The 56,762-nt window shown below is 59.8% G+C and carries 53 protein-coding genes, 1 tRNA gene, 1 other RNA gene and 1 pseudogene (1 of these 56 running past the window's edge); 23 read left to right on the forward strand and 33 right to left on the reverse strand.

Going from position 1 to position 56,762, the window contains the following annotated elements:
* Window positions 1–102: 102 nt before the first annotated feature.
* The 8 genes from HMPREF2943_RS06505 to ssrA form a co-directional block, all read right to left on the reverse strand.
* Window positions 103–858 carry an iron ABC transporter ATP-binding protein gene (locus HMPREF2943_RS06505; RefSeq protein WP_070711133.1) on the reverse strand — a complete coding sequence of 252 codons (756 nt, stop codon included), beginning with the start codon at window positions 856–858 and terminating at the stop codon, window positions 103–105.
* On the reverse strand, window positions 855–1,874 hold the full coding sequence (locus HMPREF2943_RS06510) for an iron chelate uptake ABC transporter family permease subunit (RefSeq protein ID WP_070711134.1): 1,020 nt from the start codon (window positions 1,872–1,874) through the stop codon (window positions 855–857). Before HMPREF2943_RS06510 ends, HMPREF2943_RS06505 begins: the two co-directional genes overlap by 4 nt.
* A 35-nt stretch (window positions 1,875–1,909) precedes the next feature.
* Window positions 1,910–2,905, reverse strand: coding sequence for an ABC transporter permease (locus HMPREF2943_RS06515; protein ID WP_371325763.1), 996 nt, complete (start codon window positions 2,903–2,905; stop codon window positions 1,910–1,912).
* Window positions 2,906–2,946: 41 nt separating this feature from the next.
* On the reverse strand, window positions 2,947–3,978 hold the full coding sequence (locus HMPREF2943_RS06520; protein WP_070711136.1) for a siderophore ABC transporter substrate-binding protein: 1,032 nt from the start codon (window positions 3,976–3,978) through the stop codon (window positions 2,947–2,949).
* Window positions 3,979–4,146: 168 nt separating this feature from the next.
* Window positions 4,147–5,508: a M20 family metallopeptidase gene (locus HMPREF2943_RS06525; protein ID WP_070711137.1), complete on the reverse strand. Its 1,362-nt coding sequence runs from the start codon at window positions 5,506–5,508 to the stop codon at window positions 4,147–4,149.
* 4 nt (window positions 5,509–5,512) lie between these two features.
* Window positions 5,513–7,183 (reverse strand): AbgT family transporter, encoded by a 1,671-nt coding sequence (locus tag HMPREF2943_RS06530; RefSeq protein WP_070711138.1) that lies wholly within the window; start codon window positions 7,181–7,183, stop codon window positions 5,513–5,515.
* 232 nt (window positions 7,184–7,415) lie between these two features.
* A complete protein-coding gene (locus HMPREF2943_RS06535) occupies window positions 7,416–8,102 on the reverse strand; it encodes a DJ-1/PfpI family protein (RefSeq protein ID WP_070711139.1) in 687 nt (228 codons plus the stop codon).
* A 140-nt stretch (window positions 8,103–8,242) separates the two neighbouring features.
* Window positions 8,243–8,622: a transfer-messenger RNA gene (gene ssrA / locus HMPREF2943_RS06540) on the reverse strand.
* Window positions 8,623–8,833: 211 nt separating this feature from the next.
* Here ssrA and HMPREF2943_RS06545 point away from each other — a divergent pair.
* A complete protein-coding gene (locus HMPREF2943_RS06545) occupies window positions 8,834–10,105 on the forward strand; it encodes an SLC5/6 family protein (RefSeq protein ID WP_070644782.1) in 1,272 nt (423 codons plus the stop codon).
* Here HMPREF2943_RS06545 and HMPREF2943_RS06550 read toward each other — a convergent pair.
* From HMPREF2943_RS06550 to prfB, 5 genes are read right to left on the reverse strand one after another with little or no spacing between them, the layout of a single operon-like run.
* Window positions 10,102–10,458 (reverse strand): DUF488 domain-containing protein, encoded by a 357-nt coding sequence (locus HMPREF2943_RS06550; RefSeq protein ID WP_070644780.1) that lies wholly within the window; start codon window positions 10,456–10,458, stop codon window positions 10,102–10,104. The two genes, HMPREF2943_RS06545 and HMPREF2943_RS06550, sit on opposite strands and share 4 nt — an antisense overlap.
* 10 nt (window positions 10,459–10,468) lie before the next feature.
* Complete coding sequence (smpB, locus tag HMPREF2943_RS06555; RefSeq protein WP_010189093.1) at window positions 10,469–10,972, reverse strand: SsrA-binding protein SmpB; 504 nt, start codon at window positions 10,970–10,972, stop codon at window positions 10,469–10,471.
* Window positions 10,973–11,026: 54 nt separating this feature from the next.
* Complete coding sequence (gene ftsX, locus HMPREF2943_RS06560; RefSeq protein WP_070444180.1) at window positions 11,027–11,929, reverse strand: permease-like cell division protein FtsX; 903 nt, start codon at window positions 11,927–11,929, stop codon at window positions 11,027–11,029.
* Window positions 11,930–12,619, reverse strand: coding sequence for a cell division ATP-binding protein FtsE (gene ftsE, locus HMPREF2943_RS06565; RefSeq protein WP_070444182.1), 690 nt, complete (start codon window positions 12,617–12,619; stop codon window positions 11,930–11,932).
* Between the two features lie 33 nt (window positions 12,620–12,652).
* Window positions 12,653–13,759 (reverse strand): peptide chain release factor 2, encoded by a 1,107-nt coding sequence (gene prfB / locus HMPREF2943_RS06570; protein WP_070444184.1) that lies wholly within the window; start codon window positions 13,757–13,759, stop codon window positions 12,653–12,655.
* Window positions 13,760–13,828: 69 nt separating this feature from the next.
* On the opposite strand from prfB, the gene HMPREF2943_RS06575 reads away from it, so the two are divergent.
* Both HMPREF2943_RS06575 and hisN read left to right on the forward strand, forming a co-directional pair.
* Complete coding sequence (locus HMPREF2943_RS06575) at window positions 13,829–14,656, forward strand: inositol monophosphatase family protein (protein ID WP_070711140.1); 828 nt, start codon at window positions 13,829–13,831, stop codon at window positions 14,654–14,656.
* Window positions 14,649–15,422: a histidinol-phosphatase gene (gene hisN / locus HMPREF2943_RS06580; RefSeq protein ID WP_070525620.1), complete on the forward strand. Its 774-nt coding sequence runs from the start codon at window positions 14,649–14,651 to the stop codon at window positions 15,420–15,422. Before HMPREF2943_RS06575 ends, hisN begins: the two co-directional genes overlap by 8 nt.
* Before the next feature lie 118 nt (window positions 15,423–15,540).
* Here the strand turns inward: hisN and HMPREF2943_RS06585 are convergent, their stop codons facing one another.
* Window positions 15,541–16,743 (reverse strand): S1 family peptidase, encoded by a 1,203-nt coding sequence (locus HMPREF2943_RS06585; RefSeq protein ID WP_070711141.1) that lies wholly within the window; start codon window positions 16,741–16,743, stop codon window positions 15,541–15,543.
* Window positions 16,744–16,931: 188 nt separating this feature from the next.
* On the opposite strand from HMPREF2943_RS06585, the gene HMPREF2943_RS06590 reads away from it, so the two are divergent.
* The 6 genes from HMPREF2943_RS06590 (at window position 16,932) to HMPREF2943_RS06615 (ending at window position 21,482) form a co-directional block, all read left to right on the forward strand.
* Window positions 16,932–17,360 carry an NUDIX domain-containing protein gene (locus HMPREF2943_RS06590; protein ID WP_049156140.1) on the forward strand — a complete coding sequence of 143 codons (429 nt, stop codon included), beginning with the start codon at window positions 16,932–16,934 and terminating at the stop codon, window positions 17,358–17,360.
* A 25-nt stretch (window positions 17,361–17,385) separates the two neighbouring features.
* On the forward strand, window positions 17,386–18,066 hold the full coding sequence (locus HMPREF2943_RS06595) for a DUF4232 domain-containing protein (protein ID WP_070711142.1): 681 nt from the start codon (window positions 17,386–17,388) through the stop codon (window positions 18,064–18,066).
* A 47-nt stretch (window positions 18,067–18,113) separates the two neighbouring features.
* Window positions 18,114–18,422, forward strand: a complete 309-nt coding sequence (locus HMPREF2943_RS06600; protein ID WP_049156133.1) for a hypothetical protein — start codon at window positions 18,114–18,116, stop codon at window positions 18,420–18,422.
* 3 nt (window positions 18,423–18,425) lie between these two features.
* Window positions 18,426–18,872: a DUF1990 domain-containing protein gene (locus HMPREF2943_RS06605; RefSeq protein WP_049156131.1), complete on the forward strand. Its 447-nt coding sequence runs from the start codon at window positions 18,426–18,428 to the stop codon at window positions 18,870–18,872.
* A gap of 236 nt (window positions 18,873–19,108) precedes the next feature.
* Window positions 19,109–20,926, forward strand: a complete 1,818-nt coding sequence (locus tag HMPREF2943_RS06610) for a vWA domain-containing protein (protein ID WP_246817284.1) — start codon at window positions 19,109–19,111, stop codon at window positions 20,924–20,926.
* A gap of 166 nt (window positions 20,927–21,092) precedes the next feature.
* Window positions 21,093–21,482: a hypothetical protein gene (locus HMPREF2943_RS06615; protein WP_070711144.1), complete on the forward strand. Its 390-nt coding sequence runs from the start codon at window positions 21,093–21,095 to the stop codon at window positions 21,480–21,482.
* Between the two features lie 6 nt (window positions 21,483–21,488).
* Here the strand turns inward: HMPREF2943_RS06615 and HMPREF2943_RS06620 are convergent, their stop codons facing one another.
* Both HMPREF2943_RS06620 and HMPREF2943_RS12650 read right to left on the reverse strand, forming a co-directional pair.
* On the reverse strand, window positions 21,489–22,319 hold the full coding sequence (locus tag HMPREF2943_RS06620) for an aspartate dehydrogenase domain-containing protein (protein ID WP_070711145.1): 831 nt from the start codon (window positions 22,317–22,319) through the stop codon (window positions 21,489–21,491).
* A 311-nt stretch (window positions 22,320–22,630) separates the two neighbouring features.
* A complete protein-coding gene (locus tag HMPREF2943_RS12650) occupies window positions 22,631–23,530 on the reverse strand; it encodes a tyrosine-type recombinase/integrase (protein WP_246817285.1) in 900 nt (299 codons plus the stop codon).
* Window positions 23,531–24,030: 500 nt separating this feature from the next.
* Between HMPREF2943_RS12650 and HMPREF2943_RS06630 the strand changes: the two genes are divergently transcribed.
* From HMPREF2943_RS06630 to HMPREF2943_RS12655, 3 genes are read left to right on the forward strand one after another with little or no spacing between them, the layout of a single operon-like run.
* Window positions 24,031–24,393, forward strand: a complete 363-nt coding sequence (locus HMPREF2943_RS06630) for a MobC family plasmid mobilization relaxosome protein (RefSeq protein WP_005293765.1) — start codon at window positions 24,031–24,033, stop codon at window positions 24,391–24,393.
* The gene (locus HMPREF2943_RS06635; protein WP_246817286.1) at window positions 24,374–25,696 is read left to right on the forward strand and encodes a relaxase/mobilization nuclease domain-containing protein; all 1,323 of its coding nucleotides are present in this window, start codon (window positions 24,374–24,376) and stop codon (window positions 25,694–25,696) included. Before HMPREF2943_RS06630 ends, HMPREF2943_RS06635 begins: the two co-directional genes overlap by 20 nt.
* Window positions 25,697–25,752: 56 nt before the next feature.
* The gene (locus HMPREF2943_RS12655; protein ID WP_246815416.1) at window positions 25,753–26,502 is read left to right on the forward strand and encodes a hypothetical protein; all 750 of its coding nucleotides are present in this window, start codon (window positions 25,753–25,755) and stop codon (window positions 26,500–26,502) included.
* A 169-nt stretch (window positions 26,503–26,671) separates the two neighbouring features.
* Here the strand turns inward: HMPREF2943_RS12655 and HMPREF2943_RS06645 are convergent, their stop codons facing one another.
* The gene (locus tag HMPREF2943_RS06645; RefSeq protein WP_070711146.1) at window positions 26,672–28,231 is read right to left on the reverse strand and encodes a SulP family inorganic anion transporter; all 1,560 of its coding nucleotides are present in this window, start codon (window positions 28,229–28,231) and stop codon (window positions 26,672–26,674) included.
* Window positions 28,232–28,400: 169 nt separating this feature from the next.
* Here HMPREF2943_RS06645 and HMPREF2943_RS06650 point away from each other — a divergent pair, with 169 nt between their 5' ends.
* On the forward strand, window positions 28,401–28,805 hold the full coding sequence (locus HMPREF2943_RS06650; protein WP_034664654.1) for a MerR family transcriptional regulator: 405 nt from the start codon (window positions 28,401–28,403) through the stop codon (window positions 28,803–28,805).
* Between the two features lie 333 nt (window positions 28,806–29,138).
* Here the strand turns inward: HMPREF2943_RS06650 and HMPREF2943_RS06655 are convergent.
* A tRNA-Met gene (locus HMPREF2943_RS06655) sits at window positions 29,139–29,215 on the reverse strand.
* 156 nt (window positions 29,216–29,371) lie between these two features.
* Window positions 29,372–32,350, reverse strand: coding sequence for a UPF0182 family protein (locus HMPREF2943_RS06660; protein WP_070711182.1), 2,979 nt, complete (start codon window positions 32,348–32,350; stop codon window positions 29,372–29,374).
* Between the two features lie 123 nt (window positions 32,351–32,473).
* On the opposite strand from HMPREF2943_RS06660, the gene HMPREF2943_RS06665 reads away from it, so the two are divergent.
* The 3 genes and pseudogenes from HMPREF2943_RS06665 to HMPREF2943_RS12195 form a co-directional block, all read left to right on the forward strand.
* The gene (locus tag HMPREF2943_RS06665; protein WP_070446104.1) at window positions 32,474–33,064 is read left to right on the forward strand and encodes a PPA1309 family protein; all 591 of its coding nucleotides are present in this window, start codon (window positions 32,474–32,476) and stop codon (window positions 33,062–33,064) included.
* A gap of 20 nt (window positions 33,065–33,084) precedes the next feature.
* Complete coding sequence (locus HMPREF2943_RS06670; protein ID WP_371325761.1) at window positions 33,085–33,822, forward strand: beta-N-acetylglucosaminidase; 738 nt, start codon at window positions 33,085–33,087, stop codon at window positions 33,820–33,822.
* A gap of 168 nt (window positions 33,823–33,990) precedes the next feature.
* A pseudogene (locus HMPREF2943_RS12195) lies at window positions 33,991–34,110 on the forward strand (IS3 family transposase); the annotation flags it as partial.
* A 44-nt stretch (window positions 34,111–34,154) separates the two neighbouring features.
* Here the strand turns inward: HMPREF2943_RS12195 and HMPREF2943_RS06675 are convergent.
* A complete protein-coding gene (locus tag HMPREF2943_RS06675; RefSeq protein ID WP_070711148.1) occupies window positions 34,155–34,742 on the reverse strand; it encodes a hypothetical protein in 588 nt (195 codons plus the stop codon).
* A gap of 268 nt (window positions 34,743–35,010) precedes the next feature.
* On the reverse strand, window positions 35,011–36,087 hold the full coding sequence (locus HMPREF2943_RS06680; protein ID WP_070711149.1) for a YlbL family protein: 1,077 nt from the start codon (window positions 36,085–36,087) through the stop codon (window positions 35,011–35,013).
* A 93-nt stretch (window positions 36,088–36,180) separates the two neighbouring features.
* On the opposite strand from HMPREF2943_RS06680, the gene HMPREF2943_RS06685 reads away from it, so the two are divergent.
* Complete coding sequence (locus tag HMPREF2943_RS06685; protein ID WP_070711150.1) at window positions 36,181–37,608, forward strand: zinc-dependent metalloprotease; 1,428 nt, start codon at window positions 36,181–36,183, stop codon at window positions 37,606–37,608.
* On the opposite strand, the gene HMPREF2943_RS06690 is transcribed toward HMPREF2943_RS06685, so the two are convergent.
* On the reverse strand, window positions 37,605–38,102 hold the full coding sequence (locus HMPREF2943_RS06690) for a M48 metallopeptidase family protein (RefSeq protein ID WP_070711151.1): 498 nt from the start codon (window positions 38,100–38,102) through the stop codon (window positions 37,605–37,607). The genes HMPREF2943_RS06685 and HMPREF2943_RS06690 overlap by 4 nt on opposite strands.
* 72 nt (window positions 38,103–38,174) lie before the next feature.
* Between HMPREF2943_RS06690 and HMPREF2943_RS06695 the strand changes: the two genes are divergently transcribed.
* Window positions 38,175–39,005 carry a hypothetical protein gene (locus HMPREF2943_RS06695; protein ID WP_070446114.1) on the forward strand — a complete coding sequence of 277 codons (831 nt, stop codon included), beginning with the start codon at window positions 38,175–38,177 and terminating at the stop codon, window positions 39,003–39,005.
* Window positions 39,006–39,011: 6 nt separating this feature from the next.
* Here the strand turns inward: HMPREF2943_RS06695 and HMPREF2943_RS06700 are convergent, their stop codons facing one another.
* The 8 genes from HMPREF2943_RS06700 to HMPREF2943_RS06735 are packed head-to-tail and all read right to left on the reverse strand — an operon-like array spanning window position 39,012 to window position 51,307.
* Window positions 39,012–41,063 (reverse strand): ATP-dependent DNA helicase UvrD2, encoded by a 2,052-nt coding sequence (locus HMPREF2943_RS06700; RefSeq protein WP_201829624.1) that lies wholly within the window; start codon window positions 41,061–41,063, stop codon window positions 39,012–39,014.
* The gene (locus tag HMPREF2943_RS06705) at window positions 41,035–41,769 is read right to left on the reverse strand and encodes an NAD(+) diphosphatase (RefSeq protein WP_070446118.1); all 735 of its coding nucleotides are present in this window, start codon (window positions 41,767–41,769) and stop codon (window positions 41,035–41,037) included. Before HMPREF2943_RS06705 ends, HMPREF2943_RS06700 begins: the two co-directional genes overlap by 29 nt.
* Window positions 41,769–42,881, reverse strand: coding sequence for a potassium channel family protein (locus HMPREF2943_RS06710; protein ID WP_070446120.1), 1,113 nt, complete (start codon window positions 42,879–42,881; stop codon window positions 41,769–41,771). The genes HMPREF2943_RS06705 and HMPREF2943_RS06710 overlap by 1 nt, the downstream gene beginning before the upstream one ends.
* Window positions 42,882–42,923: 42 nt before the next feature.
* On the reverse strand, window positions 42,924–46,136 hold the full coding sequence (locus tag HMPREF2943_RS06715) for an ATP-dependent helicase (protein ID WP_070711152.1): 3,213 nt from the start codon (window positions 46,134–46,136) through the stop codon (window positions 42,924–42,926).
* The gene (locus HMPREF2943_RS06720; protein WP_371325762.1) at window positions 46,129–49,305 is read right to left on the reverse strand and encodes an ATP-dependent helicase; all 3,177 of its coding nucleotides are present in this window, start codon (window positions 49,303–49,305) and stop codon (window positions 46,129–46,131) included. Before HMPREF2943_RS06720 ends, HMPREF2943_RS06715 begins: the two co-directional genes overlap by 8 nt.
* Before the next feature lie 3 nt (window positions 49,306–49,308).
* The gene (locus tag HMPREF2943_RS06725) at window positions 49,309–50,082 is read right to left on the reverse strand and encodes a hypothetical protein (RefSeq protein ID WP_070711154.1); all 774 of its coding nucleotides are present in this window, start codon (window positions 50,080–50,082) and stop codon (window positions 49,309–49,311) included.
* A gap of 29 nt (window positions 50,083–50,111) precedes the next feature.
* The gene (locus HMPREF2943_RS06730; protein ID WP_070446128.1) at window positions 50,112–51,053 is read right to left on the reverse strand and encodes a DUF3152 domain-containing protein; all 942 of its coding nucleotides are present in this window, start codon (window positions 51,051–51,053) and stop codon (window positions 50,112–50,114) included.
* A 32-nt stretch (window positions 51,054–51,085) separates the two neighbouring features.
* Window positions 51,086–51,307 carry a DUF3107 domain-containing protein gene (locus tag HMPREF2943_RS06735; protein ID WP_012714903.1) on the reverse strand — a complete coding sequence of 74 codons (222 nt, stop codon included), beginning with the start codon at window positions 51,305–51,307 and terminating at the stop codon, window positions 51,086–51,088.
* Window positions 51,308–51,409: 102 nt separating this feature from the next.
* Between HMPREF2943_RS06735 and HMPREF2943_RS06740 the strand changes: the two genes are divergently transcribed.
* Both HMPREF2943_RS06740 and HMPREF2943_RS06745 read left to right on the forward strand, forming a co-directional pair.
* Window positions 51,410–52,798 (forward strand): DEAD/DEAH box helicase, encoded by a 1,389-nt coding sequence (locus tag HMPREF2943_RS06740; RefSeq protein WP_070711155.1) that lies wholly within the window; start codon window positions 51,410–51,412, stop codon window positions 52,796–52,798.
* Window positions 52,795–54,063: an Rv3212 family protein gene (locus HMPREF2943_RS06745; RefSeq protein WP_070711156.1), complete on the forward strand. Its 1,269-nt coding sequence runs from the start codon at window positions 52,795–52,797 to the stop codon at window positions 54,061–54,063. The genes HMPREF2943_RS06740 and HMPREF2943_RS06745 overlap by 4 nt, the downstream gene beginning before the upstream one ends.
* A gap of 28 nt (window positions 54,064–54,091) precedes the next feature.
* Here HMPREF2943_RS06745 and HMPREF2943_RS06750 read toward each other — a convergent pair whose 3' ends face one another.
* Window positions 54,092–54,550, reverse strand: a complete 459-nt coding sequence (locus tag HMPREF2943_RS06750) for a hypothetical protein (RefSeq protein ID WP_070644105.1) — start codon at window positions 54,548–54,550, stop codon at window positions 54,092–54,094.
* Between the two features lie 574 nt (window positions 54,551–55,124).
* Between HMPREF2943_RS06750 and HMPREF2943_RS06755 the strand changes: the two genes are divergently transcribed.
* Window positions 55,125–55,382 carry a WhiB family transcriptional regulator gene (locus HMPREF2943_RS06755; protein ID WP_042529827.1) on the forward strand — a complete coding sequence of 86 codons (258 nt, stop codon included), beginning with the start codon at window positions 55,125–55,127 and terminating at the stop codon, window positions 55,380–55,382.
* A 95-nt stretch (window positions 55,383–55,477) separates the two neighbouring features.
* Complete coding sequence (locus tag HMPREF2943_RS12730; RefSeq protein WP_371325741.1) at window positions 55,478–55,552, forward strand: 50S ribosomal protein bL37; 75 nt, start codon at window positions 55,478–55,480, stop codon at window positions 55,550–55,552.
* Between the two features lie 95 nt (window positions 55,553–55,647).
* On the opposite strand, the gene rsrA is transcribed toward HMPREF2943_RS12730, so the two are convergent.
* Entirely contained in the window at window positions 55,648–55,920 is a 273-nt protein-coding gene (rsrA, locus tag HMPREF2943_RS06760) for a mycothiol system anti-sigma-R factor (RefSeq protein WP_070711157.1), read from the reverse strand.
* Entirely contained in the window at window positions 55,920–56,525 is a 606-nt protein-coding gene (locus tag HMPREF2943_RS06765; RefSeq protein ID WP_070446138.1) for a sigma-70 family RNA polymerase sigma factor, read from the reverse strand. Before HMPREF2943_RS06765 ends, rsrA begins: the two co-directional genes overlap by 1 nt.
* Window positions 56,526–56,562: 37 nt before the next feature.
* Between HMPREF2943_RS06765 and ybaK the strand changes: the two genes are divergently transcribed.
* Window positions 56,563–56,762, forward strand: partial view of a Cys-tRNA(Pro) deacylase gene (gene ybaK / locus HMPREF2943_RS06770; protein ID WP_070446140.1) — the 5' portion only. The gene runs 304 nt beyond the window's last position; only the first 200 of its 504 coding nucleotides appear in the window; it begins with the start codon at window positions 56,563–56,565; its stop codon lies off the right edge, out of view.

Raw genomic sequence — 56,762 nt, forward strand, 5'->3', positions numbered from 1 at the left:
GCACACCCCCAACAAACAACAAATCCCCAGGCAGATGCACTTTTTGGCACTCTTCCTGGGGCGGTTTCCTGGCTGTCGGGCAGTCCACCTGAATGTTAATAGCTAGTGGTAACAGGCCAACAGCCCATCCGGGCCATCGATAACAGTGATGGGTGTTTCGAAGATGGGCGTAAGGATCTCATCGCGCATGATCTCCTCCGGACTGCCGAAAGAAACGATGCGTCCATCCTTGGCCGCACAAATATAGTCGGCGTAGCGAGCAGCGAAGTTGATGTCATGGAGAACGATGATGATCGTCCGGCCAAATTCCTTGGCGGCCTTCCGCAAATGCTTCATCATCTCCACGGAGTGCGAGATGTCCAGATTGTTGAGGGGCTCGTCGAGAAGCACGTAGTCCGTCTCTTGGCAGAGCACCATCGCCACATATGCGCGCTGGCGCTGCCCACCGGATAGCTCGTCGAGATAGCGGTTCTCCAATTCACGCAAATGGAAGAAGTCGATGTAGCGCGAGACTATCTCTTCATCTTCCGCGGTCAGGCGCCCCTTCGAGTAAGGGAAACGGCCGAAGCTCACCAGCTGGCGTACGGTCAGCTTGGTAATGAAGTGATTCTCCTGGCGCAGGATGGAGAGGATCTTCGCCAAGTCCTGCGATTTCGTGGAGGACACGTCGTAACCGGCGACCTCGATGGTGCCCTCGTCGACGTCGAGAAGCCGGCCAATCATCGTCAGCATCGTGGACTTGCCCGCGCCATTCGGCCCAATCAGCGCAGTGATACCGCCGGAGGGGATCTCCAGATCGATAGGGCCAATGTTGGTCTCGCCGGAGTAGGACTTGGAAACTTTGGAAAGTTTGATCACAGCTTGCCCTTTCGCAGAATGACCAGAAGGAAGACGCTGCCGCCCACTAGCTCGATAATGATGGAGACCACGCCCTGCGCATAGAAGACGTGCTGCATGAGGAAGTAAGCGCCGGTGAGAACAGCAAAGGCCGTGGCAATTGCCATTGGGAACAAAAAGCGGTGGTCATACGTCTCCGCTGCCTGGTAGGCCAAGGTTGCCACGAGGAAGCCTAGGAAGGTCATGGGTCCTACAAGCGCGGTGCTCGTCGCCATAAGAATGGAGACCAACATCAGCGTATAAATTGCATTGACCTTGTGGTTAACGCCAAGGTTCGTCGCAGCATCGCGGCCCAGGGCTAGCACGTTGAGCTGGCGGGAGTTCAGGTACATCAGCAGTGTCACCGCGAGAACCAACGGTATGGCGATGGGATAGTACTCGCTCTCCGCGTTGTTAACAGAACCAAAGAGCCGCGCGGTGAGTACGTCGAATTCACTAGGTGTGAGCATGCGCTGCATAAACGTCGACAGCGATCCCAAGCCCCCACCAATAATGATGCCAACCAGCAACATCGCATGCATGTTGCTGCGGCGGCTGGTCAGCAACCAGGAGTACAGCACGAGGGATAGGCCCACCATGAGCACAAGCTGCACAAGGAAGGTTCCCATGTTGCGGGCCTGAGTTAGGCCGGAGGCGCCAAGGAAAAAGATCGTGGCTGTATTAATCGCGACGTACAGGGATTCAAAGCCCATGATGGAGGGAGTAAGGATCCGGTTGTTCGTCACCGTATGGAAAGCCACCGTAGCCACGGCCTGGCATACGGCGACGATCGCCATGGCCGTCACTGCATCAGCGCGGCGACGTGCAATCAGCCACCATTTGCGGGTGCCAAATTCCATGGGGTTGCCATAGGCCAAGAGCCCAAAGGCGAAGGCCAGACCGGCAATAATCAAGGCAGCGAGGATGATCCAGTATTTTCGTGCCGCAGCAGCAGACTGGAAGCTACCCACGTTTCGCCGGGCACGTGACGTTTGCACAGGATTCTTCGTCGCAGGGATAGAGATACTTACACTCACTTGGTCGACCTCACGATCAAGACGACGAATACGATAGCACCGACAACACCCAGGATGACTGATACGGGCATCTCAAACGGGGAGATAATAGTGCGGCCAATGAGGTCACACAAGGTCACCGTGGCGATGCCGAGCAGGCAGACCCACGGGAGATTAGAGCGCAGGTCATCACCGCGCAACATGCTCACTACGTTGGGAACGATGAGCCCAAGGAACGGCAGGGAACCAACGACGACGGTGACTACACCCGTTGCCACCGCGATGAGCCCGGTTCCCAACAGGATCATCCGCTGGTAGTTCAACCCAATATTGGTGGCGATATCCTCACCCAGCCCAGCGACGGTGAGTTTGTCAGCATAGAAATACACAGCCACCAAAACCAGCAGCACGATCCACAGGACCTCGTATTGACCCTCATAGACAGAGGTAAAGGATCCCATGAACCAGATTCCGAGCTGCTGCAAGGTATCCGTGGCTAACGCCACGTAGGAGGATACGGCACTAACGACAGCGCCCAGCATGATGCCGATGATCGGCACAATGAGTGAGGAGCGCAGCGCTACGCGACGCAGAAACGCGAAGAAAACCATGGTTCCCACGAAGGCAAAGCAAACCGAAATAACCATCTTCACCAGCACGGATGAGTGCGGGAAAAGGATAAGAGAAAAGAGCAAGCCCAGTCCGGCCCACTCGGTGGTTCCCGTTGTCGTGGGTTCCACGAAGCGGTTTTGGGTCAGCAGCTGCATGACCAAACCGCTCATCGCCATCGCAGCGCCCGCCAAGACAAGCGCAACGGTGCGCGGCACGCGGGTGGTGAAGAACATGGACCAGCCGTCCTCATTATCGAGGATGCTGTACTCCCCCACCATGAGGGAAAGGAGGAGCAGTGCAATGACGCCGAGCACGCCGAGGCCTAGCTTCCAGGTCAGCACAGGTCCGCGGGAGTTACGCGGGCTGACAGCTGAGTGCTCTGCCGCAGCGCTGCTCTTCACCGTCACGGTTTAGTCTCCTCCTTGGCTGCCGAGAGAGTTGTTTAGGCGTTGGCCTTCTCGAAGGCGTCGGCAAGCGCGTTCAAGATCTCGGTGTAGGTAATGATGGACTCATCAATGTAGGTGTCATTCGGCGCCACGTAAACGTTGCCTTCCTTCACAGCGGTAACGTTCTTGAGCGCCGCGTTGTCCTTGACCAGCTTCTCGCCCGGCGTGACATCCTGACCTTCCTTGGAGATAGCGGAGTCACGGTCCATGACGAGGATCCAATCCGGGTTGGATTCGGCAATGGCCTCAACGGAGATATCGTCGCCCTCGTGGTCATCGGAGGCGTTGGACACTTCCAGGGCCGGGGTCAGGCCAAGCAGCTCAAAGACCGGGCCATACACGCGCCCGATACCGGGAGCGATGTAACCGATTTCACCGCCGGAGGTGTTCACGGCCATGACCTTCTGCGACGGATCGTAAGCCTTCTTAGCGCGCTCGGCAGCGGCGTTGAAATCCTCGATGAGCTTCGCAGCATCCTCTTCGTGGCCGAAAACCTGGCCCAGCGCTTCAGTGTGGCGCTTAAGCTCGTCGAAGAAATCCTTGTCATCGCGCGGCTCGAAGTCGAGAACAGGGACATCCTCGAGCAGCTCCTCCATGTCCCCCTGGTGCTGCTCGAAACGCTGGCCGTTCCACACCACGTCCGGCTCTGCCGCCATAAGACCTTCAAGCTTCGGATCCTTGTGGGAGCCCAGGTCAACCTCGACCGTGTCCTTGTTGTAGGTATCACGCAGGGACTTCGGCACCAGATTCAGCGGTGCAGCAGCAAGGTCAATATCCCACTGTGCCAGGACAGAAAAGGCGCGGTTATCCGTCACCGCAGGGTTCTCCACTGGGAGGGTAACTTCCTTCGATTCGAAGTTATCCTCCACGGTGATGGTGGACGCGCCTGCCGCCGCGGATTCGGTCGACTCAGCGGTCTCCTCAGACTGGCTGGAAGAGCAGCCGGTGAGAGCAAGCGCTGCGACCGAGAGAGTGGCGGCAACTTTGGCGGCGGTCGTGCGCGAGGCACGGCGAGAAAGGTTAAACATAGCTTCCTTGCATATTAGGTGTGGCTAACCACAGTTGGCAAATAAGGACAGCGCCTAACCTAACTCAAGCAAGGCTTACCTTTCAAGAACACTCATGTTTCCTAATTCATGACGGGGGTAGCAGACCTCCGCACGATAGCCCGTGACATGCCCTTTAGAATAAAATATTTACGCTTCGCCCTCCCCCTTTTCTGCAAGCAGATCGCTCACCGCCACAGGCCCTTGCCTATCGAAGTCCTCTTGCGCCGCCCGGCGGAACTCCTTATCCGCCAGAAAATCTAGCGCTACCTGCGCTAATCCCACAGCGGAGTCGACGGCCGCATCCACCGCTTGCGGAGTAGCCGCCCACCGCGCAAAGTCCTCCGTGTGCAGGGCCACGTCGGTTGGCGATACCTTCACCATTGGATGCAGGCCGGGCACGAGATGAGAGACATTGCCAAAGTCAGTCGAGGCGGCCACTGTATCCGGCACCGTCCCAGCGGGCAGCGCGGTGCGTCCGCGGCGCGCCTGCGTGGCCGACCACCGATCCACCAGCGCCGCATTATTGCGCACGGGCAGGGTCATCGGGTGCTCATCCCAGTCGACTTCCACCTCGACACCTGCCATGAGTGCCGCGCCCCGGACGATGTCTTCCACCCTGGCGGACAGATCCATGAGTGTGCGCGTTCCTAACGAGCGCACGTAAATGGTCATTTCCGCCTCGCTCGGAATGATCGAAGGGCGATCGCCACCACTCATGATGGCGTGCACGCGATCCGAGGGCGGCATTTGCTGGCGCATGAGCCCAATCCCCTGGTAGGCCAGGCTCGCAGCGTCAAGGGCGTTGCGCCCCATGAAAGGCTGGGAGCTGGCATGAGCGGCTACGCCGCGAAAACGAACGCGCAGAATGCGGCGGCCCACCCAGGCATGCGCACCGATGTCATAGCCAAAGCCATGGATCATCACCGCGGCATCGACCCCTTCGAGGCTGCCGCCGCGGATCATGTATTCCTTGCCGGAATGCCCCTCCTCCGCTGGGGTCCCCTGGAGGAGGATGCGACCGGACACGGGAAGGGCGTCGTCCAACACGGCAGTAGCCGCCAAGAATCCAGTAACGCCCGCTGCGGCAATGACGTTATGCCCGCACGCGTGCCCAATCTGAGGCAGGGCATCGTATTCCGCCAGGATGGCCACAGTGGGATGCCGTTCAGGGTCGAAATCTGCACTCTGCCAGGAAGCTTCGAACGTGGTCTCCACGCCGTAGACCCCGCGGCACGTGGAGAAGCCACGCTCTTCAACGATGTCCGCGAGCACCGCCATGGAACGATGTTCTTCGAAGGCCGTTTCAGGGTGAGCGTGCAGGTCCGCGACGATGTGCGCGGCCTTCTCCCGCAAGGCCTCAGCCCGCGCGGCCGCCGCTTCCCAGAGCTTCGCCTGGCCCGGGTAGTCCTCACCCTGTTTTTCCGGTGGTGCTGCAGACGCCACGCGCTTGGCGACCCCCTCCTCCATCGCTTCCAAATACGCTGTCGATGGATTGTTGCGTTGATTCATGCGCTTAACCAATCATGACGTTGTTGCCCGGTCCCAACGGAAGATCTACGTAGAACCAGATGGCCAGCAGGATTGCCCAGGCGGTGAAGAACGGAATAACGAAGGGAACGAGGCGCGACATCAGCGTTCCTAGGCCTGCCTCGCGTTCATAGCGCTGGAGGAAACCCAGCATGACAATCATGTACGGGTTCAGCGGGGTGATGATCTGGGTTGCGGAATCACCAACGCGGAATGCGCCCTGAATAAACGCCGGCTCATAGCCCAGCAGGGCAAACATGGGCACGAAGACCGCGGCCATGAGCGTCCACATCGAGGATCCGGAAATAATCAGCAGGTTCAGGCAGGACGCCAGCGCGATGAAGGCGAAAATAGCTGGGAAGCCGGTAAGCCCGATGGATTCAAGGAAGGCCGCGCCCTTCACTGCGGTGAAAGTGCCGATACCGGTCCAGGCGAAGAGCGCCACGAACTGGCCCAGGATGAAGGCCAAAATAAGAAAGCTCATCATATCTTTGAGAGCACCGATCATCATGTTCACAACATCGGTGATCCCCTTGACCGTGCCGACAACCTTGCCGTAGACCACGCCGAGCACCAAGAAGTAGGCGAACACGATAAAGACGATGGAATTCAGCAGCGGGGACTTGGGCAAGAAGCCACCCTCTTCATTGCGCCACGGCGATTCTGGCAGAAGGACTGCGAAGAGAATGATGGCGGTGAGGATGACCGTGGCCACACCGGACCAGATGAGGCCCTTGGATTCGGCCGGGCGCAGCTCAGCGGTGAGTTCCTCGCCGTTCTCGTCGCGGTCACCGCGCTCGGCGGCATCCTCAGGATCGATATCTTCCTCGGTGGGAACTTCCTGCTGCCACATGCGCGGCTCGATCACCTTGTCGATGATGAAGCCGGCCAGCACACCGAGCACGATGGAAGAAGCCACGTTGAAGTAGTAATTCGACATGGCGTTAACCGGAGCGAACTCAGTATTCGGCAGGGTCTCCATGACCGCGGTCGTAATACCGGCAAAGAGCGCATCCAGGGAAGTTGGCACCAAGGCAGTCGAATAACCAGCACCCACGGCGGCGAAGCCGCCGATCAGACCCGCCACCGGATGACGGCCCGCAGCCTTGAAGACCATGGCGGCCAGCGGCGGGACGATGACGAAGGCGGCATCCGCCATGACAGAGGCGGTCACGCCGATAACGCCGACGGCGTACGGAAGCAGCCACGGCTTCGCAGAACCGAAGAGCTTGCGAATCAACGCCGAGAGCATTCCGGAGCGCTCCGCCACGCCAACTGCCAGCATGATGGGCAGCACCGTTACCAGCGGTGGGAAGTTGATGTAGTTCTCACCCATTGTCGTGGTGAACCACGTCAGCCCCTCACCGGTGAACAAGCCTTTGACCGGCTGGATCTCATCCGATCCGGGCACCTTAATCTCGACGCCCATCTTCGCCATGATGGTGGAGAGAACGCCGGTAATGAGGAAAAGAATCAGGAAGATGGTGAAGGGCTCCGGCAGCTTGTTGCCGATGTACTCGACACCATTGAGGAACTTATCCAGCATTCCCCCACTGGACTGTTGACTCGATTTTTGCTCAGCCTTGGCGGGATTTGCTTTCGACTTCTCCGTGGTACCAGCGCCGCCTTGTGGCGCTGCATTGGATGGGCTGTTCATGGGTACTCCTGTCGTAGGGGTCAGTCCCAGTGTTCCACGTCACACTGTTGGAGAAAGGCTACCACGGGAATGTAACTTGGGTAACAAATATTTTTGTTCCGTATCACATTTTGTTCGGCCAGACCTACTCCGACTCCGCTTTCTCGCCGCCCGCTCACCTCCGCATACCTACAGGCTCTCCCCAACTACGCCCACGGTAAATAGTGGCCAAAAATCGCCAGTTTTTAGCCTCTTATCTACCGTGAGCGTCACCAGATTGCCCGAACGTTACGTCCCCACGCTCAGCTTCGTCACCGCTCGCCGGCGCCAGCCCATAAAGCCGCGCGAAAGGATCCCACTCACTGTCGCGGTGCGCATCATATTCCGCAAAGTTGGCAGCATCGATGGCAGCGCTGTCTGATACGAGGTGCGCAATGAGCGCGACCGTCATATCCATGCCCGCCGCAACACCTGAGGAGGTCCATCGATTGCGGTCGTGCACCCACCGCGCCTCCGGCTGCCAGGACACATCGCCCCCGAAGGACGTGGCCCAGCTATAGGCACGCTTATTGCTCGTCGCGGTGTAGCCCTCCAAGAGCCCAGCCGCCGCCAGGACCGCAGAACCCGTGCACACGGAGGCGACCCAAGGCGCTTGTGCACCCACCTCACGAAGCCACGACAGAAAAGACTCGTCCCCCACGAGCTGCCGGGTTCCTTTGCCGCCGGGAATGAGAAGGGCGTCGGCCGGCTCAATCTGCCCATAAGACATTGTCGGCACCACTTCCACGCCCTGCGAGCTAGCAACTGGCCCACCATCCGGTCCTGCGAAAACAACGGAGACATCAGGCACCGCTTGAAGCAGCTGGACGGGCCCGAAGACGTCGAGAAGCTCAAAGCCCTCAAACAAGACGACCGTAATGCGGAGAGGCTCGGAATACATGCGACCATCCTAAAGCAGGCCGTAGTGCCGCTGACGAACATCCGGGACCCGGGTTCAATTCCCGGCGGCTTCACGCCCATTTAAGCCGGGGGCTTCACACACAAAGAAACCCCAGCTAGAACGCTTTCTAACTGGGGTTTTGGTGGAGCCGCCGGGAATTGAACCCGGGTCCTTCGTCACCTCGCCAGGGCTTCTCCGTGCGCAGTCTGCACAGGATCTCTACTCGGCCCTCCGGCTCGGGCAAACTCGCTCCGGATGATGGGCCCAGTTGCTCTCAAAGTCCCCAACCGGCCGAACAACAAACCGGTCAGGCAAGTTCCTTAGTCGATGCCAGGATCTAGGTCAGGAACGAAACCTAGGCTGACAGACACGCGTCGCTGTAATTAGGCAGCGAGGGCGTAGTCACGCTGAGAGTTCTTCTCTGCGTTTATTGGTTGCTACGACGCTTAACGGTGGTCTCTAGCCTGCACCGGCACGCTTCCCCTGGCTCAATGTACGAAGTCGAAACCAAGTCGACCCCTCATTTACACATTGCTGTGAAAGCTGCGCAGAACGCATCTTTATGCGCCCTACGGTCTGTTCAACGCTACTGCACCTGCCCCTATTCCCGCAAGCTTCACCCCAGGCCACATGAGGCATAGCTTTCATAAGCACCCCCTTGTGATTAGCATCAACTTAAACGCTGTTAAGGTGTGTGAGTCCGATACTCCTACTTTGTTAAAGGCTGCAAAGTGAGCACACATACCGAAACCACCAGTTCCCCGGAAGACGCTAAACGCCCAGCAAGCAACACCGAGTGGGCCATCTCGCTCTTCGGCACCGCCGTAGGCGCCGGCATTCTTTTCCTCCCCATCAACGCGGGCAGTTTCGGCTTCTGGCCCCTCCTCGCGGCCACGATTCTGATTGGGCCGATGACATACTTCTCCCACCGCGGTCTGGCCCGCATGATTTGTGCGTCACCACGCCAGGGCGAGGACATCACCGCAGTGGTCACGGACTATTTCGGCAAGAGCGCAGGTTTTATCATTTCGGTGATTTATTTCTGCGCCATCTTTCCCATCGTCCTCATTTATGGCGTTTCGATCACCAATACGGTCAACAGCTTCATCGTCAACCAATTAAATGGACCCACGATTTCACGCCCGCTGTTGGCTTTCCTCCTCGTGGGCATCATGACCATCGTCTTCGCCTTCGGTCAACGCATGGTGCTGGCTGTAACGCAGTTCTTGGTCTACCCGCTGATCTTCTGCCTTGGCGCACTGTCCATCTACCTTATCCCGCGCTGGGATATCGCCTCCTTCATGGAGGTGGGCAACAATGATTGGCGCGTCGTCGGTGCTGTCGCCCTCATCATCCCCGTGCTGGTCTTCTCCTTTAACCACTCCCCCGCGATTTCCCAGTTCTCCTTGGCCATGGTCGCCGCACACGGCCGCGAGAAGAGCTCGGAGAACGCCTCGCGCGCGCTGGCACTAACCGCAATTCTGCTCACCGTATTCACCATGTTCTTCGTGTGGTCCTGTACCCTCACGCTTGGTGCGGACGGTCTCGCCGAGGCCCGCGAGCAAAACCTGCCGGTCCTGTCTTACCTGGCCAACGTCACCGGTGTCCCGGTCTTGGCTTTCCTCTCCCCGATCATCGCGATGATTGCGATTATCTCCTCCTACTTCGGCCACGTGCTGGGAGCTACCGAGGGCGGCAATTTCCTGCTGCGCAGCGCCGCGCCGCGCGCCACCGAGAAGCTCTCGGAAAAGCAGCTCAACTCCATCATGCACGGCATCATCTTTGTCTGTGCGTGGATCGTGGCCATCATCGACCCTTCAATTCTGGGTCTCATCGAGGCCATCGGCGGCCCCTTCATCGCTTCGATTCTCTACCTGCTGCCGATGTATGCCATCCACCGCATCGACGCTCTGAAGCAATTCCGTGGCCGCCCCAGCAACGTCTTCGTCGTCATCACGGGTCTCATCGCCGTGGGCGCCACCATCTGGAGCCTTTTCTCCTAGCGTTCCTCTAACCACGCCTTCAAAACAGTGGCGTGGTTGACCTCGCGGTCCTTGGCGGCGAAAAGTAGGGTGACGTCACCATCCTCCGCTAGTTGGCGCAAGCGCGCCAACTCCTCGCCGTCGTTCTCGTCGAGCTCCGCACGGTAGCGCCGGGCAAATTCCTCGAAGGTGTCAGCATCGTGCCCCCACCACTTACGCAACCCCGGGCTAGGCGCCACATCCTTGAACCAGTGGTCATAGGACAGACGCTCCTTGGCCACGCCACGGGGCCAGAGCTTATCGACGAGCACCGCTACCCCACGCGGCTGCTCACCTTCCCGAATAACATCATGAACCTTAGCCGTATAAATCATGGCTTCCAGGTTAGGCGTTAATCCCCTTTACGCGGCGGCCCAGCTCGCGGGTGATGTCGCGGTCCTGGTCGCGGCGCTTGATTGCTTCGCGCTTGTCGTAGTCCTGCTTACCCTTGGCCAAACCGAGCTCGCACTTGGCGCGGCCGTCCTTCAGATACACCTTGAGCGGGATCAGCGTCTTATTGCCGTCGCGCACCTGGCCCATGAGCTTGTCAATCTCCCTGCGGTGCAACAGCAGCTTGCGTGTACGCTTGGGCGAGTGATTCGTCCACGAACCCTGGGAATACTCCGGGATGTGGAGGTTGCGGATATAGACCTCGCCGTCGTCAATGGTGGCGAAGGCATCTGCCAAGGAGATTTTGCCTTCGCGCATCGACTTAATTTCGGTGCCCACGAGCACCATGCCGCATTCCAGGGTGTCGAGGATGGTGTAGTCGTGGCGGGCACGTCGGTTGGTGGCCAAGGTCGAGTTATTGTCGACGGCCGCCTTTTTCTTCTTTGCCTTCTTCGCCATAGTTCGAACTATATTACGCTACTGCCAGGCACAATCCACAACAGGCCTGTTGGCCTATGTCCGCACGTAGGCGCGCATGGTCACCTGCGCGGTCAGTGCAGCGCACAGGATTGCCACAAGCCCCACGATAGGCAGAGCCGTCCACACGTCGCCTGCGGTCACCGGGGCCAGAAGCTGGTTGTGGTACAGGTCCTTCAGCGCGGGATCGATCACCGTGTTCTTTCCTACGATGACGCCTATCCCGGCGAGAACGACACCACCGACGGCGCCGAGGACCGCCTCCATGATGAAGGGGGCGTGGGTTACCCACCGCGAAGCACCGACGATGCGCATAATCGCGGTCTCTCGCTGGCGCTGATAGGCGGCGATCTGCACCATGTTCGCGATCAGCATGATGGCGGCCAGCGCCATGACAGCAGCTAAGACGAAGGTGGCATTCCGGATGGCGTCGAGGTTGCCTGCGGCGCTGCGGACCTCCTCTTGTTGGTCGATGATGTCGCTAACGGCAGGGTCGGACGCGATGGCGTCGATTGGCGCGGTATCCGTCGGATCCTTCAGCCGCACATGGAAGGCCGCCGGCAGCGCATCCGGGGAGGTTTCCTCAACCATGACTGGATCAGTTTCCTTGAACAGTTCCACAAAGCGCTCGTAGGAATCCTCACGGTTGCGGTAGCTGACGGACTCGATATCTTCATCCGCCTCTAGCTTCTTCTTCAGCCCGGCGCAGGCGGAGTCCTTGCACTGCGGATCGTTGGCAGAAATATCCTCGTTGAGCTGGACCATGACCTCGACGCGTTCGAGGTAGATGTTTTTGGTTTCGTTGGTCATCTGGGTAACCAGCACACCAGCCACCACAAGCGCCACCGAAATGGCCGTGGTGATCACCATGGCGATAGTCATGGTGATGTTACGCCCTAGCCCTTTAAAAGCTTCCCTGAATACAAAGCCCAGATTCACCTAGACCGCCTCCCCGTACATCGCGTTCTTCTCATCGCGCACCAGCGTGCCGTTGTGCAGCTCAATGACGCGCTGGCGGGCCTCGTTAACTGCGCGCGCATTGTGCGTCGACATCACCACGGTGGTTCCGCGGCGGTTGATCTTGGTGAGCAAGGCCATGATCTCCGCAGCCGTGGAGGGATCGAGGTTGCCCGTGGGCTCGTCGGCAAGCAAAAGCTTGGGACGGTTGACAAAGGCCCTTGCAATAGCCACGCGCTGCTGCTCACCGCCGGAGAGTTCATGCGGCATGCGGTGCTGCTTGGCACCCAGGCCGACCATGTCGAGGACCTCGGGGACTTGCTTGGCAATCCGCGCCTTGCGTTTGCCGATGACCTCGAGGGCAAAGGCGACATTGTCGTAGACATTGAGCTTGGGCAGAAGCCGGAAGTCTTGAAAGACATAGCCGATGGATTGGCGCAGGCGGTTGACCTCGCGCCCCTTCAACGCGTTGACGTGGAAGTCCCCGAAGTAGATATCGCCCGAGCTGACATTGGTTTCGCGCACCATGAGCTGGAGGAAGGTCGACTTGCCGGAGCCGGACGGGCCGATGAGAAAGACGAATTCTCCGTCTTCAATCTCAAAGGACACGTTGTCCAGCGCGGGCCTTGTGGAGGTCGGATAGACCTTGGACACATTCTCAAAAGTGATCACTTAAGCCACATTAGCAACATTTGTTACTCGAGCCTAGGACTCCTGCTGCGCCATACGCCACCGGATCCCGGATTCCAGGAAACCATCGATATCACCATCCAAGACCTTGGAGGGATCCCCCACCTCATAGTTCGTGCGCAGATCCTTGACCATCTGGTACGGATGCAGCACATAGGAACGCATCTGGTTGCCCCAGGAGGCATTGCCACCGGCGCCCAGCGCATCGAGCTCCGCGCGCTCCTCTTGGCGCTTGCGCTCCAGCAGCTTCGCCTGCAGCACGCGCATAGCAGAGGCCTTGTTCTGGATCTGGGACTTTTCGTTCTGACAGGTCACCACGATGCCGGTCGGGATGTGCGTCAAGCGCACCGCCGAATCCGTTGTGTTGACCGACTGACCACCCGGGCCCGAGGAGCGGTAGACGTCCACGCGCACCTCCGAATCCGGCACTTCGATGGAGTCGGTTTGCTCCACCACCGGCAACACCTCTACCTCCGCGAACGAGGTTTGGCGGCGGGCTTGGTTATCAAAAGGAGAAATACGCACCAAGCGGTGCGCGCCCTGCTCTACGGAAAGCTGGCCATACATGTATTCGCCATGCACCACGAAGGTAGCGGACTTAATACCGGCTTCTTCGGCATAGGAAATGTCATAAACATCCACCTTGTGGCCGTTTTTCTCCGCCCAGCGCGTATACATGCGCATGAGCATCTCCGCCCAGTCCGCAGCATCCACGCCACCGGCTCCGGAGCGTATGTGGATCACCGCCTCACGCTCGTCGTACTCACCGGACAACATGGTGGTCACCTCGAGTGCCTCGATGGCCGCGCCGAGCTCTTCCAGCTCCGTATCCACGAGCTCCTGGGAGGCCTCGTCGCCTTCCTCCTCCGCCAGCTCAGACATCACGGGTAGATCCTCAATGCGCCCGCGCAGGGAATTCAGTTTGCGTAGCTTTGCCTGCTGCGCCGACAGCTCCGAGGTCACCTTCTGCGCATGATCAGGGTCATCCCACAGCGACGGGTCCCCCGCCTGGGCCTCGAGTTCGCGCACGCGCTCGGACACCGCCTCCGGGTCCATCACCTTTTCAATGGAGGTCAAGGTGGCGCTGAGTTCCTCAAGTCGTGCTGTTTGTTCCGGACGCATAGCCCCCTACTCTACTTATTCTTTCTCCCTGATTAGCCATCGGCCGCGTTTAGCGCGACAATAGGCGGCATGAGTGACCAGCCAAGCCTCACCGAGATGATCGATGCCATCATCAAGACCTTCATCGTCGCCCACGCGGACGATACTGACGCCCACCTTGCCCAAGCGCTTGTTTATAACGCAGGCCGCCTGGCCTGGCGCCTGCGCGAGCAGGGAGTAGACATAGAGCAAAAGACCTCCGTCTCCGATGTCGTCACCGACGCCGACTTCGCCGCCGAGCGTTTCGTCGCCGGTGTGCTCGAAGCCCTGCGCGGCGAGGACGGCATCGTGGGCGAAGAGGGTGCGAACCGCGAGTCAAAGTCCGGCCGGACCTGGGTCATCGACCCTGTCGACGGCACCTACAACTTCGCCTCAGGCTCCGACTATTGGTGCTCCGCGCTCGCGCTTATCGACGCTGGAGGGGTCATCCTCGGCGCCGTCCACCGCCCCGCTATGGGTTATACCTGGTTCGGCGGCCGTGACTTCCCCACCAGCTTGGACGGCAAGGACGTCACCAAGCTCACCGACACCCCCGCCGACAAGCTGTGCTTGTCGACGTACCTGCATCCCACCTCCATGACGGATCCCGCAATCGCGTCCGCCTGGGAAAAAGTAGCCCCGCACTTCGCCACCGTGCGCATGTTGGGTGCGGGCTCCGTGGATCTCTCCTGCGTGGCGGATGGCACGTGGGGAGCGTGGATGCAGCACTCCGTCAAGGACTGGGATTGGTTCCCCGGCCAGGCGCTGGTGCTGGCCGCGGGCGGCGCGGCGCGCAAGGTTAAAGCCGGCGGTGTGGAATGGTGTATCGCGGGTAATAAACAGGTAGTTGATCAGATGGAGGAATGGCTCCGTGGGTAAATTCAAAGAAGACCTCGGCTTGGCCTTGGAGATGGCAGGCCATGCGGACGCCATTACGATGCACCGTTTTGAGGCTGCAGACCTGTCCGTCAAGGAAAAGCCGGACATGACGCCGGTCTCCGATGCGGATCTGGCCTGCGAAAAGGCAATCCGCGAGGCTCTGAAGCGCTCGCGCCCACGCGATGAAGTGCTGGGGGAGGAATTCGGCGGCGAGGCCTGCTTCGAGGGCCGCCAGTGGGTAATCGATCCTATCGACGGCACGAAGAATTTCGTGCGCGGCGTTCCCGTCTGGGCCACCCTGATCGCGCTATTGGAAGACGGAGAGCCGGTCGTCTCCGTCGTCTCCGCCCCTGCCCTGCGCCGCCGCTGGTACGCGGCCAAAGGTGGCGGCGCCTACCGAGTCTTCGGCGGGGAGCCGAAACGCCTGCGCGTTTCCGAGGTCTCCAAACTGGAAGATGCTTCTCTGGCCATGAGCTCCTTGTCTGGGTGGCGGCCGAACCGCGACGCTTTCATCTCATTCACGGACAAGGTCTGGCGCCTGCGCGGCTACGGCGACTTCTGGAATTACTGTCTGGTGGCCGAAGGTGCCGTCGACATCGCTGCCGAGCCCGAGGTCTCCCTCTGGGACCTAGCAGCCCCAGCGCTTCTTGTGACTGAGGCCGGTGGCCGCTTCACCAACGTCCGCGGCGAAGACGGCCCCCACGGCGGCTCAGCACTTGCTTCCAACGGCAAGCTTCACGACGCCGCCCTCAGCGCCTTGTCCTAGCTTCTGCGCGGCGCCCCAACGTCGCACGCCAGCGAACCGTGCCGCGTACAGGTCACTTCGATCACATAGGGCCCCAGATCTTTAAAGATCTGGGGCCCTATTTGTTAGAAACGTACTTCTAGTTCTCCGGAAGCACGAATCCAGAACCTGGGCCCTCGCGGCGGTTGAGATCCGCGATGATGGCATCGGTATTAGCCACGACCGTCGGGTTGTGCAGCGCACCCTGCCACGGGGTGCGGCAGGACGGCAGACCCGGGACCAGTCCACGGGATACCGAGCCGACGATACGGCCGTCGCGGAAGACCGGAGCGCCGGAGTCCCCGACCATCGCGCACACCTGGTTAATCGTGATGCGCTCAGTGTGCTGGAAAGTCATGCCACAGGTGCGGCCAGTAGCTACACCGCTCTTGCAGGTAATATCGCCCGGCTGCGTGGTACCACCGATCGCCTGCGCGCTCACACCGTTGTAGCTGCGGGTTACCTCAGCCTGGGAGCCGAACTCGATGAGCGAATAGTCCAGGTTCGCGTTCTTCGCCACCACGGTGCCGGTGGGGCCTACCTGCCAGGAATCCGCAGAAGACACCGGATCGCCGACATTTCCACAGTGACCAGCTGTAATACCGACCTTGCGGCCTTCGGCATCAGTGCCGGCTGCCGTCAGCGTGCACATGGTGTCCTCACGGATGTACAGCGGAGTTCCCGGGCCGTACAGAGACTTCCCTTCGGTCATCGCAACGTTGGATTCCTCGGGGATCTGGGGAGCATCGTAGAAAGAACCAGGGACTCGGTGCAGAACGTACTCCGCGTGCGGTTTACCAGCAGCAATCTTGGAGAACAGGTCGTTCTTCCACACATAATTCGGATCCGTGCCCTGGGGTACAAATTCCGGCTGCGTGGCTTCCTCCAGCAGTCCGATAGGTGTCGGGTTCGTCAGCGGTTCACCCGTGATAGCATCAGCGCCGGCATAATCTTGCTGCTCGGACGGGGCCGGCAGTTGCGTCTTCAGGTTCGCTTGCTCCGCGAGGCGCTGCGCCGCAGGCGAGTTCACGGCTCCCTCGACTGCCTGATTCACATCCTTCGATGCCGCTGCGGCAGCACCGTTGACGGCGGTATCGAGGGCGTCGGTCAGCTCTTTGTCCACGGGCTTGGTCTCAATACCTACGGACTGCAGATCCGTGCGTACCTGGTCGACAAAACCTGCTGAATCAATCTCCGGGATGGTGGGGAGCTCCTGAGCACCCGCCATTGGGTTACCCAGGAAGAACGCACCTGCGAAAGCCGAGCCCACAATGACTTTCTTAAGGTGCGGAATTTTTCTCATTGAGCAATTCCTCTTTTCACTTCTTCTCGTATTGGTCTATAAGACTTCCCCCATAATGACACGCGCACTGGGGTAGCCGTTTTCTAACGTGTGGGACTGTGTCCAAGCCGTTACACTACTGACAGTTTTCGGGTGCCCCCTCTTATCCTTCACCGCCTGCCGCGCCTCCGCAGACCTACTATGGAGGCATGTCTGAGACTGCCAATTCTTCGTCATCTCCTGCAGGCATTGCTGAGATAGTCGCTGTAATCCTGCGCGATAACCATGGCCGCGTTCTTGTCATCCGCGCCACCGATACTCCAGAATTCGTCCTGCCATTTGGCTCCATCGATGAGACCATTAATCCAGCTCGCGCCGCCCAGCTCATCGCCCACGAGGCTGTTCGCGCCGCGGTTGATATGTCGAAGTTGCGCCGCCTAGCCACCTATGTCTCGCCTGCGGCCAATGACGCACCTCAGACGATCCACGCTCACGTCTATGTCTGTGAAGAAGAGATTTCCGTCGCCCATCCTGACAAGGAGATTGCAGAGCTAGCCTGGGTCGATCCCGCTGCCCCAGACGTCACCGTCGCCCCATTACTTAGGGAGAGGGTATTCCCCGCTCTGCAGGACCTCTAAGCCCATAGCGTCTAGACTCCCCACCATGATTACGCAGCGACTACTCCCCGTTCTCGCCGCCGGTTCCCTTGCCCTTGCACTGGCCGGCTGCGCCACCGATGACAGCACCGACGCCACGCTTTCCGCTGTCGCCCCCACCACTCAAGCCGCCAGCGCCGAATCTGGGGCTTCAACATCCGCAGACCCGCAGTCACACGACGCAGATTCAGCGGCCGCCGAACAGAAGTCACCCGAGACAAGCGAAGACGCGCACAGCGCCCAAGGCGCAATCCCGACTGCCGCCGACAGCGCCTGCACAACGAAACAGCTAGATATCAGTCTTGCCAACGAGCAGGGGGCCGCCGGCTCACGCTTGGCTGACATTACGTTCACCAACACTTCTCCCGCACCGTGTACGTTGCAAGGCTTTCCTGGCGTCTCCGCCGTCACCAATGACGACGGCACCCAGCTCGGCCCCGCCGCCGAGCGTGAATCGGGCCAAGAAACAGCAACCGTCACGCTCGAGCCCGGGCACTCTGCCCGTGCGGGCCTGAAGATGACCAACATCGGTGTCCTCGACCCAACTTCCTGCCAGCCCCAGGCGGCCGACGGCCTGCGCGTCTACCCGCCCGGCGAAACCGCGAGCGCCTTCATCCGCATTTCCGGCTTCGAAGGGTGCGCTGGCGATGCCAACTACCTCTCTATCCAACCGGTTACCGCAGGTTAAACCCGCTTAAAAGCAGCAGGCGTTCACATCGGTCTACACTCGCGGCCATGGAATCCAAGAAGCTGACGTCGCTGGTGTTTGGGAACGTTGTGCTGGAATCGCACATGACGAAGACAACTATTGTCGTCTATTCGGAAGACATGCGCTCCTGGTACTTCCGCCCGAGCCCCTATACGGAGCTCAAGGTGCCGCTCGATGAACTACAAGGACAACTGAGTAGAGCGCGCGCGGAGCTCATCTCAGAGCGCATTTTCGATAACGTCAAACTCGAGCTTGAGGAAAGCTACCCCGGAGGTGTGGACCGCGCACAGAAGGAACTCTGCGCCTGGCTTCGCCGTACAGGCGACAGGGCTTAAGCAATGCCCGAACCACTCTCCTACTCCTCCACCGCAGGCTTCCCTCAGCTGCACATGTCCCGCGTCATCGACGCTGATTTTGACACCGCGGCCGACAAGCTCTTTAGCTGGGGGCTCCAGCGCAGCGGCCTCTTTCGGGTCAAGCCCAGCCACGACATCGTCGAAGAGGGCGCAGAGGTCTCCCTCGGGTTAGGCCCATGGGAGTTCCACTGCCGGGTGGTGGATGTATTCCACGAGGAGGGCCGCTGCGGCTTTACCTACGGCACCCTCCCCGGCCACATCGAGCGCGGCGAGGAGACCTTCACCCTGGAGCGCCTGCGGGATGGGCGCACGCTGCTGCTTGTCGACGCCTCCTCCCAACCCGCCCGCCTGAGCTTCCTGCGCCCGCTGCTCGATATTCCCCGGCGCGCGCTGATCCGCTTTTTCTACCTGCACGCTTTGGATGACTAATGGCGGGGTGTCAATGGGGCGCACTCCCCCTCAGTTCCACGCTCGCCGAGCGAGGTAACCACTTGGCATGTAACTTAACTCACATACACACTTTCCCTCACCATACTTTCCGTTCCTTATCGGTGGCCTTAGCGGCCATTCTCGCGGTGTTAGCCGCGGCAGCTGCAGCCGGGCTGTTTCCCTTAGCCGCCGCGGAAGACAAACCTTCCGAATCGGCCAACTCCACTTCCAGCAACATGGCTCCCACCATGGTGGTTTTCGATTCCTCCGGCTCGATGATCACCAACGATGCCGGCGGGCAGACCCGCATTGATGCCGCCAAAGAGGCTGCCCGCACCTTCATCACCGAGGCTGGTGACGACGCTCCTCTGGGGCTTGTCACCTACGGCGGCAACACCGGCGAAGCCCCCGAAGATGAGGCGGCCGGTTGCCAGGACATCACCGTGGTCACACCACCCGAGGCCGGTAACTCTGAGAAGATGATCGCCCATATGGATGGCTTGCAGCCACGAGGATTCACCCCCATCGGCGAGTCCCTACGCAAGGCCGCCGCTGAGCTACCAAAGGAAGGCCAGCGCAGCATCATCTTGGTCTCCGATGGCGTTGCCACCTGCACCCCGCCACCCGTGTGTGATGTGGCGAAAGAGCTGAAGGAGCAGGGCATCGACCTAGTCATCAATACCGTCGGCTTCAACGTTGAGCCCGAGGCACAGCAGGAACTGCAGTGCATTGCCGACGCCACCGGCGGCACCTACGCCGACGCCTCCGACGCCGATAGCTTGGCCAAAGAACTGAACCGCGCAGCACCCCGCACCTTCAACGCCTACGAGTCAGACTTAGAGGAGATCGAAGGCGGCGAAACCGAAGGTTCCCCGGCCAAGGTAGACCGTGACGTAGAGGCCTTCTCCACCGCTCTTCTTCCGACGGAGGGTAAAGGGCACTCAGCTGAATCCACTACCTTCTTCACCACCCCCATTGCTGAAGGCGAGCGCGTGGTGATTAGCGCCAACACGACGCAAACCCCAAGCATCAACAACTTCCGAAAAGGTGGATCGTTCCACTTAGGTATTGATTCAGCCGAGCTATCCTGCAAGCTCGACACCGCGACGGCCAATGAACTGGGGGGAAACCAGTACCAGACCGCAACCTTGTACAGCACCCCGGGCGGTGAAGAGGGCTGCGACTCCGATGAACTTGCCTTCTCGATCGAGCGAAAAGGTGATTGGAAGCAAGATGAGGAGCTCGGCGTAGAAGTGACCATCACCCGCTTTGGCGAGCCGGATATGGATGGACAACCGGACCCGGCCGAGGAAAAGACCGAACCCGGCCATGTCACGGCTTCCGGCGACGCCACTGAGGTTACTCCCGGAACGTGGTTTACCAACGCTGCTGAGCTCACCCCACAGCAGCCAATTCGCGCACAGATTGTGCCTGGTGAAACGCACTTTTATCGCATCTCTGCCGAACACGGGCAACAGGTTGCCGGCACGGTCTCCATGGTCGAAGAGGCCGATGACTTTGACAACAATGGGCCGGGTGACGCCCTGATCGTTACCGCGTACAACGAAGCCCGGGCACAGATTCACGTTGAGGGGTCCCACGCGACCATTCAGAAAGACACCAAGAAGGATTTCAGCTACCCAGCACCAATCCTCTTTGCCAACCGTTACGGCGGCTCGCACAACGATGGGTCTGGGATGTGGGAAACCGAAAGCGTGTGGCAGGGCGGCGAGCAATACATCGCTGTTAACTACGAGCAGCTCCTGACCGAGCAAGAAATCGACGAAAACACCCAGCTGCCCGTACTGACCTATGACCTCGTGGCGGACGCCGTGGGGGATCCCGTTCCGGAGCCAACTTTTGCACCGGTCAAACTTGAGACTGAGAAGCCTTCTGAGCCCGCGGAAAAAGAAGAGACCGAGAACCGCGCCCAAGACAATGACGACTCCTCGTTCCTCGAAGGCTTCCCCTTCCTCTTGGTAGGGCTCGGCCTTCTGGTCCTTTTCGGCCTCGTCATCGCTCTGGTTGTTGTCATCAGGAGCCTTAACCGCTAGCCAACATCACGCCCAATGTCGTTCACCGTAAATAGTGCCCAAAATTTTCAAAATTTCGGGGCTTATTTACGGTGACGGTCGTGTCGTAGCTGTCGAAGCTAGCCCATAGGGTGGGCGCGCGGCGAAGCAAACCTGATACCTATCTATTCCACGAAGGGAATCCGAAATGTCCTATTTGAAACACAAGAAGTTCGCGGACGACAAAGGGCGCACAGAACAAGGGGAATTGGACATCGTGTGTTTCTCGTGGGACCGATCAGAAGCCGCAGCCACCCCGAAAGATGTCACAAATTACTATTCCGAGATTCAATCTCAGCTGAGTAGTAGCGACTGGGCCCAATTACCCGTCGAAATTAGCGTCGGTGCAGACCCCGACATTACGTATACGCTTTTCCTGCCCCTGCGAATTAGCCTGTCCGACTGGGTAGGCAGCACCGACAAGGCATATTGGCTGGACTTCCTTGTCTATATGGATAGTCAGTATTTCGGCGCTGAGGAGCACAACTATCGGGTTGACCTTGCCCTGCTTATCGAAGCGCGCCGTTCCCGCGTCTAGTCGCCGCTACTGAAGCGGAGCCATCGCGTGTCTTAAAGTGTGTGCAACCGACAACGCCGTGATCGCGGAGGTTTTGGGGTTCACGGGACTAGGAGCAGATTCGCTCACCAGAGAGAACGTACCGGCAGAGCCCGTTACCTCGATGTGATGGTGCGTATCAGCCAGATTCGGAGAAGCAATGAGCTCAACCGATACGCGCTCAAGTGAACGCGCAAGCAACTCGTCGTCGCTGGGGCCTCTGCCACGAGTTGCCCAAGCAAGAGCGACGGAAACATTGACGTTGCCGGGGAATTGTGCAATCGCGTCACTAGGCCTTCCACTGAAAAGTAGAAACGGTTCTGTTGCGTTTTCTAGTTGTGCGCGCTCATCATCATTCATCCAGCCTTGAATGAGGGCTTCGGCTTTCTTGGTCGTTCGAATCTTTACGGTGTCCACGGCATTCGACTCTGCAAGCGCTGCCCACAAATCAAATCCGCCGATCGCACCAGAGGTGACATGCACTTTCCCAGGTCCAGATAACAGTGCTTGGCGCGCATCAGGATCGGCCAAAGCACCTACCGAGGTCAATACCAAATCCTTGCCACGGGCAATCACTGCCGGTCCGTGTTCTTTCGCCGCCGCAACGCCCGCGCATTCAACCACGATATCGTGGGCATCGATGAGCTTCGGAAGATTGTCATCATAAAGGGATACTCCCAGGGTGCCGCGTTCTCGGTGCGGGGCAGCATCACGAACAAATGCACTGACTTCGAATTCCGATGGGTCAAAGAGTGACACCAATTGACGCCCGATTGCGCCAAACCCAAGGAGCAATACTCGTGGAGCTGAAGCAGACATGACAATCCTCCATTACCTTGCGATTTATACGTGACCCCACTCTATCCACTTAGCTCTTGCCACAGGATTCCTAGACACAAACATCGTTCCGCACATCGGGGTTCCGGGCGCTAGTCGAAAACGAAGAAACCCCACCAGCCAAAGTGGCCGGTGGGGCTTGGAAGTTGGTAGCGGGGGCCGGATTCGAACCGACGACCTCTGGGTTCTCACCCTCAAGTTCGAGCCACCTGCAGTTATTACCCTTTTACCTGCTGATTAGAGAGGTATAAGCATACTGGGCCTTACTGCGCCTTACCGCGGATTACCGACTCTTAAGTCTCGTTTTGAGTCCCACTTTCTTCACCGAGATTCAAGGCTCCCCGCATAGCGTCGACATCAGTCCAATCCGTGTAGTTGCGCGCGTTCACGTCGACGTCATGCCCGAAGTAGGCTGCACGCACCTGGGCGGGCACCCCTCGCGCGATGGCCCGGTTATTGAGCACCGTGCGCCAGTCATGGGATCTCATTAAAGCGATGTGGTCGTCCTGGACCTGCGCGCCGACATCTTTAAACAGAGCCGCTGACGCTTTCACGGCGTTGTCGGTGCGCCAGTGCGCCTGCTTGTCTCCTGGCGAAGGGATCAGTGGGTCGGTCGTTCCTAGTCCGTCGAGCCGGTTTAACCAAAACTTTTCGACACGCTTGTCCAGGAACGGGATAGAACGGCCTCTGTGCGTTTTGGATTGATCAGATGTAATGCTGATCGCGATTTGCCCATTAGCGACTTTTACAGATTGTCTCGTCGCCGCCAGCGCCTCTGAGATGCGAAGTCCCGTCCCCGCTTGTAGTAGTGCCAGCGCGACCACGTTGTCATGTTTTGCGATGGAGCTTGCTCGTCTGTCCGTACCCGGTGGTAACGGTCTGGCCGTATCGCGTGCAATGAGATGGTCTACAACGGCGTCGTATTGTGCGTTCGTCAGGGCGTGACCACCTTGCGGTTTATTGCCCTTCTTGACCTCGCCGAGGTCGATACTGATTCCGCGTAACGGGTTGTGGTCGATAACGCCCTCGCGGATGAGTTGATCCAGAATATACTTGCTCACGACAGTACGGGCCTGCCGTGCGGATTCCGACCCGTTTGCGGTGGCGATGGCCTGCAATGCGCGTTCGAGAGTTCGGAATTTCACAGCCTCGCCAATGGCATGTTTTCCAAGCTGTGCTTCGGCCTGTTTCAATGCGAGCTCATACCGGGCGCGCGTGTTCGGCCGCAGCCGTGCCGCCTGGATGGCCGGCTTAGAAACGTCGGTAATGAACGCCGAGAAGTTCTTACTCTTATCCCAATTGGTCGACGTCGAGTTGAGCTTGCTGTCCCGCTTCTCGACGGCAATTCGCCGGAATTCCCCCTTTGTCCTTGCCCGGATTGTCGGGCGGTAAGTCGTTCCCTCCCATAGTCGGACGGTGATTTTCGCTTCGTATGGACCACGCGGCGGTAAAGCATCAACGACGCGATCGATGGAATCTTCCCCAGGGCTTAGTTTCGTTCTGGCGGCACGTATTTGCTTGCCGCCTGTTTGTGAGGGCCGTCTTTGACGGTGGCGAGTACGCCTGAATCTGCCCCGCAGATTCAGGGGGCCGACACCGGAGAAGCGTGACCCTTACAAACAGACTGTGGCCCTGGCTGCATCAGCAGTCGGGGCCACCCTGCCACAGTAAGCACGATAAGTAGGAGGTGGATATGCGAGACAAGTTCTCGACATATTCGCGTACAACCGTGCGCCTCGATAAGGATTTAGACCGATTTGTCGAGGAGGTCGCACGGGTCGTAGGGGTGCAAAAGGCCGTCGTGTTCCGGGAAGCTCTCTATGTCCTCGCGGAGGAGGAGAGCGTGCTGACGCAAAAGCGTTTGGCCCCGGACACGCTGCGCCGCCTGGACGAGATGAACGACCAACTGCGGCGGATTGGCGTCAATCTAAACCAGTTGGCTCGCCGCGCGAATATCGACGGCGTGGCCCCCGTGTCTGAGGCTGTAGAAAGCATTGGCTCCGAGGTTTCTTCTCTTCGCAAAGAGGTGAAGGACTTTGTCCACAATCAAGATTAACTACAGCCAGAATATCCGCGCGGCAACGGTCTACGCCGTCTATGGAACGGCAGACAATGCCCGCAAGGGTGAGGTGCGAGCCGATGCTTTATGCACGGTTCAACCTAACGCTGAATCGTTTTCTCCGGAGGCTACGGCTGGCCGTTGGTCGGGTGTGGACTTCATGGAAGCCAGTGTGGAAGAAATGGAGCGATATGCTCCGGCTCAGCGCACTGACGAAGCAATTATTTATATCCAATCGTGGGCTAAAGACGAGCTGGATAAGGATAACCCGGCCGATGTAGCTCGGGCTAATGCGGCTGGCTCAGAGCTGGCGATGCGGCTGACGCAGGGCACGGGAGTTCCGTTTACCGTGGCTACGCACACCGACAGTAAAAGCGGCTGTGTCCACAACCATATCGTCTTTGCCAACCACGATACGCAGACAAAGAAGGCTGCACCTCGGGATATGCGCAACTGGTACAAGCTGCGCAATATCAACGACGAGCTGATGCGCGATTTGGGGATGCGTGTCCTGGAGCGAGAGCCGGAAATATCGCTGCTTCCTGCTGAGCGCAGGGCACGCAAGGAGGGCAAGTCCACAGACTCGACGGGCCTGGGCGTGGATGAGCTGACCGCAGCCACGTGGGCTGATTTTGCCCGCAAGCGCATGGATGAGCTGTGCGCGGATAAACAGGTGGCAGATGCTGACGACCCACTGGCGAAGGCAGTAGAGATTGCTGGCAAATACAACCTGTCTCTAAAAGTGCAGCCCAACTCAAAAACCGAGGGTGAGTCGCTAACCGTGGCCCTGGTCGACGACGACGGCGAGGATGCCTACTTCACGAACACCACGAAGGCCGGACGTACTCGAAAGCGTAAAGCAGCTAAAGCTGGCTCAAAATTGGGCCGCAGCTACTCGCTAGAGGGTGTGACCGAACGCGTTAACGAGGCCCAATCAGCCCTTCTTGCGCGGCAGCTTGCAGCACTTCAAGCCAATTCAACCGATGACGACCTGGAGGCGAAATACGGCTCCAGCCTTCTCGATGACGAGGAGGAAGAAAACTATAACAACCAGGAGGTATTCAATCATGGTGTCAGTGACCGAGATGACGAAGCTAGCCCAAGCAGCGGCGAAAGGCAAGATGGACAGCGTCTTGAAGGTTCTCAGCCCACGCCTGGACAAGGCGGAGAAGGCTATCAAGACGCTGCAGGAGAAACTGAAGAGTCTGCCGGAGAATACAGGGGACATTCTCAGTTCTCTGCCCAGCGACTTCTCGACGAGGTTGACGCAAGCGGAAAGCGAATTAAGGAAGGAACGTAAAAAGCAATCTCGCCGCAAACAAGAACTACGTGAGCAGCAGTCACTTCCAAGTAACGATGATGGAAGTGCAGCAGATGATCACCGGGCTGATAAGGAACATCGAGGATCTGCCCAACGGCCTGGAGGGGGTAAAAGGGTACCTAATCGAGATAAGCGAGCAGATGTCGCGTCTGACAAGGATGCAACAGCTGGTACTCAAAGCAGCCGAAAGCCCCATCCATCTCGACAAGGATTCCAGCCAAGCAGTAGCCCAGAGCCTGAACGCTCAGATGACTTCGAGCCTGACTTCTAGCCTGGAACCGCTGGTAGAAGTAGCTGTATCTGAGGCAATGTCGAAAGAGTCCGAAAGCCTGCACAAGGCAGCAGAAGCATCTAAGAAGGCTCGCAGCGCCCTGCTCCAGGAGAAGGAGTCCAACGAAAAGCTGCTGGAGAAGATACGTGCAGAGCGCAAAAAGTACAACGACGACATGGAAAAGTCGAACACGAACTTTATTAAGGCCTGCATGTCTGCCTCGTGGATTGCAGCCAGTGTTCTCTTCGTTGCTATCGCACTCGTTGCTGTCGGAGCCTTGGGGAACGGGCTGCTAAGTATGCTCGGCATACCCGACGGCGTGTCTGCCTTGTGGGGTCACGTCCAGGAGGCCAACGGCATCGGCCCAACACTGGGCTGGTTGGCGTTAACACTTATCGTCATAGGGGTTCTTATAGCGCTTATGACCTGGATGTTGTCCCAGGCTGCGCCGGGTATTGCTCACTTAGTCGAGGAATACCGTCGCAATCACCCGAGGAAAGAAACGAACCACTAACTAGAACACGTGCACCGTAAAAAGTAAAAATCCCCACAACACAGCGTAGCGGTTAACCGCTACGCTTCTTTTATGCTCTTCCTATGCCCCAACTTTGCAACAGCACCAATAAACTGGCGCCCCGGTTATAAGTTGGGGCGCCAAGTCGATGTGCTCGAGTCGGGGGATGTTAGTGGCCGGTGCCAAGCCGGCCAGACAGGCGGTTCAGCCGGTCCTGACTGGGACCGTCGAGCCCGATAATGGACACGGTTTTGCCTCTGTCCTGGAACTTCTGCGTAATCGCGTCAAAGGTCGCGACCGTGGAGGCATCCCAGATCTCCGCCTCAGTGAGATCAATAGTGATATGACGGGCAGAATCGGTGTAATCAAAGCGATAAACCAGGTCATTGCTTGATGCCCAAAACAACTGGCCATGCACCCGGTAGGTACGAGTATCAATCTCGCCATCGCCGTCGCCGTCGATCTCGGAGACCTTTTCAATGGAAGCGATATGTGCCATCCGACGGGCGAACATGATCATCGCGGTGACCACACCCAACACCACACCAATGGCCAGGTTGCTGGTGGCTAGGGTGGCAATAATCGTCACGGCCATAACAATGGTCTCAGAGACCGGCATGAGTTTAAGGGTGCGTGGATGCACCGAGTGCCAGTCGATGGTGCCGACCGAGACCATGATCATGATTGCCACCAGCGCAGCCATCGGGATCATGCCAACGATGTCGCCCAGTGCCAGGACCAGGACCAGCAGGAACACACCGGCTAACAGGGTGGATAGGCGGGTACGTGCCCCGGATTCGCGGACGTTGATCATGGTTTGACCGATCATCGCGCAGCCACCCATGCCGCCGAAGAAACCGGAGGCAATATTAGCCACCCCCTGTCCCCAGGATTCACGAGTTTTATCGGAATGAGTGTCGGTGATGTCATCGACGAGCTTGGCGGTCATCAACGATTCCATGAGACCGACCACGGCCATGGCCAGGGCATAAGGCGTGATGATCTGCAGGGTCTCCAACGTCCACGGCACGTTCGGAATAAACAGGGACGGTAAGGTCTCCGGCATCTTGCCCATGTCCGAGACCGTCGGGACAGTCAAACCGGCGGCAATGACCAAACCGGTGAGCACGATAATCGTGACCAGCGGGGCGGGGATCACACTGGTGAGCTTGGGGAAGAAAATCATGATCACCACACCCAAGCCGACGAGTGGGTAGACTATCCAAGGCACATCAATGAGGTGTTCGAGTTGGGCGGTGAAAATCATAATGCCCAGTGCATTGACGAAACCCAGCATCACCGATCGGGGGATAAAACGCTGAAGTTTCGCCACACCGAGGGCGCCGAGCACGATTTGTAGGACACCGCCCAACAGGACGGTGGCGATGAAATAATCCATCCCGTAACCACGCGCCACAGGAGCAATGACTAGGGCAATAGCCCCGGTGGCGCCGGTGATCATTGCCGGGCGGCCACCGGTAAAGGCGATCGCAATGGCCATGACTACCGAGGAAAACAGACCCATGGCTGGGTCAACACCGGCAAGGATGGAAAAGGCAATGGCCTCAGGGATCAGCGCCAGGGATACCGCCAGTCCGGCCAGAATCTCTATACGGATACGGGCGGGGGAAGAAAATGCGTAACGGAAGGATGCGATGATCCCGGTAGGGGCATCAGCGCCGTCTGGACTCAGGAGGGGGCGGGGGGCCGCCGTGCTAGTTTCAGTCATAGATGTCCAATCTTTGAGGGGATAGGTAACTGGGCGAACGCCCGAAAGGAATCCAACCCTCTAGTAACTTTAGGTTTGGTGATGGTGGTCATGGTAGCGGGAGTTTTACTCAACCGCCAACCCAGGCACAGGAACCCGTGGGCAACATCACCGTGAAGGAGAACAGGCAATGCAAAACAGTAATTTCAAGATCGGCGAGGTCGTTGACCAGACGGGGTTGTCGATTCCCACCTTGCGTTATTATGACAACGTCGGCCTGATTACCCCATCGGGGCGTAGCCCTGGTGGGTTCAGGCTTTATAGTGAGGCTGATGTACGTCGTGTTTTGCTGGTGCGACGGATGAAACCGCTGGGGTTTACTCTGGATCAGATGCGGGAATTCCTGGAAGCTGCGGAGATTCTTCATAGTTCAGATGGCGGGCAGGAAAGTGATACCGCACAGCAGGCACGGAGTAATGCCAAGGCCACCCTTGCCGACATTCGTGAGGAGACGCGCACCCGCTACGAAAAGCTACGCAAGCAAATTGCCTACGCTGAGGAATTCCTCGATCTGGTCAACACCCTGGCACCCTAAACTGCCCCCATCCTTCGCAGGGAGAAAAAGACCATCGTATTGAATGCGCTCTGTCGAATCGCGTTCCAGATGAAGTGGACGAACGTCCGCGGCCTCTCCGGAGTGGATGGCGATAGTACAGAGGACTTCTGAAATCCGTGCAGACGACTCCTCAAAACGACACAGTCATCCAAGGTCACAAAATCGAAAATTGTCACTTAACCCCATCACTTCCAAACCGGCTTAAGTGACAAAATGCCATCGCTAAAGTCCCGATTTGAGTCCCAGGACGTGCGCCTTAAGAGAAATAACTAAAGCCCCTACCAGTGTTTCTCCTGGTAGGGGCTTGGAAGTTGGTAGCGGGGGCAGGATTCGAACCTACGACCTCTGGGTTATGAGCCCAGCGAGCTACCGAGCTGCTCCACCCCGCGTCGAGATGTACTTCCAAACATCAAGCGCTCTGCACACTGTCCCGTGTGCTGGCGACGGATGTAACTATACAGACACCTTGGCGCCTACCCAAATCCCCTGGGCAGGCGCCATTTCATAGGTGAGGCGCCGAGTTTTTCGCCGGCGCCTATCCGGACTTACTGAGACTGCAGGGAGCGGTAGTCCTCCACTGCCTTATCGAGCTCGTCCAGGGCCTTGCCATACTCCTCAAAGGAGCCGTTCTTGGCCTTGTCTACACCATCGAGAGCCTTGTTGATGGCGTCGATAGCCTCGCCCTCGTCAGATGCCTTCGGAGCGGAGGCCGGTGCGGAAGACTCAGAGTCCTTCTCTTTGTCCTTCTTATCGGCGGCATTGGCCTCCTCGTCATCCTTCTCCGTCTGCTTACCGGAGTCACCCTCAATTTCGGTGATGTCCTGGGCGGCCTTCGGGTCGATGCCGACCTGCTCTAGGGCCTCACCAATCGTCGGCGCATAGCCCACCCGCCCCTTGTAGGACACCAGCACGCGCAGCAGCTTCGGGAACGCAGACTCCTGGCCCTTGCGCTGCGAGTAGATCGGCTCCAAGTAGAGGATCTCTCCCCCACCCACTGGCAGGGCCAGCAGGTTACCGTTCTTCAGGTCATTCGAGCCCTGCCACAGTGTGCGGTCACGAGCCACCTGATCAGAAGACATCATGGCGTCCTGCGCCTGCTTAGGGCCTTGGGTCTGGGTATTCGTCGGCAGCACGCGCACGGTGATATCACCGTAGGTATCCGGGTCGGAAGACACCGCCATGTGCGCAGAGAGGAACTGACGGTTCAGACCGCGGTAGGAGGTGATGAGCTGGAAGCTCGGCTTGTTGGTCTCCGGGTCGGAAGCCAGGACGTAGTACGGCGGCTGGTTCAGGCCCTGAGACTCACCAGCGGTCGGATCCTCCGGCACGGACCAGAAGGCGTCGTTGTTGAAGAAGACGCCCGGGTCATCCACGTGGTACTTGGCCAGCAGGTTGCGCTGCACCTTGAACATGTCCTCCGGGTAGCGCAGGTGCTGACGCAGCTCCTCGGAGATCTCTGACTCGGGCTTGACGACGCCCGGGAACACACCCTCCCATGCCTTGAGCACGGGGTCTTCGGTGTCAAACTCGTAGAGATCGACGGTGCCATCGTAGGCGTCGACAGTCGCCTTGACCGAGTTACGGATATAGCCCACCTGGTCATTGACCAAGCGCTGCGTCGTGCCCGTCGGGTTCTGCGCGTCCTGGGTGGTCTCCGTCAGGGAGGTGCGCTGCGAATACGGCAGGGAATCCAGGGTGGTGTAGCCGTCAACGATCCACTTGATGCGGCCATCGATAACCGCCGGGTAGGTGGAGGAATCCGTCGTCAGCCAGGGAGCAACCTTCTCCACGCGCTCGCGCGGGTCACGGTCATAGAGCAGCTTGGACTCCGGCCCCACGCGGTCCGACAGCAGGAAGTTGAGTTCCTGGTACTTCAGCGCAAAGGCAGTGCGGTCAACAATGTTGCCGATGTCGACGCCACCCTTGCCGTCATAGGTGTAGGTGGAGGTATCGGTGTCGTATTCGACGGACTCATCACCCGTCTTGCCCACGATGGCGTAGTCCATCCCATCCTGGGCGCTGGCGATAACCGGGCCGAAATAGGTGCGCGGCTGGTCCACCTTGATGCCGAGGGACTCTTCAGCGTTCTTAGTCTCACCCTCGCCCTCGGCGTCCTTGCCCGCCTGGGTCTGCAGGTCCGCCACCGTGAAGATGGGGAAACCACCACGGGCCGAACCGGCATCACGAGCTACCTCATCGACTGTGTTGGCCTGCGCCGCAATGAAACCATTGCCGTGGGTATACACGGTGTGGCGGTTAATCCAGTTCTGCTGGTTCTCCTGCAGCTCGTTCGGGTCCAGCTCGCGGGCTGCGACCACGAAGTCACGGAGTTCGCCATCGATTTCATAGCGATCCATCGCCAGCGTCTCTGGGAAGCCGTAGAAGTTCTTCAGCTGCTGCATCTGAGTAAACGTCGGCGCCAGAATGTCCGGGTCCAGCAGGCGCAGGTTGGAGATGGTGGAGTCATCCGAGGCAACCTTGTCATCGCTGACGTCCTCCGCGCCCCAGTTCTCCTCGTAGGTCACCTTGTCGTCTGTGAGGCCATAGGCAAAGCGAGTGGACTCGATGTTGCGGGAGATCGACTCCGCCTCTTTAGCCTGGCGGTTCGGGTTCACGGAGAAGCGTTCCATGATGAGCGGCCAGCCTTGGCCAATGACCAAGGAGGACAGCACCATGAGCACCACAGCAAGGCCGGGGATGCGCAGGTCCTTAATGACCACTGCAGAAAAGATCGCCACGGCCACGAACACGCCGATGATCATGAGGATGATCTTTGCCGGCAGGTAAGCATTGATGTCCGTGTAGGAACCACCCGTAAACAGCGAGTGCTGGTTGTACAGCAACTCGTAGCGCCCCAGCCAGTAGCCAGCCACCTGGAGCAGCATCCAAATGCCACCGGTGACGGCGAGCTGCGTGCGCGCTGCTTTCGACAGCGAACCACGCACGCCGGCGGCGCGATTGCCCAAGCGAATGCCGCCAAGAATGTAGTGCCCCACGAGTGCGATGAGGAAGCACACTGCGACCAGCATGGAAGCAGCGCTGACCAGCATTGACCACACCGGCAAACGGAAGGCGTAGAAGCCAAGGTCGTGGTTGAACTGCGGGTCGGCCACCCCAAAGTCATGAGAATTGAGGAAGAGCATGACGGTCCGCCAGTTGGCTTGCCCCAACAGGCCGGAAACGACGCCGACAAGCACCGGGATGACCTTGAGGAAGACACTCATCGTGCTCTCAATGGACTTGCGGTACTGATAAACGGGGGAATTGAAGTCCGCCATGTCCATCGAGTCACCGCGCCCCCGCCACACAATCAGGCCCGCAACGTACGTAACAGCCGCTGCTACGAGGCCGAAGAGGATGAAGAGGACGATGCGCGTCACCAGGGTCTTGGTGAAGACCCCACGGTACTCAATCGCGCCGAACCACTTCCAATCCGTGTAGAAGCCCACCAACATGGGGCCAATGAACAAGAGGACCGCGATGATGGCGACAACCCACGAGAGAAATTTGGGCGGACGTTTCATCGGGGCGGCGGGTCGGTTGAGTCCGGAAGCCAACTCCAGCTCCAATCAAGTGTCGTGCGAATATAGAGGTATCAAGCTTCTAGTCTAGAGAAGCACTATGACCGTCAACGAACAAGGACGCTTATGAGTTCCCAACCTTCCTCCCAGCCCGCTGTACACCGCGCGCTCAACAAGGCGATGCGCGAGGCCGTGGATTTCATCCACGCCGAAGGCTGGGATGCGCCTCCTACCCTTTTTGCTCTCGTCCCTACTGAGCTGGTGGCCGCCCAGCTTGGGGACGTCGATGACTCCTCTCCCCTCACCCTCGTGGTGCAAGAGTTGCCGGAAGGCATCGAACCGGGATCGGAGCACCTCGCGGACTACGTCTCGCGGCTAGCATGGCCGCGGGAGATCGCCGGCGTCATCCTGGCCCAGGAGATCATGTTTAAGGACACCTCAGACGCCGCGCTTGGCGACGCCCGCCCCGCCCGCCTCTTCTCCGGAGTCCTGCGGGCTACCGCCCTGGACGGAAGCTCCACAGCCGATGCAGAGAGTGTCGACAACGATGGCGCGGAGCTCACCCTGCTGCAATTGCGTCCGACCGAGGAGGAACTAGCGGAGGCCGGCCCCTTCGCAGAAGACGATATCCAATTGCGTGGCGGACCGAATGTGGCACCGGGGGTCATCGCTGCGCTGCGCTACGGGTTGGAGCAAGATCCGGAGGAAATGCTCTAATCGACTAAACTCAGACTGCAGTGGCCATTAACGCTCAGCTCTCGGGGCTGGGCACGCAATTAATAGAGGAGTCTCTCGTGCGCTTGACATCCCGCTTCACCGCCGCAGCTTCGGCCGTGCTTGCCACCGGCTGCCTGCTCTCCGCATGTGGGAAGGACGATGCCCCCTCCCCTGACCCAGCGCCTGCGAGCGAAGCAACCACCGTCGCCGCGGAGAAGACCAGCGCGCCGGCCCCAGCCACGTCCGCCGAGGAATCCGAGACGACCTCTCCTGCCGCCTCTGAGTCTGAGACCAGCTCAGACGCGAAGGATGAATCCTCAGCCCGCAGCTCCGCCGACCGCAAAGACAAAGACAAGGACGCCAGCGAGTCCGCGGAGCCCAGCGGGGCGTTTAATGCTTCCGTGGAGCAAGCTTATGAGATCTTCGGCGGGCTCGTACCGGAGGGGATCTTCGCGCAATTCGACCGCTGCGATCCCAATGGCGTGACGGATTCTTTCAACTGCTCTGGCTCGGAGGTAGGCCAGTTCCAGTTCTTCAAGTCCAAGACCAAGGCTTCCCAAACCACCCAGGTGCTCACCGAGCTGCGCAGCTCCCGCGTCATCGAGGACAGCGGCAACCGCGTCGTGGGCTGGTCCATGCTGGGCAACACGGCCATCCTCACCGTCGTTGACAACGATGAGGGCCTTATCATGCAGCAGATGATCTCCACGGACCAGGACGATCCGGAAGAGCGCCTTACAGAGCTGGGCTTGGTCTAGGCTCACACTTTTCGTGCCGCCCCGGTGAGGTTAGGTGCGGCCTAGCCTTCGCAGGTCTCGACGGGCTTGCCCGCCCATTGATGTCACCGCAGGGCCGGGGGCTCGACAAGAAGCACTCGAAACTGCCCTACCTGCCAAAGGTTCCGAACTTGCCTAAAGGCGTTTTAGCACGCGATCAATGACTGTACTCACTGGTACAACAACGAACGGTTCCAAAAGCGACTCCAGGGCCTAACTCCGAAGCAATACCGGAATCAGACTCTTGAGCCTCCAACTGCCTCGCCTTAAACCAGTCCAACTTTCGGGGCAAGTCCAGAAGTCACTCTGCTTAATTAGAGCTGAACCGACATGTAAACGTCGTATAGCTTTTGTGACCACTCCTCATAGGTCTGGTACTGACCATCCTTGCCCTTGGCGGTATACATATATTTCGCCATCTCGGAGACTCCCTCGTTCGAGAGCTCTGCACATTCGGTCATAGAGAGGTTAGGGCATTCATTTTGAAGCCGAGCAGAATACTCGTCGTAGATGGCTTGGTAACCATGAGTGGAACCTTCCTGAGAACCGTCTTCAGCGGCGGGAGCCTCGGCGGGGGTTTCTTCTTCTACAGGTGATTCATCGATGGGGTCTTCTTCGGCAGTTGCAACAGGGGCGTTTGCAAAGTACAGGGTCACTGTTTCATCAGAAAACCATGCCTCCGCCACTTTGCGTTCGCTGTCGGAACAATCAGACGATTCTTGGTCGTTCTCCGTCCCTTGCACTGCATCCACTCTCCAGCCTGCTTCTCGAACCTTTTCACAAGCTGCAGAAATGGTAAGTCCATTAACGTCAACTTCCTGGAGCTTTTCCTCCGATGAACATGACGCAAGGGTAGCAACAAGAGCAATTGCCGAAATGCCTGTGGCAATCTTTTTAATCATTATTAAAGAATCCTTAAATTCGAGAGAGGGTTAATTGCGTACCTTCGAATTCGATGAGACGCGTTCTTGAATGAAAGAGCGTGTGCTTCTAGAAGAAACCGCTGAAATATTAATATAGCTGCCAATGCCTTAGGAATCCCATTATTGACCCCTGTAATGTCTGAAGCGTCTTGGGTTTAGTTCGACTTCATTGAGCGGCGCTACGGATCTTGGGTGTGAACGAGTTCCACTCTGGGCGGCGAGTTTGGGCAGTGCTAGTCCTACGTACTTAGCCTTCGCAGGTCTCGACGGGGCTTCCCTCGGCAAAGTCGTGCATGGCTTCGATGGCATCATCCAGTGTATGAACTTTGGCCACCACCATGTCGCCGCTGCCACGGCTGACCGCCTCCGCGCAATTATCTGCAGGTGCGAGGAAGAGCTCCGCACCCGCTTCCTGCGCTGCGTGAACCTTGTGGACGATGCCACCGATGGGGCCGACCTCGCCGTCCTCACCTATAGTGCCGGTGCCGGCGACAAACCGGCCGCCGGTGAGATCTTCGCTAGAGAGCTTGTCAATCACCGCCAAGGTAAACATCATGCCGGCCGAGGGGCCGCCGACGTCCTGCAGGTTGTAATCCACCGTGATGTCCTCGGTGGGAACCGAGGTCATAAGGATGCCTAGCAGGGCCACGTCCTCCTGCTCGGGGTGGGAGCCGAGGGTGACCCCGACAGTTTTTTCCTTGCCCTTGCGAACAATGCCTAGCTCCACCTCATCGCCAGGCTGAAGAGCACGAATCTTCTCTTGCACTTGGCCAGGCTCCGTGACCTTGTCACCGTTGACGGTGGTGATAATGTCGGCGTCGTCAAGCGCGCCTGCTGCGGGGCCGTCATCGAGTACTTGTGCCACCTCGATTCTCACCGGTTTGTCCAGATAGTCCATGGCGGCGACCGTGGCCGCCGACTCAGACTGGGTAAAGGCCTGTTGATTGGCCTCCTGGACCTCCTTATCTGTCTTGCCCTGCGGGATAACATTCTCGATGGGGACGATGGTGTCATCCGTCAACAACCACCGCCCCAGGGCCTGGGCCAGCGTCATGTTGGTGCGCACGGAGACCGTCGTCATGTTGAGCTGCCCCTCCGGCTGGAACGTGTCCGGAGCTTCGACGTTGACGACGGGTTCCCCATCCACCTCGCCCAGGGTATCCACGGTAGGACCTGGCCCCTCGGCGGCATAAGGCACCGACAAGGTGATATCGGTGCCGGGAATGTGGTCGATGCTGAGCAGGGCTCCCGTCAGCACCACCGGGATGGCTCCCCACGTCAAAGTGGACAAGCGGCGGGTTCGGGGGTTCTGCGGAGTTTTCACGGAGGATCAGCCTACAGCCTTGTGGAGCTTGTTCGCTCTCAGCGTTGCCGTGGTCCTAGAATCCGCGCTAGGAAACCTAGTAGATTGGGGTCCATGAGCAACGGATTCGGTTTTTCCTTCCCCAATAACGACGATGACGATGACAACGATCGTCGCGACCAGAACCCGTTCGGCGCCTTCGGCTTCAGCGCAGGCAACGGTGGCCTAGGAGACCTGTTGAATCAGTTCGGCCAGATGCTCTCCGGCATGGGTTCCTCCATGAACTCCCCGGAGGGTTCCGGCCCGGTCAACTATGACTTGGCCAAGCGCATCGCGCACCAGCAAATCTCCCGCGATAAAGAGGTCAGCGAGCAGGACCGCACCGCTGTGCAAGAAGCCGTGCGGCTGGCAGAACTGTGGCTAGATGATGCCACGATCCTGCCCACCGCATCCGGCACCGTCACCGCGTGGAATTCCGCGCAGTGGCTGGATGAGACGCTGCCGATGTGGCAGCGCATGGTCACCCCGGTTGCGGAGCACATGAACTCCGCGCAGCTGGAATCCCTGCCGGAGGAAGCCCGCGAGATGATGGGCCCGATGACCTCGATGATGAACTCGATGTCCGGCATGAACTTCGGCATGAAGCTGGGCCACGCGCTGGGTGATCTGGCTGCGCAGGCATTGACCGGTTCTGACTTCGGCTTGCCTGTCTCCCCCGCAGGCACCACTGCACTCCTGCCGCACAATATCCAGGCCATTGCGCGCGATCTCAACGTTCCGGGCCAAGAAGTGCTGGTCTATATCGGTGCCCGTGAAGCCGCCCGCCAGCGCCTGTTCAAGCATGTGCCGTGGTTGGTCGAGCGCCTCGTCTCCTCCGTTGAGGAATACGCCATGGGCTTGGTTATCGATACCTCCCATATCGAGGAAGCTACCCGCGAGCTCAACCTGGAATCCGGTGACCCTGAGGCCATCCAGGACGCGATGAGCAAGCTACAGGGCATGGACTTATCCCCGCGGATCACCTCCCGCAACGCAGTCGCGGCTTCTCGTCTGGAGACCCTCTTAGCACTCGTCGAGGGATGGGTTGAACACGTGGTGACCGAGGCCCTGGGAGAGCGCATCCCGTCCACGAAGGCAATGACCGAGGCGTGGGCGCACCGCCGCTCCACTGGCGGCTCCGCAGAGAAGGCCTTCTCCCAGGTCGTCGGCATCGAGCTCAATGCCCCGAAGGTGGAGGCCGCCGCTGAACTCTGGCGCCGCGCCACCGTCGCGGTGGGCGCCGACAAACGTGACTCCGCCTGGGACCACCCGGATCTTCTGCCCACGGCCGAGCACCTGGAGAACCCTGCGTCCTTCATCGACGGTTTGCTCGATGACACCCCTGATGAGGGCTTTGAAGCGGAGTTCTCCAAGCTGGAGGAGATGCTCCGCCAGCAGGATGCCGGGGGCGATGCCAGCGATAACACCGGCGACAGCGCTGGCGAGGACACAGACGCCGACGGCGACGACAATAAAGAGGACAAGCCGGGCGAAGAGAACTAGCGGAAACGCTGGTAAGCCTCAAGATATCCTTTCGCGCGCTCGGCTTTGGGCGCGCGGTCAGCCCACTCCCAGAAGTCCGGACCATGACCCGGGATGAAGGTGTGCGTTAACTCGTGGATGATGACCGCGTCGAGCACATAGTCGGGGACGTCCTGCAGCCGGTCAGAAATCCGAATATCGCCCGTTGAGGTAGTGCAGCTGCCCCAGCGGGATTTTTGGTTACTCACCCACCGGATGGAACCCACCGTGGCGCGGCCCGCCAAAAAGCGGGCATTCAGTGTGCGGGCGCGGTCGGCCAGGGAATCGTCGGAAAGCTGCGAAGAGGTGTGCTTTTTGCGCACCTTCGCCACGATGCCATCCACCGCTTCGCGCTCTTCCGCCGCTGACATCCACGCGGGGATGCGCACCTCCAGAACACCGTCGACCACGCGGGCTTGGACGGTGCGACGGCGCCGTGCCGAACGGATGACACGTACCTCGGGATTGCTCGACATGACAGGGCATTCTACCTGTGGTGCAATGGTGTCTACACACACCTGGGGTGGGGCACAACGGGGAGGACAGTCTTGAGTGCACAGACGTACATGCTGGCGCCGGAAACCACGATTCTTAAGCGCGAACCCGGAATGCTCCAGTGCGGGATGGATGCCACGCGCGTCGGCGTGTTTGAAGCCCACCCGCAGCTGGCGGGCTTGCTCAACAGGCTGCGCACGCCGCTGACCCGACAAACTATTGAAAAATCCATTGAGAATACGGGCATGAGCCCCTCAGCTGCCCGCAGCTTGGTGGAGGATCTGATTAGCTACCGAGTTTTGTGGCCGGCGCCCCGGCCGCAGCGTGTGGCTGTGCTGGGGACCTCCGCCCTGGCCAATGAGCTGCGCGACGTCCTGCTTGGTGATTCCTTCCAACCACGCTCTCCTCTCCACAGCGAAACCCCTGCCGAGTACATCGCAAACGTGGCCGGGCACCTGCCTATCGTGGCTGTCGACATGCTGGATGGCGCCACGGAATGGGCACAAGCCCTGCGCAATTCCCCAGCCACCTGGTTGCCGGTATCTATGATCGATGCCCGCGGCATCATCGGACCAGTTCGCATCGACGGGGCTGGCCCCTGCCCGCTGTGCGCGCATCTGCACCGCATCGAATCAGACGAGCTATGGCACGAGGTGGCCCACCGCGCCGCGACAGTGGAAGCGCCGGGCGACCCCATCGTGCGCACTGCGATAGTGATGCATGCAGTGGTGATTATTCGCCGGCTCTTGGGAAGGCCGGCCCCGCCAGGAGCGCCCGGTGGCAAGCCGCTCGCCGGCGAACTCACGGAGATAGACCTCTACGGCCTAGAGCAACGGAGGCTTCTCATGGAACATCCTCGCTGCACGTACTGCGCTGCTTCTTAGTTCCTCTTAGCCGCGGGAAGAAGCAATGATCTGCAGAACCTCCGCGCCATAGCGCTCCAGCTTGGAGGGGCCCACCCCGGAGATATCCAGCAGCTCCGCCTCGTTGGCTGGAAGAGCCTCCGAAATCGCTTGCAGGGTGGCATCAGAAAAGACGACGTAGGCAGGAACCTGAGAGTCCTTCGCCACCGACGCCCGCCACGCGCGCAGCGCGTTGAAGACATCCTCATCACCCTCATACTCGCACCACTCGTGGCGGCCGAGGACCTTCTCTGCCGGGCTGCTGAGCTGCCCCGAGCACACTCGGCAACGGCGCGGGCGATAGCGACGGTTCGAGGACTGGCTTTCCTCGATTCCCGGGACCACGCCGTCCAGGAAGCGGGTTCGCTCACGTGAGGCCCGCGAACCAGTGGTCTTAGCCAGCGCCCACGACAAGGCTAGGTGCTCGCGTGCACGGGTAATACCCACGTAAAAGAGGCGGCGCTCCTCCTCCACGTGTTCATCGCCGGCTTTGATGGCGTGGTTAATGGGCAGGAGTTTTTCGGTGAGACCTACGAGGAACACCGCATCCCACTCCAGGCCCTTGGCAGCGTGAATGGTAGCGAGGGTCACGCCCTCCATCGTGGGGTTGTGCTTGTTTTCGGAGCGGCGGTGCAGCTCTCCTAGCACGCCAGGCAGGTCTATCCCCTCGTGGTCCTCCACGATCTGCGCGATGAGGTCCACCAAGGCCGTGAGCGACTGCCAGCGCTCGCGGGCCTGCGCACCCTGCGGTTCCGTGGCGGACAGCCCCAGCTCCACGAAGGCCGCACGTGCCACAGCCACCGGATCATTCGGCAAATCATCGCGGCGCGTGGCAGCGATGAGCACGCGGATGGCCTCTAAAATCTCTGGGCGGCGGAAGAAGCCTTCGCCACCGCGGACTTGGTAAACCACTCCAGCGTCAGCAAGCGCCTGCTCAAACTGCTCTGATTGCGCGTTGATGCGGTAAAGAATTGCGATTTCGGAAGCCTTCACTCCCTGGTTCAGCAGGGTCAGAACCTGGCCCGCGACCTCCTTGGCCTCAATCTCCTCAGACTCATAGGCCTTAAACGTGGGCTCGGGTCCAGGCTCGCGCATGCCCTGCAACTCCAGGCGGGTCCCCGCCGCGCGGCCCGTGGCCTTCGAGATGACCTCGTTAGCCAGGTCCGTCACTTGCGGGGTGGAGCGGTAGTCTCGCTGCAGCTTGACCACGGTGGCCTGCGGGTAGGTGCGGGAAAAATTCAGCAGATACTCCGGGGAAGCACCGTTGAAGGAATAGATGGTCTGGTTGGCATCGCCCACGACCGTCAGGTCATCGCGCTCCCCCAACCAGGCCTCCAGTACTCGCTGCTGCAAGGGGGTGACGTCTTGATACTCGTCCACCACAAAGGTTCGGTACTGCTCACGGAAGACCTCCGCCACCGCAGGCACGTTCTCGATGGCGCCGGCGATGTGCATGAGCAAGTCATCAAAATCGAGGTACATGAGATCCGGGGTGGCCTTCATGTCCTCATAGCGGCGGAAGACCTCCGCCACCTTGGCCGGATCCCCCGGCGCCTCGCGGTCCGTGGATTCGATGACACCGGGATAGCCCTCGGGGCTAATCAGTGAAGACTTTGCCCATTCGATTTCCCCCAGGAAATCACGAATCGTGTCCTTGTTGTTGTCCAGGCCAAGCGAGCGGACCGCGCGGCCGACCAGGCTGAACTTGTTGTCTATGAGCTGCCAGGGCAGATCCCCAGCAACCTGCGGCCAAAAGTACTTCAACTGCCGGCGCGCTGCGGCGTGAAAGGTTTGGGCTTGTACTCCCCCAACGCCCATCTGGTTGAGCCGCTCGCGCATTTCACTCGCGGCGCGAGAGGTGAAGGTGACGGCCAGAACGCGCTGCGGGTTGACGAAACCCTGGTCCACCATGTGAGCGATGCGATAGGTAATCGTGCGGGTCTTACCCGTTCCGGCACCCGCCAGGATGCAGACTGGGCCGCGCGGCGCCGTGGCTGCGGCTCGCTGGTCTTCATCGAGCAGGGACAGATCCGGTCTCATCACCGTGGAACCACTCCATAATCATCGTGTGTGCAATTGAACCCTTGCGGGCAATGGTCAGTTCTGGCAGCTCAGCGCGGGACACCCACCGCACTTCTGCGAGCTCTTCGTCAGTATCGCACACGGGCTGGACATCCTCCGTGACCGCGGAAAAGCCCACCATCAAAGAGCCACTAGGCGGCCAGGGCTGCGAGCCCCAATAGGAAACTGACTCAACGCGACGACCGGTTTCCTCCAGTGCCTCGCGGATCATCGCTTCTTCAAGGGTCTCGCCGGGATCGACATAGCCGGCGATGAGTGAAAAGAATCCTGGACGGTGACGGTTGCGAGCCAGCAGGATACGGTCCGACTCCGCGTGGTGAATGATGCCGATGACGGCGGGATCCAAGCGGGGAAAGACGAGGCGTTCGCCATCATGTCCCACGCCCCCTGGCGCAGGGTAGGACAGCTCCCGCCCAGTGCGTGGATCAAAGCGCGCTTCCCGACGGTTACGGATCAGATGCAGGGCTTTGAGAATGTCGCGCTGACCGTTAAAGAAGGTGGCATCGCGCAGTGTACCGAGCCGCTCGGCGGCCTCGGACTCCACCAGGAAAGCGTGAATATCCCCGGCCGCAACCACGATCTCCCCCGCCGGCTTAGCCAGAAAGACCGGCTGGCCTTGTGGCGATACCGGGACAAGGCCAGTCTCGGTGACGGGCAGGAACATTAGTTGCCTTCATCCTCGTCTTCATCGGTATCTTCCGCAGCCTGCTGCATCTCATGCTTGATATAGAGCAGGCGGTCACCAGGCTTGAGTGCATACGCGTCTGCCGTATCGACACGGTGTAGCTCGTTGTTGCGCAGAACCGCCAGAACAATGTCGGCGAGGTGACGTGGATTGGAGCCCACTTCGAATTCGCGCACCGCACGCTCGGCCACGGAAAAGCCCTCGTTCGGCGAGAGGAGGTCCTCCATCATCTCCACCACCGTCGGTGTCACGGTGGCTAGGCCCAGGAGACGTCCGGCGGTCTCTGCGGAGGTGACCACCGAATCGGCACCGGATTGGAGGAGTAGGTGGCGGTTCTCGGATTCACGCACGGAAGCGACCACCTTGGCCTTGGGGTTGAGCTCGCGCACGGACAAGGTACACAGCACCGCGGTATCGTCCGTGGACGGAGTCACCACCACCGACGAGGCGTGCTGCGCGCCGGCGATGCGCAGCACGTCTTGCTTGGTTCCGGAGCCGTAAATGGTGACGAGGCCGTGGTGCTCGGCGCTGGCTAGGGCCGCGCGGTTGTTGTCAACAACCACGATTTGGGAGGCGGGAACGTCATCGGCGATGAGGGCGGCGACCGCACCAGCGCCCTTAGTGCCATAGCCGATGACAACGGTGTGGTTACGCAATTGCTTTCTCCAATTCTGGATTTCAAAGGTGCGGCGGGCTCGATCCGTCAGAACCGACAAGGTAGCACCGACCAACAAAACAAGGAAGAGCAGGCGGGCCGGGGTAACGATAATGAGGTTGATGAAGCGCGCGGTGGGGGTGACGGGAACGATATCGCCATAGCCCACAGTGGTCAACGACACCGCTGAATAGTAGGCGGCATCGAGGAAGGACAGGTCTTCGCTGTAGCCATCACCGTCGAAAAAGACGATGATGGTGACAAAGACCATCAGCCCCATAGCCCAGATAACTCGGCGCGCCAGTTGCTTCCACGGGCTGGTGCTCGCGGTACGCGGAATCGTGATGACGTCAAGCAGCGCATGGTCAGGCTGCGAGGTCAGCTCTACCTGCGACAAGAAACGCGACGTAATGCGTTTGCCTAAGTGCTTGGGCACGAAGCGCCAACCTCCCTAGATGATGCGGATTTCCTCGTGAGACTACCTTAGACTCAACCCTGGTGACGTGGAAACTGCAGAGCTTAAAAGCTCAGCCAACCGTGGCCCGGTGGGCAAGTCCTCCGGCTCCAAAAGATAGTTCTCATGCACGTAGAAGAAAGCCGCGCGGACAGTCTCCACGCCATGGATGCGCCGCCATGCCTCCGCGTAGACGGCGAGCTGAATCTGCGCCGAGTACAGAGCAGCACCCTGGGGGCGGCGGCCAGTCTTCCAGTCCACGATGAGCCACGAGCCATCCGGCTGTTGGAATACCGCATCCATGCGGCCGCGGACGACGGAATCGCCAATGGTGATCTCGAAGGGGGCCTCTACGAAAGCCGGCGTGCGCTGTGCCCACTCCGAAGCTAGGAAGGACTCCTTGAGGGACTCCAAGTCGTGGTCCGGTTCATCGTGAGAACCGGGCAGCTCATCCTCCCCCAGCAAGGCAGGCGCGCCGAAACGATCCTCCAGCCACGCGTGGAAAGCAGTGCCGCGCTTGGCGTAGGAATTAGGTTTGAAGGGGATGGGGCGGCGCTGGCGGCGTGCGAATTGGGTGGGGTCTGCCGACATGGCCACCATGTCAGAGGCCGTCAGCTCGCCGGGTAGTTCTACATCGACCACCGGGGCCTGCAGCGCTTTGTGCTCTTCAATGAGCGCGCTCGCCTCTTGTTCCCAGAGACCGAAGACTTCGCCATCGCGCAGCGGAGGGAGGTTCTCCATTGCCGCGCGTACCGCCTCTGCTGCCTGCAGCGCTTCCGACTGCGGGTTCAAAGAAGGGAAAGAGGCCTCAACTGCACCTCCTTCCTCCTCTTCCACAGGGATGTCGGGGATATCCCAATGGACAATCAGCTCCGGATGCTTATCCGCTAATAACTGCAGGTAGGAATAGGGGCCCTTCTTGCTCTTTCCCTTGAGTCTATTCGTGCCGGAACCAGTCACCGTCAGCGTGGACTCGGTGCGGGTCATGGCCACGTAGAAAAGACGCGCCGCTTCCTCTGCTTGGAACTCGCGGTTCTGTTCTTTGAAAGCCGTGCACGCCTTATCAAAGTCAGAGCGCGTCACCGCATCCTCGGGCACATCGATGACGTCCTCGTCACCTGGGGCCTTTTCGATCTTGGTCAGGAAGGTCTCCGCCTGCGCCTTGTAGCTCGAGGAATCCGCATGCGCCACGCAGACGTGTTCCCATTCCAAGCCCTTGGCCTTGTGCACCGTCATGATCTGCACGCGGTTGCGCACAAGCGGGACCTCTCCCAGCTCGAGCCCGTCTTCCTTCTCCTTAGCCAACTCAAGATAGTCCAAAAGGCCAGCCAAGCCATCACCGTGGAAGCCCGCGACAAAGTCGGCGAAGGCGTCGAGGTGCGTTGCCCCGCCCGGCTTGCCTGAGGCGAGGACTTCGGTGCGCAAGCCGAAGAGAAGCTCAATATCGGCCACGATGTCGTTGAGAGTCTTGCCCAAAGAATAGGTACGGAGGTAGCGCAGCTTAGAGGAGACCTCCTCCATGCGCTCCAAGCCTTCGGTGCTGTAGCGATCGCGTTCGCCGAGGTCTGCGAGGGCGTCGGCAAGCCCCAGCACCTGGTCCGGCCCCTCCGCGGTAATCTCCTCAACCTGGGCGGCTAGGTGCGCCAGGGGATCACCGCCTTCCCACCGCGTGCGGCCTTCGGTGGCGCCGGCGAGATTACGCTGACGCGAATGCAGCGCCTGGATATCGGCGATGCCCAGACCGCACATCGGTCCGGTCAGCACACGCAGCGCCGCGGCGGTGTCTTGTGGACGCACCAAAAGCGTGGCTACCGCCACAAGATCTTGGATCTCCGGCTGCCAGAGAAGTCCACCGAGGCCGAAGATCTCGTTGGGCACACCGACCTCATCCAAGGCAGCGGCGATCAACGGCGATTGCTTATTGGTGCGCACGAGTACGGCGGCATTGAAATCCTCGCCTTCCGGCGTGGACTCATAAAGCTGGCGGAGATGCTCAGCGATGAAAGCGCGCTCCTCGTCCTCAGAAGCGAAATAGCCCAGCTCTACCTTGCCGGCCGGCGCCGTGGGCTTGGGCGACAGCTCATCTACTGGGCGCTCGCCGGGGCTTGAGGAGAAGAGCTTCGACGCCACGTCATTAGCCAAGCTGAGTACCGTCGAGGGATTACGCCAGGAGGTGGTGAGTTGGTCCTTCGGGGCCGGGGTGCCGTCCGGCTGCGGAAAGTCTGTGACAAAAGCTTCCAGGTTTTCCGCCGTCGCGCCACGCCAGCCATAGATGGACTGCATGGGGTCACCCACCGCAGTAACTGATAGACCCTCACGCTCGCCACCGAAGAGCGAGCGCAGCAAGATGCGCTGCGCATGGGAGGTGTCTTGGTACTCATCCAGCATGATGACGCGGTAGCGCGCGCTTTGTTGCTCGCCTAAGAGCGGGAAGTTCTTGGCCAGCGTGGCGGCGATGGACATCTGCTCACCGAAAGTGATGACCCCGCGCTCCGCTTGTTCCTTCTTGAGAGCTTCCACCAAGGGCAGGTACTCCAGGCGCAGGCGTTGGGTATCCAGGTATTTCTGCAAGTCCTTGCCGAACTCGCCTTTGGTCCTCTTGCTCTTTTCTAGGTCCTCAGCGGTCTTGCGGAAGATGTCCTCGTGCTCATAGAGATCCTGCGGATTCTTAAGCTCTCCGTCCATCGTTTCCGCGAGCTTGAGCAAGATAGCGGTGACCGTGGCCACCGCATTATCTGTGCTGAGCGAACCCGAGTAATTGCTGACCACCTCGTGGGCGATGGCATAGCGTTCCGCCTCGGTGATGATGCGGGCATTCGGCTCGACCGGCATGAGCAGGCCGTACTCGCGGACAAGATCGCCCGCATAAGAGTCATAGGTGGACACGTTTGGCGCGATATTTTCCACTGCTTCTGCCGCTGGGCTGCCCGGGGCAAGGATTCCAGAGGAACGCAGGGTTAGCAGCTGGCGGCGGATGCGCTGCTCTAGTTGCTGGGCTGCCTTGCGGGTAAAGGTTAGGCCAAGGACTTGCTCAGGCCGCACGAGCCCATTGGCCACGAGCGATACAACACGCGAGGCCATCGTCTCCGTCTTACCAGCGCCTGCGCCGGCCACGACGAGCTTCGGTCCAAGCGGGCCATCAATAACGGCGGCCTGTTCCGGGGTGGGCGGAAAGGGCTTGCCCAGCGCGGCAGCCAGCTCCTCAGGGCTGAAGTGTTGAGCGGGATTCTTAGGCATCGGTCACCAGACCTCCTTCATTCATCACAGGGCAGATAGAGCGGATCGGGCAGCGATCACAATCAGCGTTTTCACGTGCGGTCAGGTCCGGACCACGCAGCTCAGCCACGAGTGCGGGCAGCGACTGCGCAAATTCTTCGAGCTCTTCAGGAGGCTTGGTGGCTTGCTCCCGGGTGGACACGGCGGCAGTACTGGAGCGCGGATACACCAGAACACCTCCGCCACGCGGCAGGCCATCACCGGTCCGGATAGACACAGCCTGCGACTCGCCGCCAGGTTCCGCGGGTGCTGTAACAAGCGCGCCGTGTGCTAGCGCCAACTGATATGTCATGAGCTGGGTATTGTCTTGGGCGCGGGCCGCCGACGGGACTTTTGTCCCCGTCTTGAGATCCACCACGACATAGTCTTCCCCGGCCTTCGCCAACCGGTCAATGAACCCGCGAATGGTGACATCGGAGCCGATGTCCACGCTGACGGGAACCTCAACACCAACGGGTTCAAGTGATGTCGCGCTCGAGAGCACCCAACTATGAGTGCGGTCGATAAGGCGCTCGAAGTCCGCATGCTCAGCCTCGCGATGCCACGCTGGCCCCTCCACAAGCGCATCGAAGGCATCGAGCACAAGCCGCTTCGCAGGCTCGGCGGCAGCACCGCGCCCCAGCGCTTCCAAAAAAGCATGCGCCAAATTACCACGTAGCAGGTTGATGTTCGCAAAATCATCCTCCACGAGCTGCCCGAGCACCGCGTTGAGCGGACACGTGAGCAAGGCATCGACCCGGGATGGCGACACCGTGCTCGAACCACGCAGCGGCAATTCCGAAGCCACGCCGCGCGCGGCCCACCACTGATCCGGATGCGCCCCAGGGACCCCAGCCTCCGCCAAACGGGCCAACTGCCGGACCGCCTGGGAACGTTCCGCCTCATTGGTCTCCGGATCAGTTGCACAACGGCGCAGTTGCGCCACAAACGCGGGCACCGAGAGTACGGAGACATCGAGAGGATCGAGCTCTTCCTCCCCACTAGCAGCACTGGGCAGCGTCACCGGATTCGGCTCCGGCACCTCGAGGCCCAACTCACGTGGCCAGGCCTGGCGTGCGAGGCGCTTGCCCGCCTCCCGGCGCGCTTGTGCGCCGGGAACATCAACGCCGCGAGCGGAAAGGAACTCGTCGATGAAACGCGAGGGTTCTTCCACGACATCGCTCTCCGGTGAGTCCACCGCCACGATGAGCAGCCGTTGCCGGTGACGGGTAGTGGCCACGTGGAAGAGACGGCGCTCCTCCGCCAAGCGCCCCGACACGTGGCTGACTGGGGTGCCGGGAGTGATGCCGCGATCCAGCACATCGATGAGATCTTCTTGCCCAAAAAGAGAGCCGGTCTCCCCTACCGAGGGCCATGTTCCTTCCTGAACGCCCGCCACGATGACGGTGTCCCACTCGCGCCCCACTGCGCCGTGCGCGGTGAGGATTTCTACTGCATTGGGCAAGGCCGAGCGGCGATCCCGCACGCCGGTGGGCAGTTCTTGCTCCGTGATGTGCAGAATGAAGGACTCCAACGACGCCGCCGGACGACGCTCGGCGTAATCGCCGGCGGCGTCGAACAAGGCCATCATCGCGTCCAAGTCACGGTCCGCCTGCGAACCCGCGGCACCGCCGCGCAGGGCTGCTGCCTGTAGGCGTGTATCCAAACCGGTGGCTTGCCACACTTCCCACAGGACTTCCTCAACAGCAGCGCCTTGCTGCAAGGCCGCGCGCCCGGCAGACAGCACCCCGCGAATACGCGCCAAAATCGCTTCCTCGCGCTCGGTGAGGAGGTTATTGAAGTCCGGCAACTCACCGTCCAGCAACTCCCGCAGTGTATTCATTCCGCGCTGCTCCGGCTTCCAACGGCGCAGGCCGCGGATGAGCCTCCGCAGAGTCACCGGATCAGCGCCGCCCACGGGACCTGTAATCAGGTCCTCGAGCTCCACGGGCTCAAGCTCATTTTCCAGAGCACGCAAAGCCAGAAGTACTGCTTTGACCAAGCGCTGCTCAGCGAGCACCACGTCCGTGGGGTTGATGTGCACCGGCACGCCAGCAGAAAGCAGCGTGCGACGGGCCGATCCAATATCCCCGGTAGAGCGCACGATCACTGCGATATCACGCCAGTCCACGCCGTCTTCTAAGTGCCGGCGGCGAACCGTATTGGCCAGGACATCACGCAAGGTGCCGCGGGAATCCACGACGCTCACGCACGCCGGGGACGGCCTGCGGTACGTAGAACTTAGGCGAAGTTCGTTCTCTGCTTTCCAGGTGGTGAGGAATTCCGAATTAGCACCACGGAAGGCGAAGACCGCTTGGTCGGGGTCACCGCCGATCACGGTGAGGCGTGCAGTTTTCGCCAGCTCCGCGATCAGCTGGCCGGAGGTCGGGTCCAGCAACTGCGCGTCATCGACCACGATGGTGTGCCACGGGTGCTCGCGCAACAGCTCTGGGCGCAAAAGCACTTGGCTGACCAGCTCCGCAGCGGAATAGGAATGCGAACCCGCCAGCGCTTGAGTGCGCTCATACTCGCGCAGGAAGTCTCCGGCAGCAACCCACATGGGCCGGCCGTAGCGTTGTCCCAGCTCCTCCAAGTCCGTCGGGCCCAGCCCCCGTTCGATGGCGCGCAGCAACAAATCACGCAATTGGCGCGCAAAGCCCACATACTCCAGGGCCGGGCGCATCTCCTCTGGCCACGCGCCCCGGCGATCGGCCGCATGGCCCTGCAGCAGCTCACGGATCACTGCATCCTGTTCCGCACCAGTGATGAGACGCAGCTCCTCCTCGCTGCTGTGGCGCAGAAGCGCAAAAGCCAATGAGTGCACCGAGCGCACCATCGAAGTCTGTGCGGCGTAGTCATCGAGGTTTTCTGCTAACTCCCGGCGCAGCAACGAGCCGGATTCCTTGGAGGGGGCGACGACGAGGATGCCGGAGGCATCGGCTCCAGCATTGAGTTGGGCCAAGACAACGTCGATCAGCAGGCTCGACACCCCTGATCCCGCCGCACCAAGCACCCGCCAGGTACCTTGCTGTGGCAAAGGAACATCCCACTCGCGCGACGTGGCGCGGCGGCTTCGGGGAATGAGGCGGACTTCCGGCGAGGGAGGAAGCGTGACGCCGGTACGTATGGGGGATTCGCTGCTGTACTTCACGCCCTATAGTGTGTCAGATGCTGCGGACACGAGGGCCTCTTCGACCCTTTCAATATTCGAACGCACGGTTGCTTTGGAGCGCGGGTGCAGGGTATTGACGTAACGGCGATACGCCACTGCACGCAAGAGCAGCTGCTGTATGCCGGGAACCGACGCAAAGCGGGCAGAAATATCATCATCCACTGCGCCTGCGATGAGGCCATCCACTATGACCAGCGCGGCGGACCAGCCAACCGGGCGCGGTGCCGCGGAAGGTACGATATCGGTCAGCGCTGGCGGGTTCGCCCCAGAGAAAACCGTGGTACCCAGCACGTCCATGTGGGCGGTGACAAGTGGGAGCTGCGCAAGCTCAGCATCGGAATAGGCCTCGCCGCTCTCCTCCCACGCTGCCCGTTCTGCCCGTGCGAACACATCATCGCGCCGGTCCACCGTCGGCAACGGCGCCAACTCGAGCGCTTCATCAAGGCGCAGTGCCATCTGCGCAGTCTCATCGATTCGCCCGCGCAACTGCCCCTCCACGAACTGCGTGGCTTTCCACCCGGCAGCAGTGTAGCGCCCATCCGCCGTCAGCACCGGCCGGGCAATACGTGCTCCCGGCAGGCTGAGCTTCTCGCGGACCTTGGCGGACCAGCCAGTCCACGGCCGAGCCTCGGCGAAGACAATATCGCCCACGCGGATCCCGTTATCCCACGCAGGGCCCACAAGCTCACCCTGTGTTCGGCGCGGGTGAAACTCGGCGTTGAAAGCGGCAAGAACGGGCTCAGGTGGCAATGGCATGGGAAAACAATCCTTAGGTTTGGGGCGACCTACTCGGGCTTAGCGTGATCAGAATTAGCCGGGTTCGGGTAGGGCCACGGGTTCGGCTCGCACGTGACATCCTCGTCCGGATAAACCTCGTTGGGTTCCTTCTCAAAAAGCTTGGCGTTGTTCAAGCTCAGCGTTTGCTGCATCATGACCGGCGCGAGTTTACCGTCCCCGCCGCAGGGTTGATGGGCCGCAAAACCGATAGCATGGCCAAACTCATGGTTGATCAGGTACTGACGGTAGTTGCCCAAGTCTCCTTCAAAGGGCGTCGCGCCACGCACCCACCGAGACTCGTTGAGGTTGACCGCGGACTCCCCCGTAATGGTCGTGTGACAGGAGGTTTCTGATTCCAACTGCGCGCCGCACAACTTCGCCGTGGTTCCCAAGGACGTCAGACGGATGTGCGTATCAGGGTTGTCATCGGCTTTGACGTGGATGAATTCAAAGTCACCGTTGGCCGTCCACCCGCGAGGGTCGGCCAGAGTGGCGTCAACAAGCGCAACGACAGCACCGTCCCCACCATATACGGAGGTGTCGATGCCGTTTTCAATCTCAACGGAAAAGCGGATGGTTTGCTTCCCGCCCTTGCCCGCGTGCATGGTGGACGGCCCTGCATCGCGGTAGGTTTCCTCACCTTGCTCGGTGAAGTCACCGCCGGCGGGCAAACCATCCTTGGCGGCGGCCACCGCGCTGGCATTGGCGGGATCCGGCCCCTTACGCGAGGAGGCGGATACGGCTGTGCTGCTTGCCGACGTCTCCCCTGCCGCCGTCACCTCCGCCTCCTGGGCGGGCGAGCGGAAAACATCAACCAGCACCCACACAGTGATGACGACCATGACGGGGATCGCCACCACGCGCCACCAGCCGTACTCGCGCGCGAAGCGCTCCACCGCTGAAAGGCGCTGTGGGTGCTGCTTAAAATCCGCGGGATTCTCCATGGCCATTTAGGCTACCCGCTGAGCCAGCGCGCGCGTACTTAGCCCGCAAATCCGACGGTGTGTGCGCGCGCAGTGCCGATCTCTACGTAAACAACTCGCTCAGTGCGCACGATGTAGGAGCGGCCCTTGGTGTCCTTCAATTCGAGGGTGGAGTTGTCTGCCAAGGCGTTGTTGATGGTCTGGGTCAGTTCTTCGCGCTCACCTTCCGCGTGAATAACCAGCTCACGGGCGGTATCGGCAAAACCAAACTTGATATCCATGTGGTGTGTCTCCCTTAAATCGTGTTCTTTAATCGGTGCCGTGAGAACTGCGCCCCGGCGCTCTAATGGCCCCACTATAGCCACGTCCTCTACTATCAAGGTGTGCTTGCCCCGAAATCATCCCGCGAATCCCGCGAATCCCCTACCTTTGCCGAACTCGGCGTCGCTGTAGAGATCTGCGATGCCCTCGCTGACAACGGGATTACGCACACCTTTGCCATCCAGGAGCTCACCCTGCCCATCGCTTTGAATGGCCAGGACCTCATCGGCCAAGCGCGCACCGGCATGGGTAAGACCTATGGCTTCGGTGTCCCGCTGCTGGATCGCGTGTTCGATGACGCCGACATCCCGGAACTCGACGGCACTCCCCGCGCACTGGTCATTGCACCGACGCGCGAGCTGGCCATCCAGGTCAGCGGGGACCTGGAGCTCGCCGCCGCAAACCTTCCGCTCAGAGTGGTCACTCTGTGTGGCGGGCGCCCCTATGAAGAACAGATCAAGGAGATTGAGTCTGGTGCGGACGTCGTCGTCGGCACCCCAGGCCGTCTGCTCGATCTCTGCCAGAAGAAGCATCTCTCTTTCGACCACATCAGCGTTTTAGTTCTGGATGAAGCCGACGAGATGCTGGACTTGGGCTTCTTGCCGGATATCGAGAAGATCCTCTCGCTCCTGCACGGCAACCCACACCAGACCATGCTCTTTTCCGCCACCATGCCTGGGCCCATCGTGACCTTGGCACGTACCTTCCTGGAAAAGCCGGTCCATATCCGCGCCGAGTCTGGTGACGCCCAGCAGACGCATGCCTCCACGCGCAAGGTCACCTTCCAGGCACACCGTATGGATAAGATCGCGGTCTTGGGAAAGGTCCTGCAGGCAGAAGGCCGCGGACGCACCATCATCTTCACGCGTACGAAACGCTCGGCCGCCGCCGTCGCGGACGAGCTGGCGCAGCGCGGCTTTCGCGTGGGCGCGGTCCACGGCGATTTGGATCAAAAAGCACGCGAACGCTCGCTCGATGCCTTCCGGAAAGGCACCGTGGAGATTCTCGTGGCCACAGACGTCGCCGCTCGCGGCATCGACATTGACGATGTCACCCACGTCATCAACTACCAGGTGCCCGATGACCCGATGACATTTGTCCACCGCATCGGACGCACTGGTCGCGCGGGGCACACGGGCACGGCCATCACTCTCGTCGGCTACGACGAGCTGGGCAAATGGCAAGTCATCAACGATGAGCTCGATTTGGGCCAGCCAGAGCCACCGCAGTGGTTCAGCACCTCCCCGGAGCTTGCGGAAGCCCTCGATATCCCAAAGACGGTTGCTGACACCGTCGGCCCACCCACGAAAGTGCTGGGTGCACCGCGGCGCTCTCACTCACGCGGGGAGTCGCCGCGTGGAGGCTCACCACGTTCCTCCACGGCATCTGCCCGTGCCTCCCGCCGCACCCGTTCCCGCACGCGCAAGCCCCGCCAAGGAGGACGCCGATGAGCACCGAGCAGGGCCCGGAGTCTGCGAAGAAGGCTCCCATCTTGCGTTCCACCAAGGCAGACTGGCTTGCAGTGGGCGCGATCAGCGCGGTCTGTGCCATTGCTATTGGCGGCGCGGTGATTACGGCACCGATCCACAAGTCGGAGCTCACTCCCGCTGTCGATGCCGCGTCTGATGCCAAGACTCAGACTCTCGATACCGTCCCCAACTCCCTCACTGAATCCTTCAGCCTCCCCAACACTGTGGTGCCGGGACAGTCCCGCGCGATATCCACGAAGGGGATGCTGATAACCCATGACGGCGATACCCTCCGCGCTTCGGATACCTCCGGCGATACGGTCTGGACTTACCAGCGCCGCGATGCCGACCTCTGTTCGCTCGGCACGGCGTGGAACAAAGTCGTTGCCACCTATGACGTGGGAAATGGCTGCGGCGATGTGGTAGCCATCGATGCGGTGTCCGGCCAGTACTCAGATACCCGCAGCGCCCGTAATTCCGAGCAGGTGGTCCCCATTGTGTCGAATGACCGCGTGGGGACCGTTTCCGCCGAGCGCGTAGAACTATGGCGCTCTGACCTGGTGCGCACTGTTGAATATGGCGATGTCGAAGCCAAGCAAGAACCGAACCTCCAGCCCCACGAAGACTGCGCCATCTCCTCAGCACTAACCCGCACCGAAACGATGGCCGTCACCGAATCCTGTCCGGATTCTCCAGACTCCACGTGGCTGCGCATCCACAACGCCACACCAGAGGATGCGCGTTCGCCTGAAATCTCCAAGGATATCGAGATTGATAACCCAGGCGCGCGTCTCATTGCCTACGGTCAGGAGGCCGCTGCGGTCTTTCTGCCGGGCGATGCGCCACGTATCGTCTCCTATAACTTTGAGGGCGAAACGCTCTCCTCCACGGACGTGGAGCCATCGAAGGCCATCACGAATTCCGCTTCCCCCTTCGCCCCTGCGGTCGCTGATCTGCCCCACCACATGACGTGGTTCGACGGCGAACGCCTTTATCTCTTTACCCCAACCGAGCTCAAAGTGGACCATGTTCTGGAGCAGGCAGTTGGCACCGGCATCGCCGTCGGCGAGCGGTTACTGGTGCCCACGGAGGAAGGGATCGACGTGGTGGACTGGGCTACCGGAAAGACCGAGCACAGCATTCCCGTCGACCGTGACGGCTATAACGGTCCAATTTCGCTGACTCTTGCGGGCACTGTCATCATCGAGCAGCGTGGAAACACCGCCGTGGCGCTCACTGCCTCTTAACTTCTTAGTTGTTTAAGAAACAGCTTGCCTAGAAGTGGCTTTCAGCCCATTGCGCTGCCTCAGGGCGCACCATGAGCAGGTAGAGCACCAACGCTGCGCTGGCCAGCGTCACGGCGCCGAGCGCTGCTGAGCCTCCGCTGAACATCTGGAAGGCGATGGCACCCAAAATAAACTCCACGAGCACGATAGCTCCGCGGCCCCAGCGCTTGCCCTTAACAAAGGCCCACGAGGCGACGATGACAAAGCCGAAGACGATAAAAATGAAGATGGCCGTCCCTAGGCCGACGAAGCCCGTCGCCCCAGAATCGGACACCATGGAGTCGTTCTCAGCACCGGTTAGCTCACGGACGATGAGGAAGATTCCGAAGATAATTACCGCGATGGACTGGAGCACGGCGATGCCGGCAGCCGCTACCACCGTTCCCGGGGGACGGCCTCCCTCAGTTTGGGCAGGCGTGGTCGAGGACTGTTTCTGCTTCTTATTCACGGAGATTTAGTCTACTTCTCAGCCCTGTACTTAGGACGACTCCACGCCATTACCCCGCGCGCACCCACATGCTTCAGCCTAATCCTCCTCCGCCGCGGTGTTCCTCGGCTTCCTCCATCCGTAATTTCGGGGGCAGAGGGATGAACCCGGATTTGACGCGATCCAGGTCACCACACTCACCACCTTACCCTCATCACCGCAGGTGGAAGCATTTCTGACAGGGTTCTTACAGGGGCCAACCCATAACAATCATATGAATTGACGGAATTTATTTAGTGACTTTGGACACTTTTTAGCCTCTACCCCTAGCGGAGTTTGAGTAAACGTGTCATTATTCTCAGGTAGCAAAAACAACGAGCTGTTAAATCAGTTCTTAACTCGGAGAAAACTCCAAGTTAACCAAAAGTGAACCATGGCGGCGGCGACGCTGGCCCCAACTCGAGACAGGGCCCCACTGACCGCAGACCAGTTCACTTAAACCCCGTAGCACTCGGAACAGTTCACTGCCGTGAACTGCCCTTGGTGCGCCTGCTTTCATCTACTGCTGTCAAAAATTTGTTAGGAGATTTCAATCATGGATTGGCGCCACGAAGCTGTTTGCCGCGACGAAGACCCGGAGCTCTTCTTCCCTGTCGGTAATTCCGGCCCTGCACTCACCCAGATCGCTAAGGCCAAGCTGGTCTGCAACCGCTGCCCGGTCGCTTCCTCTTGCCTCAAGTGGGCCCTCGAGTCCGGCCAGGATGCCGGCGTGTGGGGCGGCCTCTCTGAGGAGGAGCGCCGCGCTATCAAGCGCCGTAACCGCAGCCGCGCTCGCGCCCGCGTTTCCGCTTAAGAAACCCACAGTAGGCGCACCCCCGATTAACACCTCGGCATACCCTGCCGCTACAGTTGAATAAGTTCATTTCCCTTTAACAGAAGGAGCATACGATGAGCAAGCGTGGCCGCAAGCGCAAGGATCGCCGTAAGAAGCCCGCTAACCACGGCAAGCGTCCTGGCGCATAACGTCAGTAATTTAGGGCTCGTTTCTTCCCCTCACGAATCGAGGGAGGGAACGAGCCCTTTTGCATATCCTGAGCCGGTTTTAGGCGGTCGAGGCCCTATCCCCAGGTAATCTCAGTCCGCGTAATCTGCACGCTAATGCGCTGGCGCAGTGACTGAGGTGCGACCTGTCCCCCACAGCATTTGCGCACGAGTGCGCGGACTACTTCCTCGCTCTCGACGCGTTGCTGACAGGCATCGCACTGCGCGAGGTGCTCGCGGATTTCCAGTGCTCGCGCATAGCTCGTTGATTCATCGAATAGCTCCCGAAAGAGCGCTTCAACCTCCGGAGAGTTACACGCACCGCAATTGCGTCCTGTTGCGCGTTCCATTACTTCTCCTCCATCTCTGGGTGGTTGCGACCAATGCCTTTGTCTCGTGCTACGTCCTTCAACGCTGCACGAAGCAATTTTCTTCCGCGGTGGAGGCGGCTCATGACCGTCCCCAACGGAGTGCCCATCACTTCTGCGATTTCCTTATAGGCCAAACCCACCACATCCGAGTAGTACACCACCATGCGGTAATCCTCCGGCAGGTCATTCATGGCCTCGGAAATCTCCGAATCCGGCATCTGTTTGAGCGCTTCGACCTCCGCTGATTCCAGGCCCGTGGAGTCATGTCCGGACGTGGTATACAGCTGAAAGTCACTAAGCTCGTCCGCTGAGGATTCCACTGGGCGGCGCTTGGCCTTCCGGTAGGAGTTGATGTAGGTATTCGTCATGATGCGGTACAGCCACGCCTTCAAGTTCGTCCCCTGTTTGAAGGAATCGAAGTTGCTAAAGGCCTTGAGGTAGGTCTCTTGGATCAAATCCTCCGCGTCTTGCGGGTTGCGCGTCAGACGCATCGCTCCGCCGTAAAGCTGGTCCAGCAAGGGCAAGGCTTGCTCCTCAAACAACCGCTGTTTCTGAAGCGTCTCGCTCGTCGTTTCTGTGGCCATACCGACCATCCTAGCGCTCAGGACTAGGGTGGTTTATATGTCCAAGAAGACCCCGCGTGCCGCTACCCCCGCTCTCAAACTCCTCGAAGAGGCAGGTATTGACCACCACGTCTCCACCTTTGATGGCGGTCGCGAAAACTTCGGCGAGGCAGCCGCTGCGGCCCTCGACGTTACTCCTGAGCGTATCTTCAAAACCCTCGTCATTGATCTGAGCGCCGGCAAAGGCCCCAAACGCCA

Source organism: Corynebacterium sp. HMSC072D12 (genome assembly GCF_001813925.1).
Lineage (GTDB): Bacteria > Actinomycetota > Actinomycetes > Mycobacteriales > Mycobacteriaceae > Corynebacterium > Corynebacterium aurimucosum.

Coding starts and splice junctions, on each gene's coding strand:
- HMPREF2943_RS06585 (WP_070711141.1), bottom strand. CDS start 16,743: ATGAGAAAAATTCCGCACCTTAAGAAAGTCATTGTGGGCTCGGCTTTC.
- HMPREF2943_RS06705 (WP_070446118.1), bottom strand. CDS start 41,769: ATGTTCCTGCCCGTCACCGAGACTGGCCTTGTCCCGGTATCGCCACAA.
- HMPREF2943_RS06620 (WP_070711145.1), bottom strand. CDS start 22,319: ATGTCTGCTTCAGCTCCACGAGTATTGCTCCTTGGGTTTGGCGCAATC.
- HMPREF2943_RS06575 (WP_070711140.1), top strand. CDS start 13,829: ATGAGTGACCAGCCAAGCCTCACCGAGATGATCGATGCCATCATCAAG.
- HMPREF2943_RS06550 (WP_070644780.1), bottom strand. CDS start 10,458: ATGATTTATACGGCTAAGGTTCATGATGTTATTCGGGAAGGTGAGCAG.
- HMPREF2943_RS06605 (WP_049156131.1), top strand. CDS start 18,426: ATGCCCGAACCACTCTCCTACTCCTCCACCGCAGGCTTCCCTCAGCTG.
- HMPREF2943_RS06660 (WP_070711182.1), bottom strand. CDS start 32,350: ATGAAACGTCCGCCCAAATTTCTCTCGTGGGTTGTCGCCATCATCGCG.
- HMPREF2943_RS06610 (WP_246817284.1), top strand. CDS start 19,109: ATGGCTCCCACCATGGTGGTTTTCGATTCCTCCGGCTCGATGATCACC.
- HMPREF2943_RS06765 (WP_070446138.1), bottom strand. CDS start 56,525: ATGGCCACAGAAACGACGAGCGAGACGCTTCAGAAACAGCGGTTGTTT.
- HMPREF2943_RS12655 (WP_246815416.1), top strand. CDS start 25,753: ATGATGGAAGTGCAGCAGATGATCACCGGGCTGATAAGGAACATCGAG.
- smpB (WP_010189093.1), bottom strand. CDS start 10,972: ATGGCGAAGAAGGCAAAGAAGAAAAAGGCGGCCGTCGACAATAACTCG.
- HMPREF2943_RS06755 (WP_042529827.1), top strand. CDS start 55,125: ATGGATTGGCGCCACGAAGCTGTTTGCCGCGACGAAGACCCGGAGCTC.
- HMPREF2943_RS06645 (WP_070711146.1), bottom strand. CDS start 28,231: ATGACTGAAACTAGCACGGCGGCCCCCCGCCCCCTCCTGAGTCCAGAC.
- HMPREF2943_RS06745 (WP_070711156.1), top strand. CDS start 52,795: ATGAGCACCGAGCAGGGCCCGGAGTCTGCGAAGAAGGCTCCCATCTTG.
- HMPREF2943_RS06685 (WP_070711150.1), top strand. CDS start 36,181: ATGAGCAACGGATTCGGTTTTTCCTTCCCCAATAACGACGATGACGAT.
- HMPREF2943_RS06525 (WP_070711137.1), bottom strand. CDS start 5,508: ATGAATCAACGCAACAATCCATCGACAGCGTATTTGGAAGCGATGGAG.
- HMPREF2943_RS06675 (WP_070711148.1), bottom strand. CDS start 34,742: ATGATTAAAAAGATTGCCACAGGCATTTCGGCAATTGCTCTTGTTGCT.
- HMPREF2943_RS06530 (WP_070711138.1), bottom strand. CDS start 7,183: ATGAACAGCCCATCCAATGCAGCGCCACAAGGCGGCGCTGGTACCACG.
- HMPREF2943_RS06665 (WP_070446104.1), top strand. CDS start 32,474: ATGAGTTCCCAACCTTCCTCCCAGCCCGCTGTACACCGCGCGCTCAAC.
- HMPREF2943_RS06520 (WP_070711136.1), bottom strand. CDS start 3,978: ATGTTTAACCTTTCTCGCCGTGCCTCGCGCACGACCGCCGCCAAAGTT.
- HMPREF2943_RS06595 (WP_070711142.1), top strand. CDS start 17,386: ATGATTACGCAGCGACTACTCCCCGTTCTCGCCGCCGGTTCCCTTGCC.
- HMPREF2943_RS06700 (WP_201829624.1), bottom strand. CDS start 41,063: ATGAGACCGGATCTGTCCCTGCTCGATGAAGACCAGCGAGCCGCAGCC.
- HMPREF2943_RS06690 (WP_070711151.1), bottom strand. CDS start 38,102: ATGTCGAGCAATCCCGAGGTACGTGTCATCCGTTCGGCACGGCGCCGT.
- HMPREF2943_RS06590 (WP_049156140.1), top strand. CDS start 16,932: ATGTCTGAGACTGCCAATTCTTCGTCATCTCCTGCAGGCATTGCTGAG.
- HMPREF2943_RS06615 (WP_070711144.1), top strand. CDS start 21,093: ATGTCCTATTTGAAACACAAGAAGTTCGCGGACGACAAAGGGCGCACA.
- HMPREF2943_RS06725 (WP_070711154.1), bottom strand. CDS start 50,082: ATGCCATTGCCACCTGAGCCCGTTCTTGCCGCTTTCAACGCCGAGTTT.
- HMPREF2943_RS06630 (WP_005293765.1), top strand. CDS start 24,031: ATGCGAGACAAGTTCTCGACATATTCGCGTACAACCGTGCGCCTCGAT.
- HMPREF2943_RS06715 (WP_070711152.1), bottom strand. CDS start 46,136: ATGCCTAAGAATCCCGCTCAACACTTCAGCCCTGAGGAGCTGGCTGCC.
- HMPREF2943_RS06735 (WP_012714903.1), bottom strand. CDS start 51,307: ATGGATATCAAGTTTGGTTTTGCCGATACCGCCCGTGAGCTGGTTATT.
- prfB (WP_070444184.1), bottom strand. CDS start 13,759: ATGCGTCCGGAACAAACAGCACGACTTGAGGAACTCAGCGCCACCTTG.
- rsrA (WP_070711157.1), bottom strand. CDS start 55,920: ATGGAACGCGCAACAGGACGCAATTGCGGTGCGTGTAACTCTCCGGAG.
- HMPREF2943_RS06600 (WP_049156133.1), top strand. CDS start 18,114: ATGGAATCCAAGAAGCTGACGTCGCTGGTGTTTGGGAACGTTGTGCTG.
- HMPREF2943_RS06730 (WP_070446128.1), bottom strand. CDS start 51,053: ATGGCCATGGAGAATCCCGCGGATTTTAAGCAGCACCCACAGCGCCTT.
- HMPREF2943_RS06535 (WP_070711139.1), bottom strand. CDS start 8,102: ATGTATTCCGAGCCTCTCCGCATTACGGTCGTCTTGTTTGAGGGCTTT.
- HMPREF2943_RS06650 (WP_034664654.1), top strand. CDS start 28,401: ATGCAAAACAGTAATTTCAAGATCGGCGAGGTCGTTGACCAGACGGGG.